The organism is uncultured Draconibacterium sp. (assembly GCF_913063105.1).
Lineage (GTDB): Bacteria > Bacteroidota > Bacteroidia > Bacteroidales > Prolixibacteraceae > Draconibacterium.
Genome location: NZ_CAJXYQ010000023.1, coordinates 1 through 56171 on the forward strand (window position 1 = coordinate 1; position 56171 = coordinate 56171).

A 56171-nucleotide genomic window follows, 5' to 3' on the forward strand; every position below is an offset into this window, starting at 1 on the left:
GATAAATCCAGTATCGACATGCTGAATTGATTTTGATTAAAGTTGATAATTATCCGATTGTCTCTCACACCTGCTCCCGGCCCGGCAGCCTCTTCCAACCCAAAAGGAAGTTGAACAGGTATTATCTCTCTTTTTTGTATTTCTTTTTGAATGATTTCATCGTCGGCGCAGTACACAAAATAGTCTGAAGCGGTTTGGTTTTGAAGAATACGGAATTTTGAATCGATGTAGTTTTGCATCTCATAAGCATAGCGATCAAGATGATCGGGCGTTATATTCATGAGTACTGCAACATCGGCTTTAAACTCGTACATCCCATCCAGCTGAAAGCTACTCAGCTCGATTACATACACATCAAAATCCTCTTCGGCCACCTGCCAGGCATAACTTTTGCCCACATTACCTGCCAGCCCCACATTTAATCCTGCATTTTTTAAAATATGATAAGTTAAAAGCGTGGTGGTTGTTTTTCCGTTACTACCGGTTATACAAATGGTTTTAGCATTAGAAAAACGTCCGCCAAACTCTATCTCCGATAAAACCGGAGTCCCCTGCGCTTTTAGCTTTTTTACCAGGGGCGCCGTTTCAGGTATTCCCGGACTTTTTACCACCAGGCTTGCTGCCAAAATTTTTTCTTCTGAATGGCAACCGGCTTCAAAAGCGATATTATATGCAGAAAGAATATTCCGGTATTTTTCTTTTATGGTGCCAAGATCAGATACGATCACCTCGCACCCCTGTTTTTGCGCAAGAATGGCTGCTCCCACTCCGCTTTCACCAGCTCCTAATATGGCTACCAATTCTTTCAACCTATCTTATTTTTAATGTTGCTATTGTTACTACTGCCAGAATAATTCCGACAATCCAAAAGCGTGTTACAATTTTTGGTTCAGGAAAACCCTTTTTCTGAAAATGATGGTGAATGGGACTCATTAAAAACACCCTGCGTCCTTCGCCATGCTTTCTTTTGGTGTATTTAAACCAGCTCACCTGAATGACCACTGAAAGGTTTTCGATGAGGAAAATCCCACACAACAGGGGAATTAAAATCTCTTTACGGATAATTACCGCAAACACAGCTAAAATACCTCCCAAAGCCAAACTTCCGGTGTCGCCCATAAATACTTGTGCCGGAAAAGAATTATACCATAAAAACCCTACTGTTGCCCCAATAAATGCAGCAATAAAAACAGTTAATTCACCACTATTCGGGATGTACATGATATTCAGGTAATCAGCGTATATAATATTACCGCTTACATAAGCAAGAATACCAAGTGTAGCACCACTAATGGCTGAGGTACCGGTAGCCAGCCCATCAATACCATCGGTTAAGTTTGCTGCATTTGAAACAGCCGTTATAATTAAGATGATTGCAATGGCATAAACCAGCCATTTTAACCAGCTTGCAGCATCGCCGGCAAAAGCCACCAACCTGGCATAATCAAATTCATTCTTTTTAATAAAAGGGATGGTTGTTTTTGTCGACTTTACATCTTCGGTTACAAATTGGGTCACGGTTTCTCCGGTAACCGGGTCCTGTACCTCAACAGTCATATTTTTACCATTTTCATCGCGCACATGTTCGCGAACTTTTACATCATCGCTAATAAAAAGCGTGGCAGCCACAAAAAGACCTAAACTAACTTGTCCCAACACTTTAAATCTCCCGGCCAATCCTTTTTTATTCTTTCTAAAAACTTTAATGTAATCGTCGATAAAGCCAATAAGTCCTAAAAAGGCGGTGGTTATCAGCATTAAAAGGATATACACATTATCGAGCCGGGCAAAAAGCAAGGTGGGAATTATTATAGCCATCAGGATAATTATTCCGCCCATTGTTGGAGTACCCTGTTTTTGCATTTGTCCTTCGAGGCCCAGGTCACGAATTTCATCTCCAATCTGCCTGCGCTGTAAAATGCGAATCAATTTTTTCCCAAAAACAGTAGTTATCAGCAGCGAGAGAATAATTGCTGCTGCCGAACGAAATGAAATACCCGGTAACATCCCAATTCCGGGAATATCGTGTTCTGCCAATATTTCGTATAGCCAATAAAACATATCTTGCTTTTAATTTTGTATTCCAAAACAGTTTTTCACTTCCTCTCTGTCGTCAAAATGATGTTTCACACCATTCACCTCCTGGTAATCTTCGTGCCCTTTTCCGGCAATCAGGATAATGTCGCCCGGCTGCGCAAGCATCACCGCAGTTTTTATCGCATCGCGACGGCTAACTATTGAAACCACCTTGTTTTTATATTGTGCCTCAACTCCTGCTTCCATGTCTTTAATAATTGCTTCAGGGTCTTCGGTACGCGGATTATCAGAGGTTAAAATCACCTTATCGCTAGCCAGCAAAGCTTCCCTGGCCATTTCCGGCCGCTTTGTTTTATCGCGGTCGCCACCGGCGCCAACTACTGTTATCACCTGCTCGTTTCGGGTTCTGATTTCGCTAATAGCCAGCAACACATTTTTTAAAGCATCCGGGGTGTGTGCGTAATCAACAATGGCATATTTTCCGTCGTTGCTCCTAATGGTTTCAAAGCGTCCCTGTACCGATTTCAGGTTACTTATTGCCGTTAACACCTCATTTTTATCCTGGCCCAGCTCAACGGCAGTTGCATAAACAGCAAGCAAATTCGAGGCGTTAAACAAGCCAACAAAACGGGTCCATATTTCCTGCTCATCCATTTTTAATAGCATCCCATCAAAATGACTTTCAATAACCTTGCAGCGGTAGTCGGCCATGGTCCTATTCGAGTAGCTAAGTTTTCGGGCTGCTGTATTCTGAAGCATTACCATTCCATTTTTATCATCGGCATTGGTAAGGGCAAAAGCGCTTGACGGCAGCTCATCAAAAAAGGCTTTTTTGGCTTTAATGTATTCGGCAAATGTTTTGTGGTAATCAAGATGATCGTGGGTGATATTGGTAAAAATACCACCGGCAAACTGTATAGCTGCAATGCGCTGTTGATGAATGGCATGCGAGCTCACCTCCATAAAACAGAATTCGCAACCTTCAGCTGCCATTTCAGCCATAAGCTGCTGTATTTTTAATGCATTTGGAGTGGTATGTGAAGCGGTTTCTTCGCGTTCGTTTATTTTATAGGATATGGTGGAAATTAAGCCGGCGCTGTAGCCCTGCATCAAGAATAACTTATGCAGTAGGCTGGCAATGCTGGTTTTACCGTTTGTTCCGGTTACGCCAACAACTTTCATTTTTAACGATGGGAACCCGTAAAATGCAGCAGCAATTTCGCCCAAAACACGGGTCGAATCAGCTACCTGAACATAGGATACTTCAGCCACTTTTTCCTGGGGCAAATCTTCGCAAACAATAACCGAAGCACCTTTCTCGATAGCAATGTCAATAAACTTATGCCCATCAACTGAAACTCCTTTTTGTGCCACAAAAAGAAAACCGGCCTCCACTTTTCTCGAGTCGAATTCAACTCCGGCAACAGCTTTTTCAGCAGAGCCAATGTATTCAACAACCTCTATATGCTCTAATAAATCCTTTAGTTTCATCCTAACTTAATGCGAGATAAACCGTTTGCCCGGGGCGATAAGAGCTTCCGGGTTTTAACGATTGTTTTTTTACTTTTCCTATTCCGTTTATTTTCACTTTTAGTCCTGCATTCTCCATTAAATAAATGGCATTACTGGCTCCCATACCAATTACATTAGGTACAGCATTGGCCGGCACCACATTTTCCTGCAAAACAATTATGCTATCGTTAGCGCTGGGCAAAACCATTTTTGAGTCTGGCAGTCCCTGAATGTTTTTCAAGCTGAGTTCTTCTGCCAAGCGCAGAATATCTTCTCGCTGCCCACTTTTTATCTGTGGTGTATCTTCGTTTTCGCGTTTATTTTTTTCCGGAACTGCATTGAGTATCTGGCTTGCGTAAACTTTTTCTGAAATTTCTTTAAAAACAGGACCGGCAACTGCTGCTCCGTAAATTGAGTTGCGGGGTTTTTTAAAGGTTACAATTAACGAATACATTGGATTGTCGGCAGGAAAATAGCCAACAAAAGATGCGTAATAGGCTCCGTATTCGTAGCCTTTACCATCCGAACGTGCCACCCTGGCAGTTCCTGTTTTTCCAGCTACAGAAAAATGTTCTCCCTCAACACCCCTTCCTGTGCCGTTTTCGCATACTCCGCGCAACATGGCCTGAGCTTTGCCAATGGTTTCCTTCGACACAATCATCGGGTTAAGCACCTCTGGCTTAAAGGCTTTCACCAATGCTCCGTTGTTTCTAATTTCTTTCACCAGGCGGGGCTTCACCATAACACCATCATTAGCCACCGCATTATAAAAGTTCAGAATCTGCAATGGTGTAAGTCTTAGGTCGTAACCATAGGACATACGCCCCAAAGTGGTCGTTCCCCACCAATCGGCGTTTCCTGGGTACTTAATGTAGGGTTGTCCTTCACCGGCCAATTCCAGTTCCAGCGGTTTATGAATGCCAAAACCATAAATACGGTCGACATAGGCCTTCGGATCTGACGAATAGTTGGAAAGAATAACCTTTGCTGTTCCGATATTGGAAGACTGCTCCAGAATTTGCTTTACATTTACTTTTCCACAGGCATGATCGTCGGTAATGTTTTCTTGCGCCCAATACCCGTTTCCGGTGTCAAAAACATCGCTGGTATCCACCACTCCGTCTTCAAGGGCCACAACTAACGACACCAGCTTAAAAGTAGAGCCGGGCTCGTAACATCCGCGATGGCCTAAGGCATAATTATCTTTTTCGTAAAATCCGTCTTTTGTTTTTCCAAGGTTGGCAATAGCTTTTATCTCGCCTGTTTTTACTTCCATCAACACCGCAGTAGCCCATTCCGGATTCGATTTCAGTGCCTGTCTGTACAAGGCACTTTCGGTAATGTCCTGCATTTTTACATTGATGGTTGTAATGATATCCATTCCGTTTTGCGGCTCAATTTCGGTTCGGGTAACCCATCTTCCCGACAAGTTTTGCTTATAGCTTATGCCATTTTCTCCCCTGAGGTACATTTCGTAGGAACGCTCGAGGCCATTATAACCCACTGGTACAGGCGTAAGGGCATTGGCCTTATTTAGACTACCAATAGTTCGCTGAGCCAACATTCCCAAAGGATTAATTCGTTTATTTTCCTGCTCGATAATCATCCCTCCGCCAAAACGGCCACGACGCAAAATGGGAAAGTTCTTAAATTGCTGGAGTTGGTTGTAATCAATTTTTTGAGGTGTTAACAGGTAGCCACGGTTGTTATTATTATAGGCAGAACGCAAACGTCTCAGGTATTCTCGCTTCGAAGCATCTTTGTAAAAATCAGACAAGTACCAGGCCAGTGAATCAGCCTCCTTGTCAAACACCTTACGAACTCCTTCGGCTACCAAATCGATGCGAATTTTATATCCGGGTACCGAGGTTGCCAACACATTACCATCGTCGGCACAAATTGTACCTCTTACCGGAGGAATTATCACCGTATTGTTGCTAAGATTTTTTTCGATTTGCTGCCAGCGATCGTTTTTAATCTGCTGAACAGAAACAAGCTTAGCCACAACTACCACTCCGAACAACGACAGCACGAAGTATACAATTGCAATACGCGACAATATGGTTTTCCTAATTCCCACTTCTAATCTTCCTTTTCAACTGTTATTTTTTGCGGAGGACGAACCGGCTCCTGTAAACCAATTCCGGCCTCTTCTACTCGTTTAGCCACTTCCGACGGACGACTGGCATCCATCAACTTTGCCGAAAGCGTTACCGACTCTGACCTCAACTCGTTTAACTCCTCCTGCAAGACCACAATCTCGCGCAAGGTACTTTCCGACCAGTTTCGGTTAGCTATTAACAACAAAGCCAGCACCGCCAAAAAACCCACAAATGGCATTTGGCGCATCGTTCTGTCATCGGTAAGAATCGTCCCACCGATAAACGACTTCATCCCTGTTCTTTTTCTGGTATTTTTGCTTTGCTCTGCCATCCTCAAATTTTTTCTGCAATTCTTAATTTTGCACTTCTCGACCGCGAATTCTGTTTCTGCTCCTCGGCCGATGGCACAATTACCTTTCGGTTTATTAACCTAAAAGGCGACTGCACGTTTCCATAAAAGTCTTTTTCAATTTTCCCCTCAAGGTTTCCCGAGCGCATAAAATTTTTGCACAAACGATCTTCAAGGCTGTGATAGGTAAGAATTACCAGGCGTCCACCCGGCTTTATTAAATCAAGCGATGCCAGCAAAAACTCGCGCAAAGCCTCCATTTCAGCATTCACTTCAATACGAAGTGCCTGAAATACCTGGGCCAGATATTTGTTTTCAATAGCTTTGGGCGCGCAAGCCGAGGCAATTTCTTTTAAGCGAGTGGTTGTTTTTATTGGCGCTACTGATCGGGCTTTAATTAGCGTAGCCGTAAGTTTTCGGGCATTTTTTATCTCGCCAAACATTTTAAAAACCTGCAGTAGTCGCTCTTCATCGTAACTATTCACCACTTTTGCCGCATCAATTTCAGCATCGCGGTTCATTCGCATATCCAGGGCTGCATCAAAACGAAACGAAAAGCCACGATCTGCCTCATCAAATTCGTGCGATGAAACGCCCAAATCGGCAAAAATCGAATCAACCTGATTTACTCCGTAGTAGTGAAGGAAATTTTTAACGTACCTAAAATTATGTCTGATAAAAAAAAGCCGGTCATCCTTTAAGGCATTCCCGGCAGCATCTTCATCCTGATCAAATGCAAACAACCTGCCGCCGCTACCCAGCGATTCAAGAATCAAAGATGAATGCCCACCACCGCCAAAAGTGGCATCAACTACACTGGCATTGGCATGCAAATTCATACCCTCAATGCTCTCTTTTGCTAAAACCGGTATGTGATAAATGTCCGACATCTCCCCTACAAATCAAATTCTCTCAACATGTCCAGATACGCATCATCCGAAATATCGTCGCCTTTTGCCACGTCTTCGTTACTCAGGCTAATAGAAGCTCCCATTCCTAAAAATGAAACCCTGCCCTCCAGGTTCGCATACTTTAAATATTCATCAGGAATATTAATACGGCCGTTTGTTGCCAAACTAACCGGAGCAAAGTTCCGGAAGTACTGACGCAATGCCGCAAAATGAGCAGGATTGGTACTAGCCCTCACTTTGGCCTGAAATTTCTCCACCTTTTCCTGCCACACCTCCATCGGATGAATATCGAGGCATTTCCCCAGCCGGTTCTTTTCAAGCACCACCTGGTCAGGAATGTTTTCTCCCATGGCTTTTTTAAAAGCCGATGGCAAAACAACACGCCCTTTGTCGTCGATAGTCGCCTGATATGTACCTGCAAAAAATGCCATAAAGTGCTAAAAGTCTTTTTATCAAACGTAAAAATACAATTTTATTCCATTTCATGCCATTTTATTCCATTTCATTCCACTCAAATTTTTCGCACAACTGTTAATAAATCCACGTCAAAATGTTTAAAACATGTTAATCACTGTTGAAAACTACTTTTCATCCACTGAATAACAACTAATTAAACAAATCAAAAATGAATAAACATTCGTTAATAACTCATAATACAGAATTGAAAGGGCTGCATTAATGGCACGCCCCTGTTTGTTACTAATTTTTGTTATTGCAAAAAGCAGCAGGCTGTACCAAAAAATCGCAAAGGCCATATTTTTCAGATTGACCATTTTTTAGTTAATTGCTGCCGTAAACCATGCAAAAATGACAACAGAGCAACACTCAAAAAGCTATAAACCCATCCGAATAAGAGAGGTTTTTGCCGCCAAAAGCCCGGGATTAGCCAAAATTATTCCTGGCTTTATCTACCGCTACCTCAATAACATTTTGCACCTCGACGAGGTAAACACTTTTTTAGAAAAACACGGTCATTTAAAAGGGATTGAGTTTGTAGACAAAGTTGTTGAAGATTTTAATGTCAGGGAATTTGTGCACAATCCTGAAAATATTCCACAATCGGGTCGGTTTATTTTTGCAAGCAACCACCCACTTGGCGGTTTCGACGGTATGCTGCTGATGAAAAATGTTGAAGCACGCTTAGGGGCATTCAAATTTCTGGCCAACGATATTTTACTAAACATCCCGCAACTAAGCCCGGTATTTGTACCGGTAAACAAACACGGTGGCCATGCCCGCGAGGCAGCCAAAAAACTATCGGCATGCTACAATTCCGATGACCAGATTCTAATTTTTCCATCGGGGCTGGCATCTCGAAAAATAAAGGGCGAAATAATTGACCTGGAATGGAAAAAACATTTCATCACTAAAGCCATTCAACACAAACGGGATGTTATACCCGTCTTTATTAGCGGAAAAAACTCCAACCGCTTTTACCGTACGGCAAAACTTCGAAAATTTTTCAAACTCAAATGGAACCTTGAAATGTTTTTCCTGTCCGATGAAACAATGCGGCACAGGAACAAAGACGTTCACCTGTATTTTGGAGAACCCATACCTTACACAACTTTCAATGCATCAAAAACTCACCAGGAATGGGCACAATGGGTAAAAAATAAAGTTTACCAACTGAAAGAAAGTTCTGATTCAGCAAATTAAACAACAATATCGATTAGCTTTATCATGATTTTTTTAATTTTGTATTCCATTTTTCAAAAACAGGGCATCCGAAACCTGAAAGAGAATTAAGCGTATTGCATTGTGGATGGAGGCAATAACCTTTCAAGTTTTGGCAGAGAAATACGGACAGATAAAAAGTTTCGAATGAAAGATATAATAGCACCTATTTCAAAAGAAGCAATTTATGCAGAGTTAACACCTGAGAAATTGCTTCGAAAAACCAACAAAGGTGGTAACGAAATATACATAATTACAGCACATGACTCTCCGGCAATTATGCACGAATTAGGGCGACTTCGCGAGATCACCTTTCGCGATGCCGGAGGCGGAACAGGTAAAGAAACTGACATAGACAGTTACGACACAGCTCCTCAACCCTATAAACAACTAATTGTTTGGGACCCGGATGCCAAAGAAATTCTTGGAGGTTACCGCTATGTGCTATGTGCCGAAGCTCCCCGCGATGAAGCTGGCAACATTAAGCTGGCCACTTCCCGGGTTTTTCATTTTTCAAAAAAGTTTGAAGAGGAATACCTGCCCTATACACTCGAACTTGGCCGATCGTTTGTTCAACCGGCATACCAATCGAGCAAAGCAGGAGCCAAAGCACTTTTTGCACTCGACAATCTATGGGACGGACTTGGTGCCCTTACTGTTGACCATCCAGAGATTAAATATTTTTTTGGAAAAATTACAATGTATGAGCATTTTCATAATGAAGCTCGCAACCTGATTCAATATTTCTTTAAAAAATATTTCCGCGACAAAGAAAACCTTGTTTACCCTAAAGATCCGGTGGAATTTGACATTGACATTCCGGCGATGAAAAAGCTGTTTACCGGCGAAAATTACAAGGAAGACTACAAAATACTGGTACAAAATGTTCGTTCGTTTGATGAAAACATTCCACCACTTGTAAATGCGTACATGAACCTGTCGCCATCGATGAAAACCTTTGGAACGATAAAAAATGAGGTTTTTGGCAATGTGCTTGAAACCGGTATTATTTTAACCATTGACGACATTTACGAAGTTAAAGTTGACCGCCACATTGAAACCTATATAAAAGGAAAAGAGGATGACGAGTGGCCCACGCCTCGTTAGTACAAAAAAAGAATAACTCAAAAAAAATGCCCCGGTTCCTGATGGAGCCGGGGCATTTTAATATCCTATAATTTACTAGGCTAATACGCCCTTTCATCTTTTCCTTCAACAAAATTAATAAACGAACCGTTTACTACCCGGTTACCTCCAGGAGTAGGGTAGTTTCCGGTAAAATACCAGTCGCCCAAATCGTTAGGACAGGCCTTGTGCAAATTTTCAATAGACTGATACACAATCTCAACCTCTGCATTACAATCTTCGGGTTTTAACAATTCTGCAATTTTATCCGATACCTGCTCAGCGGTAAAAGGCTTATAAATCTCGCGTACATAATTTACCATTTCCTCTTTAGGTAAATTCTCTTGCTCCTTACACTTTTTATATACCTGCTGAATAATCGACTCTTTACCGTGGTCTTTCAGCAGCTCGATTGCCGCATTAAAAGCAATAAATTTGTCGAGGCGCGCCATATCAATTCCATAACAATCGGGATACCGGATTTGCGGCGCCGACGAAACTACAATAATCTTTTTCGGATTTAACCTGTCGAGTATTTTCAAAATACTTTTCTTTAGTGTTGTTCCCCGCACAATTGAGTCGTCGATAATCACCAGCGTATCTTTCTTTTTCTGAATAACGCCATAGGTAACATCGTAAACGTGTGCTACCAAATCGTCGCGACTTGCATCGTCGGCAATAAATGTCCGAAGCTTCACGTCTTTAATGGCAATTTTTTCAACCCGTGGCTCAAACGATAAAATCCGTTTGATATCTGCATCACTCAACGAACCGTTTTTTTGTTGAATTTGGTCGATTTTCCAATCTACCAGGTGGTGACGCACTCCATCAACCAAACCATAAAAAGCTGTTTCGGCTGTATTAGGAATATAAGAGAATACGGTATTTTCGTAATCGTAATCAACAGCTTTTAGCACAATTGGCGTAAGTAAACGTCCCAGTTGTTTACGTTCCTGATAAATGGACTTGTCGCTCCCCCGCGAGAAATAGATACGTTCGAAAGAACAGGATGTACGCTTGTGTGGCACCCTAATCATTTCTTTCGAAATTTTTCCATTCTTTTTAATTATTAATCCTTCGCCCGGACCAATTTCCTGCACATCGTCTTCCTGCAAATTCATTACCGTCTGAATAACAGGCCTTTCCGATGCCACCACAACAATTTCATCGTCGGCATAATAATGTGCCGGTCTTATTCCCCACGGATCCCGAACCACAAAAGCATCGCCATGCCCTATTAAACCGGCCATTGCATAACCTCCATCCCAGTCTTTCGATGCGCGCTCCAAAATATTCTGAATATCCAAATTCTGTTCAATCAGCGGAGAGATCATGTTATTATCGTAGCCCTCGTTTTTGTACCTTCTAAAAAGCAACTGGTTTTCTTCATCAAGAAAATGCCCAACTTTTTCCAACGCGGTTACGGTATCGGTATATGCTTTAGGATGCTGCCCCAGCTTAAGTAGTACGTTAAACAGCTCATCGGTATTGGTGAGGTTAAAATTACCGGCAAGCACCAGGTTTCGCGATTTCCAGTTGTTTTGCCGCATTACCGGATGCGTAAAATCAATACTGTTTTTACCAAAGGTACCATATCGCAAATGGCCCAGGTAAAGCGTTCCGGCAAACGGAAAATGCTTTTCTGCCCATTCGGGGTCTTGTATGTCAATGTCGTGTCGCTTAGCCTTTTTCAACGGTTTATTTACCTTATCAAAAACATCTTTTATCGGATTGGGCTCAACCGACCTAAACCGGCTGATGTACGGATTACCCGGCTCAAGCTCTGCTTTTACACAACAAATCCCGGCGCCGTCCTGTCCGCGGTTGTGTTGCTTTTCCATTAACAGGTAAAGCTTATTCAGGCCGTACTTCCAGGTACCATACTTTTTTTGATAATAAGATAGCGGTTTTAATAATCGTATTAATGCAATGCCACACTCGTGTTTAATCTGGTCACTCATACTGATTTGGTTTCAACAATGGAAATTCGATTACATCGGGAACAATAAAAGCAGAGGGATAATCTTTTTGAACCTGCTTATAAAGCTTTAGTGCTTCATTTTTAGTTCTGAAATCACCTACTCGAACGCGAAAATTCGGCGCAATAAATTTAATATGTACCGGAAAATCAGGATAGTTTGTAAGGAATTCGGTTTTGGTATCGAGGGCTTGCTTTTTTGCATCCAGTGCGGAACTAAAAAAGATTTCAACCCTGTAACCACTCATCCCCTCTCTTTTTTGGTTCTTTTCAATGTGCCATTTCAGCATTTTATCCAGCCGTGCATCTCTGTTCACATTCAAGCCTTCTAAAATTGCAATATCAGTTGAATCAACCGATACTTCTTCATTCAGATCGACCTGGGCGTACGAAAAAGTAATGGCCAGCATGCCTGCCAACAGCAGCAAAAAAGTCCTCATTATTCCTTTTTTATTGAGTGCGCAAATATAATTTAAAAACATCTAAAAGACGAACGGTTTTTATACACATATCATTGCCTTTAATCTTTAAGTAATATGCGGCGCGGAAAACAATACGCTTTGCTGTTGATATTTTTTAGACTTTTACATTTTAAAAGTTAGAATAACTTTGCCAAAATAATTTTAAGTAAGGGAGAAATGGGAAATATTGTTGAAGAATTTGGGAGGTACCGCGCTAAAATGAATGAAAAAATTTTGGCTGCCGACAATAAGGTTTTAAAACGAATATACAGTTTAGACACCTTAACCTACCAGGACGGCGCCTTAGGTGCCAACGTTAAAGAAATGCTGGGCCTGGCCACATCGTTGGTTTTACGTTGCGACGATTGTGTAAAATACCACTTAGAAAAATGTCATGAACTAAAGGTAAGTACAGAAGAAATTTTTGAAGTATTTAGTGTTGCCAACGTGGTTGGAGGTACTATCTGTATTCCGCATACACGAAGAGCGGTTGAATACTGGGAAGAGCTAAACAATTAAAAAAAGATTAAACAATTTGAGATATAATTGTTATTATTAAAAGCAAAAATAAAATAATTATGAGTAAAATATTCGCGATAACATCCTCAGGCAAAACAGAAAGATCTTTTCTCGACCTTCGTTTTGGCAAATGTGAATACCTGGTACTTTTTGATGTTGCGAAAAACCAATACGCCATCGAAGAGAATCCGTTTATTTCGGAACCACACAGTGGGATAAAGCTTGTAAACTACCTAAAAGAGCACGGCGTTACAACCATTGTTACCGGCGAGGTTGGGCCAATGGTTAGCGAACGGCTGGAAAAAGAAAAACTTCAGCTGGTACTTTTACACGAAGAACGCATAAGAGTTGACGAGATTATGGATCGCATTGGCAGTTAATACAATTTGTGATTCAGAAAAGGAATTAAAGCCAACTCAACGGCTTGTTTATACAGGACTGTGCGGCTAACTTTACCATTGGTTAAAAGGCCTACAGCTCCTGACTTTTGTTTTGAATTCACCTGGTTAAAAACAATATCGTTAGCTTCCCCAAGCTCATAACCTTCTTTAATGTATTCGGCAACTTGTGGTGGCAACTGAAACGAAGTTGTTCGGGCCCGGCCATAATTTTCCGCGGCTTTGATAACAATCCAGGCAAAAGCCTCGATTCCCGAAACGCCATATTCAATCCCTCCCTCAATACCAATCCAAAACGCAGCATCAGCATAATTTTGTTTGGCATTGTTTACGCGGTTTTCCGCCCCGGCCAGTGTTTCTGCATCGCTTTTCGGCTGATCTGAAACACCCGAATCAACCTCAACCCCTTCAACTTCAACATTATCAAAGTAGGTTTCAAAACCAAGCCTGGCAGCTTTTAGCTTTACCGGATTTTTTGAGGCAACTACAATCTTCATTCTTTTCTTTTTATAATTTTCATGCAAGTGAAACTTCATAAACCTGCCGGTTCTATTTCTTCACATCAAAAAAATTTACAACTGTGAAAAAATTACTTTTGGCGGAATTTAGCGATTTATTAGGAATTATTACTTTCGTTGGTCTCAAACGAATAACATGAAAGTACGAAAAGCAAAAGAGCAGGACCATAAAACGATTGTTGATTTTCAGTTGACAATGGCACGCGAAACAGAAGGCATTGAGTTGCACCAACCAACTGTTGAAGAAGGTGTTTATGCCGTTTTTAGCAACCCCAGCAAGGGATGTTACTACGTAGCCGAAACAGATGAACAAGTTGTTGGTTCGCTTTTAACCACCTTTGAATGGAGCGATTGGCGAAACGGCACGGTTTTATGGATTCAATCGGTTTATGTGCGGCCCGAGTTCAGAAGAAAAGGCATTTACCGCCGTATGTACTCGTTTCTGAAACAAAAGGTTATGGACGACCAAAGCCTGAAGGGAATTCGGCTTTATGCCGACAAATCAAACCAGGCAGCTCATAAAACCTACGAAACGCTGGGAATGAACCAAGACCATTATATTACGTTTGAATGGTTAAAATAATCAGCTTTTTACAAGTAAACAGGGCAAACATACATGCATGAGCAATTTTATTTATAAACTTATTGCAGAGGGGGAGCACCAGCAGCAGGATTTTAAGTTTTGCATAAACGACTCGAAAAAAATTGCCAAATCATTGGTTGCTTTTGCAAATACCGATGGCGGACGATTACTTATTGGTGTTAAAGATAACGGCAAAATTGCCGGAATAAGCAGCGATGAAGAATTTTACATGATTGAAGCTGCCGCCAAAATATACAGTAAGCCAGCTATTGATTTTACTACCCGCCAATGGAAAATTGGTGGCAAAACAGTTCTTGAAATAGGAATTGAGGCCAGTGCCTTAAAACCACACTTTGCAAAAGACGAAAATGGAAAATGGCTGGCCTACATCAGAAAAAAAGATGAAAATATTTTGGCGCATAAAATTCAGATAGAAGTATGGAAAAAAGCAAAAAGCCCAAAAGGCGTATATTTTACCTACTCTGATGATGAACGCTTTTTGATTGACTATTTAAGAAAAAATGAATTCATCACCTTTTCGAAATTTATGCGGCACCAACAATTGCATCGGAAAAAAGCAGAAGAAATTCTCAGTAACTTTGTAATTATAGATATTATAAAAATGAATACGACCCAGGAGGGAACTTTTTTCACCTTAAACACAGCGTTTGATGCATTGGAAATGGAAAAGTTCGGAGAACGTTAACAAACCAATACAATTTTTTATTGTTTATTTCATATTCGCTGCTTAAAATGCGATACTTTTATACAATCAAAATAAAACACAATTAATATGTTACAGAAAATTTATATCGCACTACTGTTATCGGCATTTGGTTTTGTAGCCCTGGGGCAAGACGCCTATCTGAATGCAGAATCGGAGCAAACCGACAAGGTGTACCAGGGAGGGAAACCATACAATGTAAAAATGTACCCACAGGAATTTAAATCGGAAAAACCCAAAAATATTATTTTCCTGATTGGAGACGGAATGGGTGTAAGCCAGGTTTTTGCAGGATTAACAGCCAACCAGGGTAAATTATTTATTGAAAACTGCCGTTACATTGGTTTTTCCAAAACACAGTCGGCCGACAATTATATTACCGACTCTGCAGCTGGAGGAACTGCACTGTCGTGTGGGGTTAAAACCTACAACGGCGCAATTGGCGTTGATGCCGATACTATGAAAATTACCTCTATTTTAGAAGAAGCTGAAGAACACGGACTGGCAACCGGACTTGTTTCAACGTCGTCGATTACACACGCTACACCGGCCTCTTTTATTGCACATCAGCCCAACCGTGGCATGTACGAGCATATTGCTGCCGATTTTTTAGAAATTGATATTGATGTATTCATTGGCGGTGGAATTGCCCACTTTATTAACCGGAAAGATGGACGAAACTTAGTTGAAGAATTAAAAAACAAAGGTTATACTGTTGAAAACGACATAAAAAAGATGTCGAAAATTAAGAAGGGGAAATTAGCCGGGTTAACTGCTGAGGTGCACAACGGACGGATGGAAGAACGAGGCGACATGTTGCCAATGGCTACAAATACCGCTTTAAATATTCTGTCGAACAATAATAAAGGATTTTTTCTGATGGTGGAAGGCTCTCAAATAGATTGGGGCGGCCATGCCAACAGCACCGTTTATATTGTAGAAGACATGCTTGATTTTGATGAAACAGTAGGTGAAGCCATAAAATTTGCTGCCAAAGATGGGGAAACTCTTGTATTGGTAACTGCCGACCATGAAACAGGAGGCATGGCCTTAACCGGTGGCAACATAAGCACCGGCATGGTAAAAGCCGGCTATCCCACCAAAAGCCATACCGGTGTAATGGTTCCGGTTTTTGCTTATGGCCCCGGAGCTAAAAAATTCATTGGGATTATGGATAACACCGATATTCACCATAAAATGAAAAAGCTTTTGCTTAACAAGTAAGCTTTAGCTAATTCGGATGAAACCGGTATTGAGTCATCATGTTCAGTACCGGTTTTTTATGATTTCTCGTCATTGTTTACTATTTTCCCCTTCAATTTACAACTTGTGAAAAAACATGGCTAAACATCGCAGAGCGGAAAACACCAGGATCATCCATGCGAGTTCCATGTGATACCAGTAAAAACTATCAATTTAATTCACATGAAAGAAGCGCTGGAAGTTCTTGATAATGTCAGGCTAAATTTCTCTCCCACCGGTTTATTCGCACTTAACGTTACCATAGCATTTATAATGTTTGGTGTTGCACTCGACATTAAAATCGAGCATTTTAAGCAGCTTGTTATGCGTCCAAAATCAGTAATTATTGGCGTAATTTCTCAATTCTTGCTATTACCGGCTGTAACATTTCTACTTGTGCTCTTGCTTAATCCAACTCCTACGGTAGCGCTTGGTATGTTGCTAATTGCCTCGTGCCCCGGAGGCAACATCTCAAATTTTATGAGTGCATTGGCTAAGGGCAACCTGGCACTTTCTGTTAGTTTAACAGCTATTGCTACTTTGGCCGCCACTTTTATGACCCCAATTAACTTTGCCTTGTGGGGCGATTTGTTTATTAATTTTTACAATACCTCGGGTGGCGGCGAATACCTGGTACCCATAAAAATTGACTTCTTCCAAATGGTACAAACCGTGGTAATTTTATTGGGTATTCCTGTTGTTGCCGGCCTACTTGTTGCCCAATACCTGCCCTTACTAACACTAAAAATTAAAAAACCTATCCGAAAAATATCCATCGTAATTTTTATCGGTTTTGTTATTGCTTTGCTGAGCGCTAACTTCGAACACTTTAAAAATTTCATTCATCTGGTGTTCCTGATTGTTCTTATTCATAATGCCCTTGCCTTAATTACCGGATTTAGTATTAGCAGTTTGTTTCGGCTACCACGCATGGATAAGCGCACCATTACCATTGAAACCGGCATACAAAATTCAGGTCTGGCGCTGGTGTTAATGTTCAACCCAAAAATATTCCCCCCAGAGCTTGAATTGGGAGGCATGACAATTATTGCCGCCTGGTGGGGCGTTTGGCATATTTTAAGTGGTTTTGCTGTATCTTCGTTTATGTCGCGATTTAAATTAACCCGTTAAGTTTTGCCTTTAAAATGAAATATGAAAAGTGGTCGTTGGGCTATTGGCTTTTAAAGCAGTACATCCGTTTTACCGATTGGATTATTCATGATAAAGTTGTTTTAAACGGCATAGAAAATATTCCAAAAAACAAACCAATACTTTTTGCACCCAACCATCAGAATGCTTTAAGCGATCCTATGGCCATTCTCCTACACACGCGTTTTCAACCGGTTTGGCTGGCCCGAGCCGATATATTTAAACCCGGAATTATTACGCTAATTCTTCGTTTTTTAAAAATAATGCCGGTTTACCGTTTGCGCGATGGAAAAGAGCAACTAGCAAAAAACGATAAAACCTTTGCCGATTCGGTTAAGGTGCTAAAAAACAATGGTGCCCTGGCTCTTTTTCCCGAGGCAGCACATTCGGCTAAACGCCAGATGTTACCCCATAAAAAAGCCGTTCCGCGTATTGTTTTTATGGCCGAAGAGAAAGCGCAAAACCAACTCGACATTCATATTATTCCAACGGGTATTTATTACAGCAGCTATTGGAAATTTAACCGCAGTATTTTGGTAAACTTTGGAAAACCAATTTTGGTAAACAACTATCTTGAATCCTATAAAAACAATGCCAATTACGCAACCCTTGCCTTGCGCAATGATCTTGAAAAAGCCATTACCCCGCTTACCTTAGCAATTAAAAGTAAAACACATTACAATTGTATTGAGCAAATCAGACTGATTTTTGGAAATGCTCATGCCCACAGGCTGCAAAAAGAAAAAGGATTAAAGCAACGTTTTCTGGCCGACCAGCACCTGGTGAAAAAACTTGACCAGCTGGAACAGAAAAACCAAAAAAAAATTCAAGAACTGTGCAAGGCTGCTGCAAAACTTGATGAAACTGCTCGAAAATATGGTTTACGCACCTGGCTGATTGAGAATCATGAAAACAATTTTATCAAGCTTGGTATGAATAAACTACTACTGCTTTTGAGTTTTCCTGTTTTCGCTTTTGGCTTTATTTTTAATGCTGTCCCATTTATTACTATCGATAAAATTGTACGAAAAAAAGTAAACGACTATGCTTTCTGGAGTTCATTTTTCTTAGTACTTGGATTCACCATTTTTCCCCTATTCTACTTTCTCGAACTATGGGCCGTTTCATGGTTGTTAACTGCAGTATGGCACAAAGTTTTATTCTTATGTTTGTTGCCTTTTACCGGGAAATTTGCTTTTCGTTGGTATATTTTATTGCTCAAAACAACAGGCCGGGCACGACTGCTTTTTCTCCAGGTCTTTAATCCTTCAGTCTGGAGAAATGTAAAGCAGCAACAAGAACAACTTTTTAATGACCTAAATAAAAGTACACGATAATTTCTGGAGACTACTTAATACAAAGACCATGGCCGAAAAACTAAAAGACATCCTGTTTCCGCTGGAAAAAGTTCAGCTTTTTTCAAGAGTTCTAAAAGAAGTTTATCCACCGTTTCAATCGGAAGCTTTTGTTAATGCTGTTTGCGACCAACAATGGCCCGAGCGTGAACTCAAGGAAAAAATGCGACACACCACACTAAGTCTCCACCGTTTCCTTCCTGCCGACTTTAAGGAAGCCATAGCTATTCTGCTTGCTATTGTTCCAAAAGTAAGTGGCTTTGAAGCCATTGTTTTACCCGATTATGTGGAGGTTTACGGACAAGAACATTGGGACATTTCACTTCCTGCTTTGGGAGAATTCACAAAATGTGGCAGTTCCGAATTTGGCATAAGGCCGTTTTTAAATAAGAATACCGAAGCGACCATGAAATATATGCTTGCCTGGGCCGACAGTGACGATTTTAGGGTGCGGCGATTTGCCAGCGAAGGTTGTCGCCCTCGCCTCCCCTGGGCATCAGCAGTACCGGCACTAAAAAAAGACCCCTCGCTTATTCTTCCTATTCTTGAGAAATTAAAGAATGATCCGGAAGAATTTGTGCGAAAAAGTGTGGCCAACAACCTGAATGACATCTCGAAAGATCATCCGGAACTGGTACTTGATTTATGCATACGCTGGCAGGGAATAGCTAAAAACACCAACTGGATTATTAAACATGCCTGCCGTACCTTGCTTAAACAAGGGAATAAAAAAGCCATGCTTTTATTTGGGTTTGCCAATCCGGAATTAATGCAAGTGGAGCAGCTCAATTTTTCAAATTCTTCACCGGCCATTGGCGATGATATCTCTTTCAGCTTTAAGCTGAATTTAGCCACCAAACAAAAGCAAAAAGTTCGCATCGAATACATTGTGCACTATGTAAAAGCAAGCGGAAAAACATCGCCAAAAATATTTCAGATTAAAGAAGTTGAAATGCCTCCGGGCAAGCACAGTATCACAAAAAACCATTCGTTTAAAAACAGGTCTACCCGTAAACACTACCCGGGCCAACACCAATTTGAGATTGTAATTAACGGCGAAAGAAAAGCAAGCGGCTACATCGGGCTGGGTTAATACTTACCGTTATTATGAGAATTGCTGTTTTACATAAAACATGGCACTATTCTTGCATTCTTTTTAAACTTAAAAATTAGTGCCATGAAAACTATTTACCTTATCTGTGCAGGCGCACTGCTACTTCTGTTAAGTGCCTGCAGCGGAGTTCCGCTAACAATTAAAAGTCCCGAGAACAACGACACCTACAACGTAGAATACCTGTTTGAATATGATGGGTGTAAAGTATACCGTTTTTACGATCGTGGCGAATACGTGTACTTCACAAATTGCATGGGCGATGTTACCAGCTTTGCCAAAGACTCAACAAACACCCGAATTGAAAATCATGTTCGTATACTTCCTGAGAATTAAACGGGAAAACAGTACTTCAAAACATCTCCCTGCTTAAAAGCATTTGACTACTGTTAAAAATAAACCATATTGTAAAAAAGTTTGTGCGCACCAATTAATACAAAGCAAAAAAGTCCCGCCACTGGCGAGACTTTTACTGTAAGCAATATAATAACTATACTAGTTTTACATTAACTGCGTTAAGCCCTTTACGGCCTTCTTCCAAGTCAAATGTTACTTCGTCATTTTCTTGGATTTCATCTTTACATCCGCTAACGTGTACGAAATACTCTTTTGTTGATTCTGCATCTTTAATAAATCCAAACCCTTTGGTATCATTAAAGAATTTTACTGTTCCTTTATTCATGATATTTTTAAAAAATTATTGGCCGCAATCTACAACTATTTCTTAAAAAAACATCAGAATTTATACACTGGAGTTCTTTTTTTGATTAAAATATTATATATCTGCCATTTAACCCGCGAGTAAGCTTATAAAATAAGAATTATATTCACCTAACTTTGCTGCAGAGAAGGCAAGATTGGCGTGCTGTAAAAACAAAAAAAGGAGCCTGCAGCTCCTTTTTATATTTTTTCAGATAGAAAATTCATTTCTGAAGAGTCTCTATCTATTTCTTATCCTTTTTTTCTTTGACATCTAATTTCAAACCAAGCTCGTCTAATTGCTCAATGGCAACTACCGATGGCGAATCAATCATCACATCGCGGCCCGAATTGTTTTTCGGGAAAGCAATAACATCGCGAATCGTATCCAATCCGGCAAATAAGGACACCAAACGGTCGAAACCAAACGCAATACCGGCATGTGGTGGTGCACCATATTTAAAGGCATTCATCAGGAAGCCAAATTGTGCTTCAGCCTCTTCTTTTGTGAAGCCAAGCAGGCTAAACATTTTCGACTGCAGTTCAGCATCAAAAATACGAACCGAACCTCCACCTATTTCTACACCATTAATTACAAGGTCGTATGCATTGGCACGCACTTTTCCAGGATCAGTATCCATTAGCTCAATATCCTCTGGTTTTGGCGAAGTAAACGGGTGGTGCATTGCATGGAATCGCTTACTTTCTTCATCCCACTCCAACAACGGAAAATCAACAACCCACAAAGGTTTAAACACATTTTTGTTGCGCAAGCCAAGTTGTTTCCCCATTTCAAGACGCAGCTCTCCAAGTGCATCCAACATGTGTTTTTTATCACCACTCATCACAAGAATCAGATCACCGGCTTGGGCACCGGTCTTTTCTGCCCAGACTTTCAGGTCGTCCTGCGAGTAAAATTTATCAACCGATGATTTGAATGAACCGTCTTCGTTGCATTTCACATAAACCAAACCTTTGGCACCAATTTGCGGACGCTTTACCCAGTTGGTCAATCCGTCGAGTTGTTTACGTGAGTACTCGGCGCATCCTTTGGCACAAATCGCACCAATATATTCAGCCGAATCGAACACCACAAAATCCTTTCCTTTTACGGTTTCGGAAATATCGTTAATCAGCATTTCAAAACGGGTATCGGGTTTGTCCGATCCGTATTTCTCCATTGCTTCAGAATAAGGCATCCATGGGAATTCATCCACTTCTACATTCAATGTTTCTTTGAACATGTGACGGGTTAATCCTTCAAACATTTCAAGCACATCTTTCTGCTCCACAAACGACATTTCGCAGTCGATTTGTGTAAACTCCGGCTGACGGTCGGCACGCAAATCTTCATCGCGGAAACATTTTACAATCTGGTAATAGCGGTCGAAACCGGCAATCATCAGCAATTGTTTGAATGTTTGCGGAGACTGTGGTAATGCGTAAAACTGGCCTTCGTTCATTCGCGATGGCACAATAAAATCACGTGCTCCTTCGGGAGTGGACTTGATTAATACAGGAGTTTCCGTTTCAATAAAATCTTTTGCATTCAGGTAATTACGAACTGCATGTGCCATTTTCGAGCGTAACACCAGGTTATCACGTACAACATCGCGGCGCAGATCGAGGTAACGATATTTCATCCGCAAATCATCGCCACCATCGGTGTCATCCTGAATGGTAAACGGCGGAAGTTCTGCCGGGCTTAACACTTTAATTCCCGACAAAGCGATTTCCACTTCGCCGGTTGGTATATTTTTGTTTTTGCTCTGGCGCTCGCGAACCGTTCCCGTTGCCTGAATCACAAATTCGCGTCCCAACTCCTCAAGCGCTTCGGCAACAGCTTTATCGGTATTTTCGTCAACCACCAGCTGTGTAATGCCATAGCGGTCGCGTAAGTCAACAAAAGTCATGGCTCCCAGGTCGCGGACGCGTTGCACCCAACCGGCCAGAGTTACTTCATTTCCTGCATTCTCAATTCGAAGTTCACCACAAGTATGTGTTCTGTACATGATATCTTTCTTTTATTTACGCCGCGAAAATAGTGATATTTTGGCAATTATACCGGAAACATTTGGCAGCTTTTCAGCGAATTGTGAAGTTAGAACATGTTATTGGAGAATCTTTGTGACAGAAAAGAAAAATTAACCACAAAGTTACTCGAAGAAGACACAAAGTACCACAAAGATTTAGTTACTTCGCAGTAATATTTCTTGATTATGATTGAACCGTTTAACGACGAATATTTTATGAAAAAGGCCTTTACCGAAGCTGTTCGGGCTTTTGAAGAAGGCGAAATTCCGGTTGGAGCTGTGGTTGTATCAAAAGGAAAGATAATTGCACGTGCCCACAACCTTACCGAAACCCTGAATGATGTAACCGCACATGCCGAAATGCAGGCAATTACAGCAGCGGCAAACCTACTTGGTGGCAAATACCTTAACGATTGCATCTTGTATGTTACACTCGAACCCTGTGTAATGTGCGCCGGAGCATTGGGCTGGTCGCAAATTGGCAAAATTGTTTACGGTGCTTCCGACGAAAAACGCGGCTTTAAAAAATATGCCGCCAAGGCACTTCATCCGAAAACGGAAGTGCTTAGCGGTATATTCGAAACCGAGTGTGCAGAATTACTCCAGGAATTTTTCAGAAAAAAACGATAAGCGTTTCTTTACTAATTTACCTCCATGCTTAAACTGCCTTTTCCTGATGTATCAAAAGCTTTAATTTTAACAGTACCGCTAACCGAAACCGGCTCAACGTATTCTGCTGATGTTAAACCGGGTTCAGAACCATCGGTAGTATACCTTATACTTAATCCCGGATAAGTGGAGTTTGCAACAAGCTTTCCATTTTCGATTTTTCCGCCCGGTGCCGGCACCCGATAGTTGTAACCTCCGAGAAAACTTTTTAAACGAGGAAGCTCTTTTTTAGCCAGGGTGTTGGCAAAGATATTCCATTCCGTGTTCCAGCTTTCTTGGCGTTGGCTTGTATTTTCAATGGTTTCCCATTCGCGTTCAGCTGCCCAGGCAGTTTCTGCAAACCCCATAAGTTTTGGTAAAATACGGTACATCAGGTCATCCTCACCATCTTTAATTGTCTCGGCCCAAATTTGCGCCTGTACACCAATAATATTCTTTCTTGCTTCCGGTTTTAATCGCTCAAGTCCGGCATAAGCTTTATCGGTATCCACCTGTTCTCCCATCGCATTTTGCGTAGTGCTTTTAAACACGTCGAAAGGAGCTACCTGCCAGGCATCGCGGGTATTTCCGAAACCTCCCCAATACAAGCCCGGTTCGCGCGGATCTTTGTTGTAGGCCAAATCGAAATAAAAATTGGTAACATTACACATTATAACAGGGTAACCGGCATTGGCCAGTCGGTAAGCTAATTCGGTGTTCGATCCAAGCGTATTCCAGACGTAAGGATATACCTGCAGGTGTGCAAACTCCTGATTTGGATTATAGCGCCCGGTTTCATCTTTTAACAAAGCAACTTCTTCCCAGCCGCCAATTTTTAAATTCTTGCCTTGCAACATTTCAATAATTCGACGAGTTCCGTAAGCCTGTAGGTTTTTGGGATCTTTAAATTCAGGAAATTTCGTCATTAACTCTGCACACATGGGCGATTCGCTCCACGAGCCTTCGGGCACTTCATCGCCTCCCGTATGGATGAAATCGAGTTCTATTCCGGCCTCGGCATAAATTTCAATTACATCATCAACAACCGTTTCATAAAATCGATAGGTTGATTCGCGCGCTACGTTTACAATATTATCGGAGTACCATTGGGCAGACCGATATTTTGACTTTTCCTCAGGATCGATTAAACGAAACTCGTTGGCTTTTTCTTCATCGCCCAGTTCCATGTATTTTTCGTAGCGGGCTTCCATAGCTTTTATGGCTGCCCTTGAATGTCCGGGAAAACCAATCTCGGGAATGATATTAATATGACGCTTTTTGGCATACTGAATAAGCTCTATAAACTCCTGGCGCGAATAAAAACCACTGCCATTACTTTCTTTGGCGTAGGCCGTAGGGCCCGAGCCATAAGCAGGATGCAAGGCATTGGCTGCCTTTGTGGTGTGCCCCCGGTGGCTGCCAACCTCTGTTAATTCAGGTAATTCTTCAATTTCAATACGCCACCCTTCGTCTTCGGTAATGTAAAACAGCAACTGATTGAGTTTATAAAATGCCAGAATATCGATTACTTTTTTTACGGTTTCTATTGATTGAAAATTACGAGAGACATCGAGGTGCATACCTCGGTATGGAAAGCGGGGAGCATCTTTCATGGAGAGCTCCGGCAACGTAACTTCTTGTGATGTACCGTCAAATAATCCGGGAGGCAACAAGGCCACCAGGCTCTGAATTCCGTAAAAAACACCGGCAGCATCAGAACCATATATGCTTACGGATTGATTGGGAAGTACCTGCATTTCGTAGGCTTCGTTTTCAACTCCGTTTACAGTCAATTCTTTAAAACCCAAAAATATACTGTTAGCCATTGGGGCATTCGCTTTTCTGGTAACAAAACTATCTCCAACTATTTTTTGCAACAATTCAGCAAGGTAATTGGCCTCGTTTTCCAATCCTTCAGCATACAGAATCTCAACCGGGTTGCTAATCCTTACTTGCTGCCCTGTTCTCTTATAACTCACCGGGTTGGGCACTAGTGGTAATAACTTATCCTCTTCAAGCTCAAAAAGTTCAGCATTGTTATCAAATTGCCAGGCAGCTGTCGGAATTGGTTCTGCATCAGCACGATGCCTGTTTATTTGCTCGGGTTTATTAAAAGGCAAAACAGCATAGTTATCAACCTCAACAATGGCCTGTTCGTTTCCGCTTTTATCGTAAAAAACAAAATAAGGCCCTACTGCAGCATCGCTCGCTTTTATGTACCATGCCGAACTTTCATATACAATTTCAACTTTTTTGCCCGGCATAAGCTGAAAACCTTCAGTAGGAACTAATTTAAACCAATCGCCACTTATATGCTCAATCCGGGTATTATTATCTGAGGCAATGGGGTCGCGCGGTGCCTGATTATAAAACAAGGCCCAATTGTCTTCAGAAAAAGTATAGGTACTGTTGTTTTCAATAATAAACTTCGCTTTTACTTGCGGAGTTTCGGCATATTCGTTACTGATAACGCCCCACGAAAGATTAATCTGATCAGATGTTGGAGGGGGAGTTGAGCAACTTTGTACAAGCATAATAGCCAATATTATAGAAATTGAAAAGAGAAACTTTCGCATGACAATTTTTTTAATTAAGTTTAACTTTTTAATATTTTTAAAAACGATTTCAAATATATAGAATTAATTTACTAAATCAAATAAACAAAATGGCTGAATTTAAAAGACTTATCTCCCTCGATGCCTTTCGTGGATTTACCATTGCCGCGATGATAATGGTTAACAACCCGGCTACCTGGCGTCATGTTTATCCGCCACTACGCCATGCCGAGTGGAATGGACTAACTCCTACCGACTTAATTTTCCCATTTTTTATTTTTATTGTAGGCGTATCTATTGCCTTGGCCTATACTAAAAGGTTAGATGCAGGTGTTGCCAAAACTCCCATGTACAAAAAGATTATATTCCGGTCGGTTAAAATATTTGCAGTGGGCATTTTGCTGTGGCTTTTCCCCAATTTTAGTTTCGAGGATGTACGTATTGCCGGAGTGCTTCAACGTATTGCCATTGTTTTTTTGGTATGTGCCCTTTTGTTTCTGAATTCGAAATGGAGAATACAGGCCATTGTGGCCGCTAGTTTACTGGTAGTTTACTGGCTTGTTATGATGTTTATTCCTACACCTGGTTACGGACAGGTGATGTTAGAACCCGGGGCAAATATTGCGGCCTGGATTGACAGTAAATACCTGCCGGGCTATCTGTACCAAAAAACATGGGATCCGGAGGGAATATTGAGCACTCTGCCAGCCATTGCTACAGGAATTGCCGGTATGCTTGCCGGGCATTTGGTGCTGAGTAAAACACCTGCCGAACGCAAAATTATTTACCTGTTTTCGTTTTCGTTTTTTGCCTTTGTGCTGGGCTACTTCTGGAATTACATCTTTCCGGTTAACAAAAACATCTGGACCAGTTCTTTTGTATTGGTTACTTCGGGTTTAGCCGGGATGCTTTTGGCAGTAAGTATATTTTTTGTGGATGTACTGGGGCGTACGCGTTTTACAAAACCCGGAATAATTTTTGGGTCGAATGCCATAACGGTTTATGTACTGGCCGATGTTTGGCGTCTTCCGTTTTACACCTGGCAAATAGGCGGAGATAGTTTAAACAACCACTGGATGCAACTTTTCGACAATTTAGGATGGAGTATGGAAATGGGAAGTTTTCTTTATGCTGCAATCTTTATCGGCTTCAATTTTATTCCGGCCTGGATACTTTACAAGAAAAAGATTTTTATAAAACTCTAAAATTGAAAAGGGATAAAAGGTTCCAATCCTTTTATCCCCCTCAAAATATTTTAAAATAAGCGCTTTAAGCTGAACAGTTAACAAGCAATTATTTTCAAGCTTAAACGCCGTATTTTTATTCACTGATTTTAAATCCCACTTTTTTCAGATCGTTCCAAAACCCCGGATACGATTTTGTAATAACCATTGGGTCGTCAATCTGAAGGGCCCTGCCGGCCAATGCCATCGGTGCAAAGGCCAGTGCCATACGGTGATCGTGGTAGGTATTTATTATTGGTTTGTCTTCCTTTTGTTCCTGGTCAATCGTTCCATCCCAGGCCAGTTTTCCATGTTCCGGTTCGGTAATTGCAACGCCGAATTTGGCCAGTTCGTTTTGAAGCGCAGCAATTCGATCAGTTTCTTTAATCTTTAATGTTTTTAACCCTGAAAAAAGAAATGGAATATTTTTAGCCACACACAAGCAAGCCATCGTTTGAGCTACATCGGGATTTTCAATAAAATCAAGCACCAGTCTGTCAGGTTGCCTGTTTTTATTTTTACTTAACAAAACACCATCAGCCTGTTGAGTTGAACTAACGCCAAATTGCTCAAACCATTCAGCAATAGCGGCATCTCCCTGTAAGCTATCCAGCAGTAAATTTTCTACTAACACCTTTCCACTATCAATCATCGCCATAATCTGATACCAGTACGAAGCACCAGACCAATCGGCCTCGCAGGTAAAGTCGCGTGCCAGGTACTTTTGTTCGGGTACAAAAATCTCATTATCATCCCATCGGTACTGAATACCAAACTTAGCCATTAACTCAAGGGTAAGCTTAATGTACGAGCGCGAGGTAATATGGCCTTTCAATTTTAATGTGAGTCCGTTTTCAATTGTTGGTGCAATGAGCAAAAGGGCCGATATATACTGACTCGACACACTTCCATCCAGTTCAAGTGTTTTTCCTTTTAAATGCGAACCAAAAATTTTTAAAGGAGGACAACCTTCAGCTCCCAGGTAATCTATTTTTGCACCCAACTGGCTTAATGCTTCCACCAAAATAGCAATAGGGCGTTGCTTCATTCTTTCGGAGCCGGTTATTTCCCACTCGCCAACAATTTTTGCCAGAAAAGCAGTTAGAAAGCGCATAGCAGTACCCGCATGCCCAATATCAAATTTGTTGGAGTTGGAAAAAAGCGCCGCTTCCAGAACCCGGGTATCATCGCTATCTGATAAATTTTTTATCGGATAAGGACTGTAACTGAGTGCATTTATTATTAAGGCACGATTGCAGATGCTTTTTGATGCCGGTAGTTTAATCTTTCCGTTTATTTCGTTTATTGCTGCAGCTACCTGATAGATCATAGTGTAAATGTGTAAAATTTTATGCCTGCTGTTTTAAAGTTCTTTATAAAAACGGAGTGTATCAAAAATCAGTTCTTTGCTGCAATTTTGATTAATGGCTATCTCTCCAACTCTTGGCAAAAGCGTAAAATTAATTCTTCCCGACTCATTTTTTTTATCATGGGTCATTAAGCGATAAATTTCGTCAAAGTCAGCTTCTTCAATTTCAAACTTACCATAAATCTCCATCATCCAGTTTATCAGTTCATTGCAATCCTGCTGCGGAAAACCACACATTTTTACCGACATAAAGAGTTCTGCAATCATAGCAAAAGCTACTGCATAACCGTGTAAAATTGGCCGGCCTTGTTTCATCGCCATACTTTCGAAAGCATGACCAACCGTGTGCCCAAAATTCAGGGCTTTCCGAATGTTGTTTTCGGTAAGATCGTTGGCCACAAAATGCTCTTTCACATTTACCGAATGACGAATAATCTCCTCAAGGATGTCGTAATCAATCAGCTCGAGGTTAAATTTTTTCAGCTCAGCAAGATGTTCAGGGCTATGAATTAAGCCATGTTTAATCATCTCGGCATAACCCGAAATAAAATTTTCATGGTCAATGGTTTTCAAAAAGTCGGTATTAATAATAACGGCCACAGGTTCCTTAAACACCCCTATTTCATTTTTTAATCCGTTAAAATTAAAACCTGTTTTACCACCAACCGATGCGTCAACCTGCGACAATAAAGTTGTCGGTACATTTAAAAAATCAATTCCGCGTTTAAAGGTACTGGCTGCAAAACCGGCTAAATCAGTAAGCATACCGCCGCCAATATTAATAAGCAAGGATTTTCTGTCGCCTTCATTTTCAGAAAGAAACTGCCAAATCGTTTCAACCGATGCAATTTTTTTATTGTGCTCTCCGGCTGGTATCACAACCTTTTTAATGTTGTTACTCGTCAGAAAGTCTTCCATTCCTGTTATCCAAAGTTTATCAACATTTTCTTCGGTGGCCAAAAAAACCTTCCCTTTTGGGTAGTTATCAATATACGGCTGAAGCGCTTGCTTCAACTTTCGGCTATAAATAATTTTAGAGTAAATTTTTGAATTTCCCATATGTAGCTGCTAAATTGCGTTAAAGTTACAATAAAATTGGCTTGGCGTTTTTTTAACGCGTTTCCGCCCATCAGTTTTAGATATTTAATAACGAAAGATGACGATTAAGAATCCGGCAGAAGTTTCAAAAATTAAAAAAATATTTTTCCTCGTAAGCATTGTAATTGCCCTGGGCATTTTGGCATTGTTTTTACTCGATAAGGTAATGTTTGCGCTTATCGGGCTTGGCGTTTTTTCGTTATGGTACCTGTTTTTTCATGTTGCCGACTACCAGTATATTGAATTTTACGATGACGAGGCTAAAATTGTACTGCACTACTACAAGGCCATAAGTTTTGGTGGCAAAGCCTACCACTCCATCGAATTCCCTAAAAACAGGTTACGTAAAGTTGTGTTCGAAAATTCTTTTTTCGGGCAGCTCACCGATCTTACAATTATTATAAAAACCAAAAGAGGTGTTGCCGAATATCCTTCGGTAAGCTTAGCCGGCTTAAAACTCTCCGACCGCAAACGCATTCAAGAATCTTTAAACTCAATTCTAGGTATATAAATCAGATCTCCCTGCACTTATGAATAACGATTTAAAATACAAACTGGCCTTGTCGATGCTTCCGGGTATTGGCGGAATACTTGCGCGCAACCTTGTGGCCTACATCGGAAGCCCCGAGGGCGTATTTTCCCAGTCGGCAAAAGCCCTTACAAAAGTGCCGGGCATTGGCCAACTGTATGCCAAACAAATAAAAAACAGCAATATTCTGCCCAAGGCTGAAAAAGAACTGGAGTACATCGAACGAAATGGAATTGGTGTTCATTTTTACACGGACGCCACTTACCCACGTCGACTAAAAAACTGTGTTGACGCCCCGCTTATTATTTACACCCGGGGAAATATGAACCTCGATACAGAGCGGGTTATTAGTATTGTTGGAACAAGAAATGCCACAGCTTACGGAAAATCGCTGGTTGAAACGTTGTGCAGCGAGTTTGCCGCGCGAAATTATAAAATAGTAATTGTAAGCGGCCTGGCTTATGGAATTGATATACAAGCACACCGATCGGCACTAAAGCACAACCTTCCTACCGTTGGGGTAGTTGCCCACGGGCACGATATCCTTTACCCGGCAATACACAAAGATACGGCCAGAAAAATGCTTGAAACCGGTGGAATAATTACAGATTTCCCAAGCGGTTCAAAAATAGACCCATCGAATTTTTTAAAACGAAACCGCATTATTGCCGGCCTTGCCGATGCAACAATCGTTGTTGAATCGGCAAAAAAAGGCGGCGCACTGGTCACTGCTGATATTGCTTCCTCGTACAATCGCGATGTGTTTGCCTTTCCGGGGCGTTCTGGCGATCCATATTCCAAAGGCTGTAACCAGCTTATTCGGAGAAATGGTGCTACACTAATTGAAGACATCGATGACCTGGAATATTTCATGGGTTGGGAAAAAGGTGATAAGACCGACGCTGTTCAGTCAAGTTTATTTGTTGATTTGAACCCCGAAGAACAAAAAGTTGCCGACCTTTTAAAAGAAAAAGGTGAACTTTTTATCGATCAGATTTCTGCCGAGCTACAACTGCCTGTAAGCCGGGTTTCTGCCATGATGCTTAACCTGGAGTTTAAAAACGTTTTGACAGCTTTACCGGGCAAAATGTATAAATTAAGATAAGTTGACTTAATTTTCTAATTTTGCACCCAAACAATATTTCCTGAAGCAATTTAACGGGCACGCAGAATCATTAATTCTTTAGTCCATAAAATTTTTGAGTAAAGGAAATAAGCAATTCTTTTTAAAATGAAAAAAACTTTTGAGCAATTAAAAGTTGCAAAATCAATACTAAAAGCGCTTGATGATATTGGGTTTGATACACCAACACCAATTCAGCAAAAAGCTATCCCAATGATTAATTCGGGAGCAAATATTGTTGGCGTTGCGCAAACCGGCACCGGAAAAACGGCTGCCTATTTATTACCATTACTTACCAAGCTTAAAAAGCCAGAAGGAATAGATCCACGAGTGGTAGTTCTTGTACCAACGCGTGAGCTCTCCATTCAGGTTGGCGAAGACATTGAAGAGTTAACAAGTTACTCGGAACTGCGTCATGCAGCAGTATTTGGGGGTATTGGCTGGACAAAACATGCGGCTTTACTTGAGCCGGGTATTGATATTTTGGTAGCCACCCCCGGGCGCATGTGGGATTTATACCAGTGCGGGGCTTTGCGTTTGAAAAAGGTGAAATACCTGGTAATTGATGAAGCAGACCGCATGCTCGACATGGGCTTTATGCCCCAGCTACGTCAGTTACAGGAAATACTGCCAACACGCAGACAGAACTTACTTTTTTCGGCAACTTTTTCTGAGAAAATTGAAAAATTAGCAGAAGAATTTCTTGACCACTTCGAGAAACTGGAAGTTGCACCTTCAGCCACACCGGTTAATTTGGTTACCCAAACCTGTTACCGGGTACCCAACTACCGCACAAAACTTAACCTGATTAAACACCTGCTTCATGACGAGGAGAAGTTTACCCGCGTTATTATTTTTGTAAAAACAAAAGAACACGCCGAAGGAGTTTACAAGGTGGTGCAACGAAAAGCAGAAGGCGAAAAACGTATTTTACACTCGAATAAAGGACAAAATGCGCGTATTAACTCCATTCAGGCATTTAAAAGTGGCGAGGTACGGATATTAATAACCACCGATGTTTCGGCCCGAGGGATGGATGTAAGCCAGGTTAGCCATGTAATTAACTTTGATTTGCCCAACGATTACGACGATTACATTCACCGGATTGGCCGTACTGCACGTGCCGGAAATAAAGGCGATGCCATTACCATGATTGACCCCGCTGCCGAATGGCACTGGAAAAAAATAGAATCTTTAATGCGCGAGCAAATAAAGCTTCAGGAGCTGCCTCAAGAAGTGGAAGTTGTAGAGTCGGAATTTAAAGAAAGCCAGGATATGCTGCGCGAAATTGACCGCCAGCGAAAGGTTGACGATCCTACCTTTCAAGGAGCTTTTCATCAGAAAAAGAGAAAAGGCTCATCAAAACGTTCGTTCGAAGACAAATTTTCCCGAACAAAGGCACGCCAGAAAAGAAAGAAGCGACGGAAATAAAATACCATAAAGTTGATACAAAAAAAGGGAAGCATCTGCTTCCCTTTTTTTGTATATCAATTCTTTGAATTATCGTTCTACTCTTTGACGCGATGAATAGTTAATGTTTAGTGCAGCCGATTTACGCAGTTCCTGCTTTACATCGTTTACAATACCCATTTTTGTATTCTCATCAATTTTTAACGAAGTCACCATAAACGGTTGTTCTGCTTCATCTCTGGCTTCCCGTTCAGCAATAATGTAATCTTGTACATCACCAACTGTCGAAAATTGGTCGTTCAACTGAATACGCGGGGCCTTACCAAACGTTTTCTGAAACGCCGGTAGTGGCTCACCAATATAAATGTAACTCACTAAAGATTTCTTTTCAAGTTTGCTAAGCTCGGTAGCTTCAGGCAAACGCATTTTAACCTTTAGAGTTACTTCACGCATTGTTGTACTAACCATAAAAAAGAACAGAAGCATGAACACGATATCAGGCAACGATGCCGTTGAAATCGGAGGTAATTCCTTACCATCATTTTTTCTAAACTTGCTCATAATCTATTCCTTTAAATTTTACCTTTTGGTTCAGCTTCCGAAATTCTCGACGGGTAGATTTTTCTGATGGCATCTTGTTGATCATCTTCCAAATCTTCGTAAGATTTTCCAAACTTCGTTTTAGCCAACTCGTCTCTTAATTCATTAATGGCAGCAACCAGTTCGTTTTGAACAGCGAGATAGGTTCCGTATTGAGTATCTAAATCGTTTCGCAGCGAGATTACCCCTTTGGTTACCATTACTTCGCCGAAGTAAGGTAATTCTGCAGGTTCTTTCTCGGGCAGGTTTTCGTCGTTGTATGGGTTTGCCATAAACTCTTTTGCCCTTTCGCGCAGATTCTCAATTTGTTCGTAGTCTCCTTCAACCAACAGGTCGTTGTTCTTATTTACAAGAACTACGAAAACGTTACGCTCATTAATTTGCGTATCATCATCCTCCAGTTGTTCCGGAGCCCATTGCGGAAGTTTTCTTCGAAGACCGCTGTCAACGTCCATCGTGGTTGTTACCAGGAAGAAGATCAGCAACATAAATGCAATATCTGCCAAAGATGCTGCCGGTATCTCAGGTATTTTCTTAGCCATAACTTTTTCCTGTTTTTTTTACCACGATTAAACTTATCTAAACAAACGCATTACTGAAGAAGATGCAACGGCCAAAACTGCCAATCCTAAAAGGATATAAACTGCATATAATCCAGTATCTACCAATTTTGCTACACTCTCATTTAAGGTTCCGTCGGCAATAAATTTATCTACACCAACAAATTGTGGAATTTCAGGTGAAGCCAACATATAGGCCAGTAAGGCCACAACGCCCATAAATCCGAGAGAAATAATCCCTGCTTTTGCAGCTTTTTTATCGGTGAACATGTGAAACAATCCTGATAGAACTGCAACACCTGCACCAATAGCTACAAGTATGTAACCCCATACCAAGTTGGAATTAATCCAACTTCCCATCACAGGATCAGTATCTACTTCACTAATGTTTACAAATAACGAAACAAGAAGAATGGTAGAAACGATGATAAGAGCCCATAGTATAATAGTAACTATTTTTGCTGATTTACCCATTTTTCTTTACTCCTTATTTTTTCATGTTATGTTTTACCAACAAGTCTAACAACGAAATAGAAGCATCTTCCATGTTGTTAATAATGCTGTCGATTTTTGCTACACAGTAGTTGTAGAAAATCTGTAGGATAATTGCTACTACAAGACCTGTTACAGTTGTAATAAGTGCTACTTTAATACCACCAGCCACAAGAGAAGGGCTAATGTCACCTGCTACTTCAATAGCATCAAAAGCGCCAATCATACCGATTACTGTACCCATGAAACCAAGCATAGGAGCCAACGCGATGAAAAGTGCAATCCAGCTTAATCCTTTTTCCAAAAGACCGGCTTGAACACCACCATAAGAAATAACTGTTTTTTCTACTACATCAATTCCGTGATCGAAACGGTCAAGTCCCTGGTAAAAAATACTTGCAACAGGACCACGAGTGTTACGACATACGTCTTTTGCAGCTTCAACACCACCATTTTCTAAAGCTTCTTCAACTTTAGCCAACAATTTTTTAGTGTTGCTTGTTGCAAGGTTAAGGTAAAGAACTCTTTCAATAGCAAAAGCAAGACCCAAAATAAGGGCTACTAATACGAATGACATGAAAGCAGGATCACCTTCGATAAATTTTTGTTTTAATTGGCTGTGAAGCGATTTTCCTTCTTCTGCAGCGGCAGCAGCTTCTTCTTCAGCAATTGCTGCAGGAGTTTCTTCTACGGCTGGTTCTACTTGTTCAGTAGCAGTTTCTGTTGCAGCTGCTTCTTCTTCCTGAGCAAGCGCTACGTTTGACGCCATAAAAAACAGCATCCCAAATACGGCTATTAACGCGAATAGTCTTTTCATAATTGATTTGAATTTTTAATTAATAATCTCTTTGAATTTGTTTTTGTATTGCTTTTAAATATAAATTCCTTTTTCCTACAAAAAACATGCCCTAAAATGCATATCCTTTAATTCACAAGAACGGCTCATTTTTGCGGAGAGAGAGGGATTCGAACCCTCGGTACCCTCTCGGGTACACACGCTTTCCAGGCGTGCCAGTTCAGCCACTCCTGCACCTCTCCAATATTATTTTACGTGGCTCCCCAAAAATGAGGGGTGCAAATTAATAAAAAATTGCGAAAAAAAAACTTTGCTATTCACTAATTTCCCCACGCAAACTTTTATTCAGATACATTTTAATTTCCGCAGGTTTTAAGCCTTGCCCAAGCAAAAACATAAGCTTTGTAATAGCGGCTTCGGTGGTCATATCTTTGGCCGAAACAACACCTGCATTCAACAACTCTACACTTGTTTGATATTGACCCATAACTACCTTGCCTCCCTGGCATTGGGTAACATTTAACACCACCACTCCACGCTTAATTGCTTTTTTTATACAGTTTATCAACCATCTCGAGGTAGGCACATTACCCGATCCAAAGGTTTCTAAAACAATACCCTTTAAACCCGGAGTGTTTAATACCGAATTAAATACATTTTGATTGATTCCCGGAAATATTTTCAGAATTACAACATTGTCATCAAAGTCGGTATTTACTTTTAGTATCCCTTTATTTTCCGGATAATAAATAAATTCGGTACTGTATTTTATATCAATTCCAGCCACTGCCAGCTCCGGATAGTTAACCGAACGGAAGGCGCTGAACAATTCCGCATCGCGTTTTAATGTACGATTTCCCCGGTATAACTTAAAATCGAAATAAACACATACCTCTGGCACAATACTAATGTTGTTTTGTTTTGCTGCGGCAATTTCCACGGCTGTTATCAGGTTTTCCTTGCCGTCGGTTCTAATCATTCCTATTGGCAGTTGAGACCCGGTAAGAATGATTGGTTTGTCGAGATTTTCAAACATATAACTTAAGGCCGATGCTGTATAAGCCATGGTATCAGTTCCGTGTAAAACAACAAAACCATCGTATGCATTGTAATGGCGTTCGATAGTTTTTGCAATCTTTATCCAGGTTATCGGATTCATGTTTGATGAATCGAGGGCCGGATTAAACGTGATGGTTTTAATAATAAAATCGAACTTCTTGAGCTCCGGTACCACTTCCTGAATTTTTTCGAACTTCACCGGAATCAGCGATCCGTTTTTAGGATCCTGAACCATACCAATAGTACCTCCGGTGTAGATAATTAAAATAGAAGTTTTTTTGCTTGTTTTTTTGATCATTACCTTTTTATAAAATCGGCATGCAAGTTATTAAATTCCAAATAAATTACGGGCATTGGTTGTGGTAATTTCAGCAATACGGGTAAGCGGCAAACGATATACCTCGGCAACTTTCTGGGCTACATGAACGAGATAAGAACTCTCGTTTCGTTTTCCTCTCTTGGGAACAGGAGCCAGGTAAGGAGAATCGGTTTCCAACACCAGGCTATGAGGGTCGATAGTTGTGAGTACTTCGTCCAGCTTGCTGTTTTTAAAAGTAACTACTCCGCCTATGCCTAAAAAGAACCCGAGCTCTGTTATTTTTTCAGCCTCCTCTTTTGTGCCTGTAAAGCAATGAAAAATCCCTTTTAATGTTCCGTCTTGCTCCTCGCTAACAATTTTATAGGTTTCTTCAAATGAGTTTCGCACATGCACAACAACTGGCAAATTCAATTTTTTGGCCATACGAATTTGATAACGAAAGGCCTCTTTTTGCTCTTTTTCATACTTGCTTTCCCAGTATAAATCGATACCTATCTCGCCGATACCATAAAATTTTCGTCGTTGCAACCAATAATCAATGGCTTCAAGTTCTTCCTGGTAATCTTCTTCAACCGAGGTTGGGTGCAAGCCTATCAAAGGAAAACACATGTGCGGATACGCATCAGAGAGGTCGAGCATATGCTTTATTGATCCTGAATCGATATTCGGCAATACAATTCTTTTTATTCCGCTTTCGTAAGCTCTTTGAAGTGCCTCGTCTCTATCGTGAATAAAATCTTCCGAATATATATGTGAATGCGTATCTATAAACATTTATCTAAACTTATTCTGTTTGTTTTGAAGAGCTGTTTCTCAACTGTCTTTACTGTTAATCTTTGGCTTCAGAAACAGTTTTACTGATAAAACAAGAAATATGCTAATAAAATTTTCGACAAATGTAAAAAAGTGTTTTTGGCTTACAGCTAAATTAACTTTACCTAAAAATTAAATTTAACATTACCTGCTGAACATATTTTCACCCCGATAAAATTTAGCACAAAAAAATCCATCCGAAAACCGGATGGATTTTACATATTTTACTACAAGTGATTGATTAAACCACACCCTGTGCCAGCATTGCTTCTGCTACCTTAACAAAGCCACCCACATTGGCACCTTTAACGTAATTTACTTTGGGGCCATTTTTACCATACGACACACAGGTTTCGTGAATGGCCTGCATAATTACTTTTAAACGTGCATCTACTTCTTCGCGGGGCCAGTTAATTCGCATACTGTTTTGCGACATTTCAAGTCCTGAAACGGCAACTCCCCCGGCATTAACGGCTTTTCCGGGAGCATAATCCATTGCCTCGCTTAAAAAGTCCACAGCGTCTGCCGTGCAGCCCATATTTGAAGCTTCGGCTAATAATTTGCATCCATTTTTAGCAAGCACCTTTGCATCTTCAAGATTTACTTCATTCTCGGTGGCGCAAGGCATTGCCAAATCAACCGGCACCTGCCACGGACGTTCACCGGCAATAAATTCAGCACCAAACTCTTCGGCATAAGGTGCAACAATATCATTATTTGTTGCGCGCAGCTCAAGCAGGTATTCTACTTTATCTCCGGTAATTCCTTCTTTGTCGTAAATATAACCATCGGGGCCAGAGATTGTTACAACCTTTCCTCCCAACTCGTTTATTTTTGTAATAGCTCCCCACGCAACATTTCCAAAACCTGATACAGAGATCGTCTGCCCTTCAATATCTTTACCTATTCGGTGTAACATGTGCTGAGCAAAATAAACCGCACCAAACCCGGTTGCTTCCGGCCGAATCAAACTTCCTCCCCAGGCCAAACCTTTACCGGTTAACACCCCGGTAAATTCGTTTTTTAGTCGTTTATACTGGCCAAACAAATAGCCTATTTCGCGTCCTCCAACACCAATATCGCCGGCTGGCACATCGGTATTAGGGCCTATATGACGATAAAGCTCACTCATAAAGCTTTGGCAAAAACGCATAATTTCACCGTCAGACTTTCCTTTTGGGCTAAAATCGGATCCGCCTTTACCTCCACCCATTGGCAATGTGGTTAAACTGTTTTTAAAGGTTTGTTCGAAGCCTAAAAACTTTAATATACTTAAGGTTACACTGGCATGAAATCGCAATCCTCCTTTATACGGCCCCAGTGCCGAATTAAACTCCACCCGGTAACCGCGGTTAATTTGAACCTCTCCACGATCATCGACCCAAGGTACACGAAACATAATCACACGCTCGGGCTCTACCATACGTTCTAATATTTTTGCTCGTTGGTAACGTGGATTTTTACCATAAAAATCCCAAACTGATGTGATTACCTCTTCAACCGCCTGGTGAAATTCATTTTCCCCCGGAGTTCTTCTCTCTAAGTTTGCGATGAACTCATTTATATCTGTTTTCATACTGTTAGTTTTAATCGGAAATCCGATGTTAACATTTAAACCGCCGCCGATCTGCTTCGATTTTAAATAACACGATAAAGGTAGGGAACTTAACAAGGAAATTACAAACAAAAAGAAAAGATTCAGCCCTCTTGCTAAGTATTGTCTTTCAGTGCATTACACCCAAACCAAAAGATGTTACAAAACACCCTCTGACAGAAATCAGGAAATTGAACCTCATAGCGTAAAACACCTTATAAACAGTCGATTGTAAGCACAACAGGGCAATTCAATTTCAATCCAGAATTTGTCGAATATTTCACTATATAACTTTTAATATTTTTAAGGGATTTTGCTTACAAACTGAAAAACGAAACGAATTTCAGGAATTCTGTTCGTTATGCTCCGAAGCCATACATCTCCCAATCGTTGCTTTTTCTAAATAACAGACAAAAAACAGGACAAAAAAAAAGCTCTTCCCAAACGAGAAGAGCTTTCATTTATTTTTTGAGCTGATTATTACATCATACCGCCCATGCCACCCATTCCAGGAGCACCGCCCATTGGAGGCATCGCAGGAGCATCTTCTTTTTCTTCAACAATTACTGTTTCTGTAGTTAAGAACATTCCGGCAATTGAAGCTGCATTTTCAAGTGCAACACGTGTTACTTTTGCAGGATCGATAACACCAGTTTCGTACAATTTCTGGTATTCATCAATGCGGGCATTGTAACCATAATCGCCTTCACCATCTTTTACATTCTGAACAACAACAGCACCTTCTTTACCAGCATTGGCAACAATCTGGCGCAATGGCTCTTCAATTGCACGTTTAACGATTTCAACACCGGTTGTTTCGTCGTCGTTGTCCCCTTTTAAGTCTTCCAGCGCAGCAATTGCACGTACCAAAGCAACACCTCCGCCAGGAACAATTCCTTCTTCAACGGCAGCACGGGTTGCGTGCAATGCATCGTCAACGCGGTCTTTTTTCTCTTTCATTTCAACTTCTGAAGCAGCACCAACGTAGATAACTGCAACACCACCGGCCAATTTAGCCAAACGTTCTTGCAGTTTTTCTTTGTCGTAGTCAGAAGTAGTTGTTTCCATTTGAGTCTTAATCTGGTTAACACGAGCCGCGATTGCACCTTGTTCGCCAGCACCATTTACTACTGTTGTATTTTCTTTATCAACAGTAATTTTTTCGCACTGACCTAACATTTCAATTGTTGCTTGCTCCAGCTTCATTCCTTTTTCTTCAGTAATTACTGTACCGCCTGTAAGGATCGCAATGTCTTCCAGCATTTCTTTTCTGCGGTCGCCAAAACCAGGAGCTTTAACAGCACATACTTTTAACGAACCACGCAGACGGTTAACAACCAAGGTTGCCAGGGCTTCACCATCAACATCTTCAGCAATAATCATTAACGGACGACCTGTTTGTGCAGTAGCTTCCAATACAGGAAGTAGGTCTTTCATTGTACTGATTTTCTTATCGTGGATCAGAATGAATGGATTTTCAAGATCTGCCACCATTTTTTCAGCGTCGGTTACAAAGTAAGGAGAAAGGTAACCACGGTCGAATTGCATACCTTCAACAACGTCAACGTAAGTATCTGTTCCTTTTGCTTCTTCAATGGTAATAACACCTTCTTTGTGTACTTTTTTCATTGCTTCAGCAATTAATGCTCCAATTGTTGCATCGTTATTTGCTGATACTTTTGCTACTGATTCGATTTTTGCATAGTCGTCGCCAATAGTTTGTGCCTGAGCCTTAATGCTGGCAACAACAGCTTCAACAGCTTTGTCGATACCACGTTTCAAATCCATTGGATTAGCACCGGCTGTTACGTTTTTTAAACCAACGTTAACAATGCTTTGTGCTAAAACTGTTGCAGTAGTAGTACCGTCACCAGCATCGTCGCCTGTTTTGGAAGCTACTTCTTTTACCATTTGAGCACCAAGGTTTTCGTAAGCGTCGCTCAATTCTATTTCTTTCGCAACAGTTACACCGTCTTTAGTAATCTGAGGTGCACCAAATTTTTTCTCGATTACAACGTTACGCCCTTTAGGACCTAAAGTTACTTTCACGGCATTAGCCAGTTGATCAACACCACTTTTAAGCAAATCGCGTGCTTCAATATCGAATTTAATTTCTTTAGCCATCTTTTCTGATTTTTACTTTTTTCTAAATTAGTTAATGTATAAAACGTCAGATTGAGACATCAATAGATAATCTGTACCATCAATATTCAATTCAGTTCCCGAGTATTTTCCGTAAAAAACAACATCGCCAACTTTAAGTTCCATTGGCTCATCTTTTTTATCTGTACCTACCAATACCACTGTGCCAACTTGTGGTTTTTCTTTTGCTGAATCAGGAATAATGATTCCACTTACTGTCTTTTCTTCTGCCTCCTGTGGTTGAACCAGGATTTTTCCAGCAAGAATTTTACCTTTTAAATCTGCCATTTTGTTTTAGTTTTTTATGATTAAATATTTTTTACTTTTTAACGCACACTTTATTACATATTTTATGCCAAGCAACAAAACTTGTTTATGCATTTTAAAACCTGGACAAAATTGCATTTTTGCACACAAAACACCCCACAAAACACTTTACTAACACCTGAAATACTGACAATTACATCATTGTCAGAAACTCTGCCATGCTGACAGAATATTTTCCCTTTTTTACACCTGCACCAATTAATAAGACTAAATAGTATTTTATAACTGCTTTTTCGAAACCATTCCTCGTCAATCATCGTAAATTCAAAAGTCGGAAAACAAGAGCCAGTACCCCGGGACCAATAGAAACATTTAAACTAAAAGCCATGAAACTCAAGAAATTACTATTAATTGGGGTAGTATTACTACCTATGTTAGCCTGCGATGAACCAGACACTAGCTATTTAACAGAAACAAATCTGGTTATTGACATTCCCATAACAGCGCACCTGTCGACATTTAATGAAAACGCAAACCCTGCCATTGAAAATTATGACTTTAATGGTATTGGCATTTTTTGTTTAAGGTATAGCAATGAACTAAAGGGTTGCCCCGGAGACATCATGCAAATAATTCCCGGCACCGGCTCTACCCTTTCGTTTGAGTGGTTAAAAAGTAGCGAGACCATTAAAAAGTTGCAGTTAAACATTTCTTACAAAACACAAGGCGAATCATTGTATGCCAAAATTAAAACGGTTGACCTTTTACAGGCAGGCAGTTCCTTGCACAACACCAACAAATCTGTAAATTTAGACGATATTCTTGCTCCGCTAATCAACCGCTTAAATGAAAATCCCAGGTATTATATTTCAATTCAGGTAAACGGAACAGCAAATTTCAATATCAACAAAAATGCAGAAGTTAGTATCCCCATGCTCATTGAAACTGAATATCATGCCCCACGGTTTACTCTTTAGAAAAGGGCTGGCCTTTTGATATTCTTAACTATTGTTTCACTCGGTAAAAGGTAGAAGCAAAAGCAAAAAGCCATTTTTTTACGCTTTAGTTTTATGTAGTTAATGAATTGACTTTGAGCCTCATTTTATGTAACTTTATTGGAAATACTTCAAACCATAAACAAATGGATGCAAAAAAAACAATGGCCAATCATAGTTTTGATATGTTAGCTACATCAGGGGAATTTATGCAAATGATTCTGAATAATATTACCAGCTGTGTTTTGTTGCTTGATAAAGACATGAAATTACAGGCCTTTAACGATGTTCTGAAAACTATTTTCTCGAACAAAGCAGATGAAGATATTTTATATCTGCTTTGCGGAGAAGCTATTGGCTGTGCCTATCAGATTGAAGAAGCAAAAGATTGCGGCAAAACATCAAAATGTTGCACCTGCGAGTTGCGTCTTTCTGCATTTGATTCCTATCTAAACAACACGATAGTATACAAACAACATATTCAACGGCCGTTTTTCAATAAAAAAGGAGAGCGGGAAATGAAAGATCTTCAGTTTTCAACACGACATTTCTATTTTCGAAACGAAAAATACATTATTCTGATTATTGATGATATAACTAAAAGAATAACTTCCGTAGAAAAAGAACAAACACTAAACAAAAGTGACTAACAGCTTCAGTATATTGAAATAAAAAAGCCGTTCGTACTGAACGGCTTTTCCTATGTAATAAGAAAACTTTTCTAATTAATTATCACCACCTTCATCCTCGCTTGCAGGCGTTTCTTCAGTTGCTGCCGGAGGCGTGGTTGGGAATGTAGGAACCTGTGTGGGATCTACGGCTGTTTCAATTTGCTCCTGAACACGGCTTTGGTCAATACCAGCTTCTTCACGCGGAATAAACCCGGATCCAATCACCGAAAGAAATAAAAGAGCTGCTGCTAAAACCCACGTACCTTTTTCTAGAAAATCGGTTGTTTTACGAACACCCATTACCTGGCCTGACGACTGAAAATTACTGGCAAGGCCTCCACCTTTTGAGTTCTGTACCAAAACAATCAGCACTAAAAGGATACACACGATAAATATTAAAACAGTGATTAAAATATACATCTTCGTCTAATTATTATTCTTTATTAATTCAATTTCTTTAATACGGCCTGCAAAGTAAACACTTTTTTCCGGATATTTCAAACTTAATTTTTGATAGGCTTCCAAAGCCTTATCGTAGTTTTGCTGTTGAAAATATATGGAAGCTAAGGTTTCGCTAACCAGCTCATCATCTTCCTGCACCGACCGCTCTACAAAATACTTATTATCAACGCCTTTGTCTATATCTGTTTTTGCTTTATTATTTTTTATCCGGGGTTCTCCTGATGACAGAAATTTATCAATTAACGAATTATCCGACATCAGCTCGGGCTCTCCTTCCAACTCATAACCAGCCAAAACACTTTTATTCTGCTCAACTTTAAAGACTTGCCCAATTTCATCATTTAAATAGCGGAAAAGTACCTTTCTGCTGGGTACCATAACAGCTACCTTTTTTAAAACCGATTGAAACTCATCGGCCTCAACAATTTTAAGGTTTTTAAGATAGAGCAACCACCCGGCAGTAAACCAAGGATAATCAGATATAAGCTGTTTCAAGCCATCAAGCGTTTCGTGGTTTAATGCTTTCGCATCAGCTACAATTGAATAAAATTGCTCTTTTTCCATCTTACCAGTTTGCAATGGTTGCATTAAAGATATCCTCAGTTAGTTTATCTATAATTTCGACACTCAGTTCTTCTTCAACCGAACTGATAGCAAGGTTACTGTCAAAGTCTTCGTATGCCGAGAAGGTTTGTTCAAAATCATCCTCGGGGACCTTATGGTTCGTATACTTCACCTTTATTGATATGGTAAGGCGCGTTTGTGCCGAAATATCCTCTTTCTGGATCGACATGGGTTTAAATTCGTAACCTGTTATCTGCCCTTCAAATTCAATATCTCCATTTTCCGACAGTTCGTTTAGCGAAGTTTGCCTGGTAAGTTTTTCGCGCAACTCCTCGGTAAAACTCTGGCTGAGTGTTGGATTAATTAAACGTGCCCGGTTTGGAAAATAATACACCGTAAAGGTTTTTACTTCAGGCGAAAGATTGGCTCCGGTAAACGAATAACTTACCTTGCACGAAGGGGCAATAGCGCCAACCAGGCCGGCTAGTACAACAATAAACAATAGTTTCTTCAGCATATCTTATCCCTTAATATCGTATTCTTTTATTTTTCGGTACAATGTTCGCTCCGAAATACCTAACTCTTGCGCAGCGTATTTTCGTTTACCGCGATGTTTTTCAAGCGCCTTTTTAATGAGCTCAATTTCTTTATCGGCCAAAGAAAGCGATTCTTCCACAAATTCTTCGGTATCTTGTATGTTATCTTTATCAACCGAGGTTATATGAATAGGGTTCGGTGCCGAATCCTTTGCCACATAATTGCCATCGGCAGTATCATAAAGGTTACGAATAATTTGAGCCTGGTCTCCGGAAATGGGTGCATCGCGGTTTTCCATTAAATCCAAAACCAGCTTTTTTAAGTCATTCATATCATTCTTCATGTCAAAAAGAACTTTGTACAAAATCTCGCGTTCATTGGCAAACGACTTGTTTTCATCCTGCCGCGAAAACAAAGCAGGTAAGTTTGTCCCGCCTTCAAATGGCAGGTACGGACTTAATGCTTCGGCTGTAATTTCGCGTTCTTGCTCAATAATTGATATTTGCTCTGTAATATTCTTTAGCTGACGAATATTTCCGGGCCAGCGAAAATTAACCAGAGCTGTTCGGGCATCATCTGCCAAACGCACTGGTGGCATCCGGTATTTCTCGGCAAAATCGCGGGCAAACTTCCTAAATAACAAAACAATATCATCAGGCCGTTCGCGCAATGCCGGAATGGCAATAGGCACCGTATTTAGTCGATAGTAAAGATCTTCTCTGAATTTTCCTTCGTCAATTGCCTTCGGTATATTTACATTGGTAGCCGCAATAACCCGCACATTGGTTTTAATTACCTGCGATGACCCAACTTTAATAAATTCGCCTGTTTCCAAAACCCGTAGCAGCCTCACCTGCGTTGATAATGGCAACTCGCCTATTTCATCCAGAAAAATAGTACCTCCGTCAGCTTCCTGAAAATATCCTTTTCTGTCAGCCAATGCTCCCGTAAAAGCGCCTTTTTCGTGACCAAACAATTCCGAATCGATTGTTCCTTCCGGAATAGCTCCGCAGTTTACAGCAATATATTTTCCGTGTTTTCGGCTCGAGAACTGATGAATGATCTGTGGAAATATCTCTTTTCCAACCCCACTCTCGCCGGTTACCAGCACCGACAAATCGGTTGGAGCAACCTGAACTGCAACTTCAATTGCACGGTTCAAACCGGCAGTATTTCCTATTATTCCGAATCTTTGTTTTATTGTTTGTATATCCATAATGTATTCAGTCAACAGGGTGCAAATTTACAATTTTTCGCCTGCAATGACAGAAAGTCAGTTACAATTAAGTTTTTTTAGTTTTTATTCGGCATAAAGAATTCCTGGTTCTACGAATTAATATATTGTTTGCTAAAATGAAAAATTTTCGGGGATTGTTATCTTTGAAGCCTCATACTTTTGAGACTTCTGAAAATTTATTTCGGAAACAAAAACAAAACCGCTTCGCTATGAATTTTATAGGAATAATACCGGCCCGTTATCAATCCACCAGATTTCCGGGAAAACCACTGGCAATAATTAAAGATAAACCCATGATTCAGTGGGTTTATGAAAATGCATCAAAAGCATTGCCGTATGTTTGCGTGGCTACTGACGACGATCGTATTTATACCACAGTAAAAGCATTTGGCGGAGAAGTAGTAAAAACATTGCCATCGCACCAAAGTGGTACTGACAGGTGTGCTGAAGCCGCCTTAAAAATAGCACAATCAAGAACTTTTGATGTTGTTATTAATATACAAGGGGACGAACCTTTTATAAACCCGGAGCAGATTAATTTATTAAAATCGTGTTTTAAAGAAGAGGTTGATATTGCTACCCTGGTAAAAAAGATTGATACCGAAGAGGAACTTTTTAATCCGAACCGGCCAAAAGTAGTGCTTAACAACAAGCATTTTGCACTATATTTTAGTCGTTCTCCTATTCCCTATGTTCGCGGTGAGAAGAATAAAAACTGGATAAAAAATCATTGTTGTTTCTGGAGCCACATTGGCATGTATGCCTTTAAAACCGATGTTTTACAAGAAATTACAAAACTTGCACAAGGAAAACTCGAGTTAGCCGAATCATTAGAGCAACTCCGCTGGCTGGAAAATGGGTATAAAATTAAAACCGCAGAAACCACTTACCAAACAATTGGAATAGATACACCTGAAGATTTAGACCAGGCATTGCAACTGTTTTAATTTTTTCCTGTCGTTATAAACAGGCATACTATTTGTGTTACATGCCACAGGAAACAATTAAACAATATAGCCATGAGATTCATTATACTTCTTGTTTTATCCGTATTTATAGGATTTACCTCTTATGCCCAAATTGGCAACGAAACAATTTCATCACAGGAAAAAATTGAAAATCAGGTAAATATCTACCCAAACCCATGCAAAAACAACAAGGTAACTATCGACTATCCTTCTAAAGAGATTAGCCAAATCCGACTGACAAACATTACCGGGAAACAAGTATTTCTAAAAAAATACGATTTCCCATTACCCAAAGTACAGCTTCAACTCAACGAAATTCCGAATGGAATTTATATAATCCAGATAACTACAAGCGACAACAAACACACTGCAAAAAAACTGATGATTTCACGCAATTAAATTTTGAACAATTTTAACTGTTCGGTGTATTTTACAACGGTAATTAATTACTTTCACCTGAAAATTAAAATTTAAGTTGTGAGATATACCATTTTAACTCTTTTTATTCTATTGAGCTATGGGCTACATGCTCAAATTAGTATTGATGAAGCCCGCAAAAAGGAAGTCGGAGCTATTGTTACCATATCAGGAACAGTTACCAATGGGTCGGAGCTTGGGACAATAAGATACATCCAGGATAAAACCGCAGGAATTGGCATTTACGACAATGCCTTAACCAATTTGCAACGAGGCGACTCGGTTACCGTTACCGGCGAATTAGACGATTTCAATAATTTGCTTGAAATTACTGCAATTAGCAACTATACCAAACATGCCTCGGGAGTGGCATTACCAAACCCTCAAACAATTAACATCCGCGATATTGGAGAAGATTACGAGGCCGAACTATTAAAGCTGAACAATGTGAGGTTTGTAAATGCAGGAGGACAATTTGCCGGAAATGAAAATTACGATTTTACAGATGGTACAGACACTGGTGTTCTTCGCATAAATTCGAGCAGTCCACTTGTTGGGCAGGCGATTCCCACCGGAGAATTCGACCTTATTGCGATATGTTCACAATACTCCTGGACCAACAACGATACCAGAACAGGTTATCAGCTTTTACCACGCGATGCCAACGACTTTATTTCCGGAAACAGTATTCATTTTACCACTGCTGTTCATCCAATCAACACCACAACCAACGCCATAACCCTTGAATGGAACACTGATGTTGAAGGTACTTCAGAAATCAGGTATGGCTCAACCATGAATACATCTGCGCTGGATATGCAAGCAAGTGGATCGTCAACTCAAAACAACGACGAATACACACACCAGGTGCAAATAACTGGCTTGCAGGATGCTGAAATAATTTATGTCCAGGCCTTTTCGGCCACCGAAACAGATACTGCTTTCTCGGCCATTTCTGCATTTGTAACAAAATCCAACTCAAGCGGAAAAATTAATGCTTATTTTAACTCGGCCATCGACGATACCCAAGCGACCAAAAATACGGCAATGAATATAGGAAATGCAATGCCCGACACTTTAATCGCCTATATTAATCGTGCCAAAGCAACAATAGACTTCTGTATTTACAACATTAATAATGCTCAAATAACCGATGCACTGAATGCGGCAAACAACAGGGGTGTTACCATACGTTTTATAACTTGCGAGTCAACAGCTCACGTGAGCACCAGTTATTTAAACAACAACATTCCGGTACTTGAACGTCCCGAGCTCGCCGAAGGTGGACTTATGCATAACAAGTTTGTAATTTTTGATGCCAACACCAGCAACCCAAACGATGCATGGGTTTGGTCGGGTTCAACCAACCTTACCGAAGGACAATTATTTACTGATGCCAACAACATGATTTTTATTCAGGACCAGGCGCTGGCAAGAGTTTATGAACTTGAGTTTGAAGAAATGTGGGGCAGCAGTAACGAACAACCAAACGCTGGAAATGCAAAATTCGGAGATGCTAAGATCAACAATACACCACACACCATTCAAGTTGGAGACATCGTTGTGGAATGTTTTTTCAGCCCATCAGACAATACCAACCAGCAACTAATTAATGCAATGAATTCTGCTGATAATGATTTGAGTATTGAAACCATGCTGATAACCCGATCTGATTTGGCAAATGCCATTACAGATGCCTACGACCGAGGAGTTAACGTTAGTGTTTTATCAAATTATTCAGGCGACAATACAGAAACCGTGAATAACATACTGGGAAATACGCTTCCGGATAACAAATATATTTTTGATGATGTTGCTGCCGGTGTTCTTCACCACAAAATAGCCTTAATTGATGCTCAGCAGCCCGATTCTGATCCGCAGGTAATTACCGGCAGTCATAACTGGAGCAACTCGGCCAACGACAGAAACGATGAAAACACGCTTATTATTCATGATGCTGATCTTGCAAACCAGTATTATCAGCAATTTGCGTATCGTTTCGAGCAAAATAACGGAACGCTTGTTTTATCGGCCTTGCAGATTTCATCTGTCGACCTGAAAGTATTTCCTAATCCAACCGAAGGTCAACTAACTTTAAGTGCCACACAAAATATCGTAAAAATAACGATGGTATCTTCAACGGGCTCAATAATAAAGGAGTGGCACCCCAATACAACAGCGACTGAAATTAATTTACCAAATCAAATAACAGGACTTTTTATTTTAGAAGTTGAGCTGAAAAACGGGACATCCAATTCTTATAAAATTCTGAAAAAATAGAAAAAAAGCTTTCCGTCCGGAAAGCCTTTTTTTGCTTTGTAAATTAGAATTACCTCCGAGCTTTAAGCTTCACTGCATGTCATTGAACAATTTTCTTTCATGCACCTTTCAATATCAAACACATACGTAACCAACAAAACATGATTGTGCCTAAATTAACTATGGATTAAAACCTTTTTTGAAAAAGAAAGTATGTATATTAAAACCTAAATTAAAGTACAATGAGCGACAGGAGATCCTTTTTAAAATCGTTAGCCGGTGCAACTGCCGGAATTGCAATAACATCAAAAGCACTCGGAAACGAACAGAAATCGCGCGACCGACTTGGCGAAGTTCTGCCCAAACGAAAATTAGGAAGAACAGGAGAACATGTTACCATGTTGGGAACCGGCGGCTACCACATCGGATGGACAACCGAGCGCGATGCACAAGAAGTTATTGAAGCATCGCTTGAAGGAGGCGTGCGCTTTTTCGATACCGCTGAAAGCTATTCAAAAGGTGTTAGTGAGGAGCGTTATGGAAAATACCTCACTCCCAAATATCGCGATTTGGTTTTTCTGATGACCAAGTCGACCGGACGCGATGCTAAAACCGTTCAGGAACACCTCGAAGGCTCGCTTCGGCGCTTAAAAGTAGATCAATTGGATTTGTACCAGGTTCACTCTATTCAAACTCCTGATGATGTGGACAACCGCATTAAAAATGGCGTTTTAGAAGTATTACTAAAGGCGCAGCAGCAAGGCAAAATAAAATACCTTGGATTCACCGGCCACCAGAACCCTTATGCTCATACCCGCATGCTCGATCAAACAAAAGAAAGCGACATTTTTGATACCGTATTAATGCCCGTAAATGTGCTCGACCAAACCTATTTCAGTTTCACCAAAAACGTTATTCCTCCAGCCTTGGAAAGAGATATGGGAATACTTGCTATAAAATCATTAGCCGACGGAAGATTCTTTGCAAAAAAAGAAAAAGTAAACTGGACATCAGATGATCCTTTAATTCCAAATTATTTAAGCATTAAAGAGGCCATGCATTTTGTATGGTCGCTACCGGTAAGTGTTCTTATTTCGGGAAATGAGAATGCAACCTTTATGCGTGAGAAAATTGCTTTGGCACGATCGTTTACTGCACTAACTGAAGAACAAAAACTGGCTCTTATTGATAAAGTGCGCGACATTGCCTTAACCGGGAAACTGGAATATTTTAAAAAGAAAGAAGTTTAAATAGCATACAAAGAAAAATCCCGGTGCCTCTGCAACCGGGATTCAAACTAAACCTAACTAAACCAAACTTATGAAAAAACAGCAAATTGCTGTGAAGTATTTCTATTTCTAATCTGTTTCCTGAAAAAACGAGCTTTTTCGCTTTTCAGTTTAATTGTTTTCATGACACTTGGAAAATTACAAATACCGTGCCAGAAACTAATTTCGGGAGGACAAACTGGAGTTGATCGGGCAATTTTAGATGCCTGCCTTGCCAATTCATTTCCATGCGGGGGTTGGTGCCCCAAAAACCGCCTGGCCGAAGATGGAACAATTCCCCGAAAATATCCTTTAACCGAAATGCCTGAAACCGACTATTGCTACCGAACGCGCCAAAATGTGTTCGACTCTGATGGCACTCTGATTCTAACTCCGGGGCAACCGAAAGGAGGCACGCTATTAACCGGAGACTATGCCCGGGAGCTAAAACGTCCTCTAAAAACCATACACCCTGAGATGAATCCAAAACATTTAAGCTCCTGGTTAATTTGCAATAACATTCAAATCCTTCATATCGCAGGCCCTCGGGAAAGCGAATGGCCCGAAGCCTATCCAAAAGCCTATCAATTGGCTGTAGAACTGATCGTTCAAATTAAATTATATGCAATAGAAAGCAGGCCCTGATTTTATTTCAAAAAATAAATATCTTTGCGCAAAATTTTAGGGAACCATTTAAAGGAATGGTTGTTAACAGGTAGTAAATGGAGAATATTCGGAATTTTTGCATAATTGCACACATTGATCACGGGAAAAGCACCTTGGCTGATCGCCTTTTGGAGTTTACCAAAACAGTTAGCGAACGCGAAATGCATGCGCAGGTGCTTGACAGCATGGACCTGGAACAGGAACGTGGCATTACGATTAAAAGCCATGCCATACAGATGGACTATGTGCATGAAGGAACTGCATTTAAATTAAACCTGATTGACACACCCGGACACGTTGATTTCTCGTACGAAGTTTCAAGATCGATTGCAGCCTGCGAAGGTGCCCTGCTGATTATTGATGCCACACAAGGTATTCAGGCTCAAACCATTTCCAACTTATATCTGGCCATTGAAAACGACCTTGAAATTATTCCGGTACTGAACAAAATGGATTTACCCAATGCAATGCCCGAAGTGGTAGAGGACCAGATAATTGACCTGATTGGATGCGACCGGGAAGATATAATCCGAGCCAGCGGCAAAACCGGCGAGGGAGTGCAAGAAATACTCGACCATATTATTGCCAAGGTACCACATCCGCAAGGCGACCCCAATGCACCCTTACAGGCTTTAATCTTTGATTCGGTGTTTAACTCGTTTCGCGGAATTATAGCTTATTTTAAAATACAAAATGGCCAGATACGCAAAAAGGACCTGGTAAAGTTTGTTGCTACCGGCAAAAAATATGACGCTGATGAAGTGGGCGTATTAAAACTGAGCATGCAGCCGCGCGACGTGTTGGGTCCCGGCGATGTTGGCTATATTATTTCAGGAATTAAAACCGCCAAAGAAGTTAAAGTTGGCGACACTATAACCCATGTTGAAAAACCTTGCGACAAGGCAATTGAAGGTTTCGAGGAAGTTAAGCCAATGGTTTTTGCAGGTGTTTACCCAATTGATGCCGATGATTACGAAGATTTACGTGCAGCAATGGACAAACTGCAGCTAAACGATGCTTCGTTAACCTTTGAGCCGGAATCATCTGCGGCTCTTGGATTCGGATTCAGATGTGGATTCTTAGGGCTGTTGCACATGGAGATCATTCAGGAAAGACTCGAACGGGAATTCGACATGAATGTGATTACAACAGTACCTAACGTTTCGTACAAAGCACAACTTACCGATGGCAGTGAAATAACGGTTTATAATCCTTCGGGAATGCCGGCATCTACAACTGTTGAAGAAATTCAGGAACCGTACATTCGGGCCAATATTATTACAGCATCGGAATTTATTGGGCCGGTAATGACCTTGTGCCTCGATAAACGTGGTGAGCTGATAAGCCAGAACTACCTTACCGCCGAACGCGCCGAACTTGTATTTAATCTGCCGCTTGGTGAAATTGTTTTTGACTTTTACGATAAGCTAAAAAGTATCTCAAAAGGTTACGCATCTTTTGACTACCATATGAGTGGCTACAAACCGGCCAAACTGGTGCGCCTTGATATTTTATTAAATGGTGAAATGGTTGATGCCCTGTCAACCTTAATACACTTTGATAATGCCTATCCGTTTGGACGTCGTATGTGCGAGAAACTAAAAGAACTTATTCCGAGACAACAATTCGACATAGCCATTCAGGCAGCCATTGGCGCGAAAATTATTGCTCGCGAAACGGTTAAGGCCGTACGAAAAGATGTAACTGCAAAATGTTATGGAGGCGATATTACCCGAAAACGTAAACTGCTGGAAAAACAGAAAAAAGGAAAGAAAAGAATGAAACAGGTTGGAAATGTTGAGGTTCCGCAAAAAGCTTTCCTTGCAGTATTAAAACTCGACTAACAAAAACACATCATAAAAAATGCCCGAATGAAGATTCATTCGGGCATTTTTTTGTTTTCGATTTAGTATAAGGTATGGTATTAAACAATCAATTTATACCCTTTTCCATGCACATTAATTATTTCAACAGAAGGCTCATCTTTTAAGTGTTTACGCAGTTTGGTAATGTATACATCCATGCTTCGTGCATTAAAATAGTTATCATCAATCCAAATTGATTTTAAGGCATAGTTTCGTTCCAATACTTTATTTGCATTCTGGCAAAGCAACTTTAAAAGGTCCGATTCTTTTGTGGTTAGTTTTACGGCATCATCGCCTTCGCTAAGTGTTTGCTTTCGAGTATCAAAAGTATATTTCCCCAGGGTAAATACCTGCTGAGCACTGGTTTGTCCTTCCTGCGAGGTACGACGCAAAATTGCCTCAATGCGCATAATCAGTTCTTCCATGCTAAAGGGCTTGGTTATGTAATCATCGGCCCCCAGCTTAAAGCCCTCCAAAACATCATCTTTCATGTTTTTTGCCGTTAGAAAGATAATGGGGATATCGGCATTTATTATACGAATATCTTTGGCAAGGGTAAAACCGTCTTTTTTTGGCATCATTACATCCAACACACAGATATCAAAATGCTCTTTCATAAAACCTTTATATGCAGCTTCGCCATCGGGATAGAGTTCGGCATCAAATCCTTTAGCTACTAAATATTCTTTTAACAACAATCCTAAATTCTCGTCGTCTTCGGCTAATAATAATTTTGTTTTTTGTTCCATGGTTAATTACTTATTTGTGGGAAATAAATTTTAAACTTTGTTCCTTTATTTAATGCACTTTCAACTTTAATTGTACCGTTATGCAGGTCTACAATTTTTTTCACATAACTTAAACCCAGTCCAAATCCCTTAACGTCGTGTACATTACCTGTTGGCACCCGGTAAAACCGATCAAAAATCTGCGCCTGATGTTCTTTAGCAATTCCAATGCCATTATCCTGCACAGAAATAAGCAGCTGGCCTTTTCGGTTTTCAGTTTTCACCCAAATTTCCGGTTTTTCCGAGCTGTACTTCATTGCATTGTCAAGCAAGTTAAAAATTACATTTGTAATATGCACCTCATCTCCTTTAATAAGTGCGTTTTCTGCTAAAATTTCGGTATGAAGTGCTCCATTTTTGTTGTTAACACGCAGCTCAAAATTACCGGTAACGGTGCGTACCATATTGTTTGCGTCAAATTCGCGCAATTTTAATTTTAAGCGACCTTCGTTAAACACAGCCATTTGCAACACTTTTTCAACCTGAAAGCTCAATCGTTTACTTTCCTGGTTGATAACCCGCGAAACATGTTCGATAGTTGATGGTGTATTAGCAATACTGCCATCTTGTAACATCTGACTGGCCAGGGAGATAGTTGAAATCGGGGTTTTTAACTCGTGTGTCATGTTATTAATAAAGTCGTTTTTAATATTCGACAACTTTTTTTGACGCATAATTACCATCAAAGCGTAGGCAAAAATTGCCACCAACAATCCGGTTAAAATTATGGTGGGGATAATTGTTAGCCCGGTTTGCTTAAATAAATATCCTTTTTGATGTGGAAAATAAACATTCAGGTAATTGGGTTTGGCGCCACCGTAATCATTCTGAAACAATAGCTGACTAAATTCTTTTGTATTTTTCCCGATATGATAGTCTTTTTCGCCAACCAGAATATCTTCGCGCCCTAATGTTGCATTTGTAACTGCGTATTTATAGTCCAGCCTTATTTCAGCCTGGTTCATTGCCAAAGTTAAAAGGTCTGCCAAACGTGTGGTATCAACACGTTTTTCAATCGGTCTGTCTTCCAGGTACAAAATTTCAAAATTCTTCCAGTTAACATCACGCAACCATTGTTCCCTGCGGCGTTCATTTTCCTGTCGGCTTATCAATAATTGCTCAATGGTTAAAAAGCCGGTACCACCATTTACCGTATCTTGTTTTTGCATTTGATAGCGTTCTTCAAGCTGGCCGTACACTTTCTTTTGAGAGAACGAAAACTGAAAATTCAATAAGCTACCTTTATTTCCTCTCGGAAAAACACCATTGAATTCGTTAGCACCGCTTCCGGGAATTAGTCCTTCCCGAACATATTGTCGGGCAATATATTCCTCATCGGCCTCCAACTGCCGTGCAACCTGTACCAAAGCATTAATAACCTGCTTATTAAACTGCTCCTCCCTGATATCGGCTGCCGATTTTATCATCGACGCCTGCACCAATATCAACCCCGACAGCACAACAGCCATCAACACTATTAATGTTATTAACATTTTTCGACTCATGCGGCAAAGATAATTTTAAAGAAATGCTGATTATATGGCACTTAACATTATTTAACAGGATATAGTGATTTGTAAAATTAATTAACCAACCACAAGCCAGTACAGCCTTAATTTCGCATTATTTAAAACTTTTCAGTTAAAACTTTCTCTATTACTTCCGGGAAATGACGGTATTCGAGCTCGTGTACTTTTTGAGCAACCATTTCGGGGGTGTCTTCAGGTGTAAGCTCGCATTTGGCTTGGAATATAATTTTACCTTCATCGTACTTCTGGTTTACGTAATGAATGGTAATACCGGAAAAAGCTTCTTTGTTTTCCACAACTGCCCGGTGTACATTCATTCCGTACATTCCCTTGCCTCCATAGCGGGGTAAAAGCGCCGGATGAATATTGATGATTGTGAAGTTTTCAACGAGGTTTTCGGGTATTAACCATAAAAACCCGGCCAATACAATCAGGTCCACTTTACGATTTCTTAATGTTTGAACAACATCGTTTGTTTGATAGAACTGCTCTCGACCAAATATAAAGGTTTCCACACCGTTATTTTTTGCCCTTACCAAGGCATAGGCATCCGATTTGTTTGCCCATAGCGAATCGATGATAATTTTTTCATTACCAGAAAAATACTGAAATATGTTCTCGGCGTTGGTTCCCGAGCCTGAGGCGAATACTGCAATCCTCTTTTCTACCATTTTAACGTTTCTTTAGACTTTAAAACTTTTAAACAAATCGTTCAATTTTAGGCAATTAATCGTAATCTACGTGGTTACGTTAACATCTTTTTTAATTTTTTTCTTGGAGATTTAAACCGTAAATGTATTACTTTGCAGCGAATTATTTAAAACAAAATTTAGTATTAATTAAAATTAAGAATTATGTCTGACGT

55 protein-coding genes and 1 tRNA gene are annotated in these 56171 nt (G+C 40.4%); 24 read left to right on the forward strand and 32 right to left on the reverse strand.

Going from position 1 to position 56171, the window contains the following annotated elements:
- The 7 genes from QZ574_RS17320 to QZ574_RS17350 all read right to left on the reverse strand — a co-directional run.
- A partial coding sequence (locus tag QZ574_RS17320; RefSeq protein ID WP_297091863.1) for a Mur ligase family protein occupies nt 1-809 on the reverse strand: 809 nt, incomplete at its 3' end.
- A gap of 1 nt (nt 810) precedes the next feature.
- A complete protein-coding gene (gene mraY / locus QZ574_RS17325) occupies nt 811-2061 on the reverse strand; it encodes a phospho-N-acetylmuramoyl-pentapeptide-transferase (RefSeq protein ID WP_297091865.1) in 1251 nt (416 codons plus the stop codon).
- 9 nt (nt 2062-2070) lie between these two features.
- A complete protein-coding gene (locus QZ574_RS17330; protein ID WP_297091867.1) occupies nt 2071-3528 on the reverse strand; it encodes a UDP-N-acetylmuramoyl-L-alanyl-D-glutamate--2,6-diaminopimelate ligase in 1458 nt (485 codons plus the stop codon).
- Between the two features lies 1 nt (nt 3529).
- Nucleotides 3530-5629, reverse strand: coding sequence for a penicillin-binding protein (locus tag QZ574_RS17335; protein WP_297091869.1), 2100 nt, complete (start codon nt 5627-5629; stop codon nt 3530-3532).
- Nucleotides 5630-5631: 2 nt separating this feature from the next.
- Nucleotides 5632-5943, reverse strand: coding sequence for an FtsL-like putative cell division protein (locus tag QZ574_RS17340; protein ID WP_297091871.1), 312 nt, complete (start codon nt 5941-5943; stop codon nt 5632-5634).
- 41 nt (nt 5944-5984) lie between these two features.
- Nucleotides 5985-6890: a 16S rRNA (cytosine(1402)-N(4))-methyltransferase RsmH gene (rsmH, locus tag QZ574_RS17345; RefSeq protein ID WP_297091873.1), complete on the reverse strand. Its 906-nt coding sequence runs from the start codon at nt 6888-6890 to the stop codon at nt 5985-5987.
- Nucleotides 6891-6895: 5 nt separating this feature from the next.
- Nucleotides 6896-7342, reverse strand: coding sequence for a hypothetical protein (locus QZ574_RS17350; RefSeq protein WP_297091876.1), 447 nt, complete (start codon nt 7340-7342; stop codon nt 6896-6898).
- A 376-nt stretch (nt 7343-7718) separates the two neighbouring features.
- Here QZ574_RS17350 and QZ574_RS17355 point away from each other — a divergent pair, with 376 nt between their 5' ends.
- Both QZ574_RS17355 and QZ574_RS17360 read left to right on the forward strand, forming a co-directional pair.
- Entirely contained in the window at nt 7719-8570 is an 852-nt protein-coding gene (locus tag QZ574_RS17355; protein WP_297091877.1) for a 1-acyl-sn-glycerol-3-phosphate acyltransferase, read from the forward strand.
- A gap of 165 nt (nt 8571-8735) precedes the next feature.
- Nucleotides 8736-9695, forward strand: coding sequence for a GNAT family N-acetyltransferase (locus QZ574_RS17360; protein WP_297091879.1), 960 nt, complete (start codon nt 8736-8738; stop codon nt 9693-9695).
- A gap of 80 nt (nt 9696-9775) precedes the next feature.
- Here QZ574_RS17360 and QZ574_RS17365 read toward each other — a convergent pair whose 3' ends face one another.
- The gene (locus tag QZ574_RS17365; protein ID WP_297091881.1) at nt 9776-11674 is read right to left on the reverse strand and encodes an amidophosphoribosyltransferase; all 1899 of its coding nucleotides are present in this window, start codon (nt 11672-11674) and stop codon (nt 9776-9778) included.
- On the reverse strand, nt 11667-12131 hold the full coding sequence (locus QZ574_RS17370; protein ID WP_297091883.1) for an SPOR domain-containing protein: 465 nt from the start codon (nt 12129-12131) through the stop codon (nt 11667-11669). Before QZ574_RS17370 ends, QZ574_RS17365 begins: the two co-directional genes overlap by 8 nt.
- A gap of 198 nt (nt 12132-12329) precedes the next feature.
- Here QZ574_RS17370 and QZ574_RS17375 point away from each other — a divergent pair, with 198 nt between their 5' ends.
- Together QZ574_RS17375 and QZ574_RS17380 are read left to right on the forward strand one after the other, a co-directional pair.
- Entirely contained in the window at nt 12330-12671 is a 342-nt protein-coding gene (locus QZ574_RS17375; protein ID WP_297091886.1) for a carboxymuconolactone decarboxylase family protein, read from the forward strand.
- Between the two features lie 59 nt (nt 12672-12730).
- Nucleotides 12731-13051, forward strand: a complete 321-nt coding sequence (locus tag QZ574_RS17380) for a NifB/NifX family molybdenum-iron cluster-binding protein (RefSeq protein ID WP_297091888.1) — start codon at nt 12731-12733, stop codon at nt 13049-13051.
- Here the strand turns inward: QZ574_RS17380 and yjjX are convergent.
- The gene (yjjX, locus tag QZ574_RS17385; protein WP_297091890.1) at nt 13048-13566 is read right to left on the reverse strand and encodes an inosine/xanthosine triphosphatase; all 519 of its coding nucleotides are present in this window, start codon (nt 13564-13566) and stop codon (nt 13048-13050) included. The genes QZ574_RS17380 and yjjX overlap by 4 nt on opposite strands.
- 157 nt (nt 13567-13723) lie before the next feature.
- Between yjjX and QZ574_RS17390 the strand changes: the two genes are divergently transcribed.
- The 7 genes from QZ574_RS17390 (at nt 13724) to QZ574_RS17420 (ending at nt 20087) form a co-directional block, all read left to right on the forward strand.
- Nucleotides 13724-14170, forward strand: coding sequence for a GNAT family N-acetyltransferase (locus QZ574_RS17390; protein ID WP_297091892.1), 447 nt, complete (start codon nt 13724-13726; stop codon nt 14168-14170).
- A 37-nt stretch (nt 14171-14207) separates the two neighbouring features.
- Complete coding sequence (locus QZ574_RS17395; RefSeq protein ID WP_297091894.1) at nt 14208-14876, forward strand: RNA-binding domain-containing protein; 669 nt, start codon at nt 14208-14210, stop codon at nt 14874-14876.
- An 87-nt stretch (nt 14877-14963) separates the two neighbouring features.
- Nucleotides 14964-16118 carry an alkaline phosphatase gene (locus tag QZ574_RS17400; protein WP_297091896.1) on the forward strand — a complete coding sequence of 385 codons (1155 nt, stop codon included), beginning with the start codon at nt 14964-14966 and terminating at the stop codon, nt 16116-16118.
- 201 nt (nt 16119-16319) lie between these two features.
- The gene (locus tag QZ574_RS17405; protein WP_297091898.1) at nt 16320-17267 is read left to right on the forward strand and encodes a bile acid:sodium symporter family protein; all 948 of its coding nucleotides are present in this window, start codon (nt 16320-16322) and stop codon (nt 17265-17267) included.
- Nucleotides 17268-17281: 14 nt separating this feature from the next.
- Complete coding sequence (locus tag QZ574_RS17410) at nt 17282-18622, forward strand: 1-acyl-sn-glycerol-3-phosphate acyltransferase (RefSeq protein WP_297091900.1); 1341 nt, start codon at nt 17282-17284, stop codon at nt 18620-18622.
- Between the two features lie 28 nt (nt 18623-18650).
- Nucleotides 18651-19733, forward strand: coding sequence for a DNA alkylation repair protein (locus QZ574_RS17415; protein ID WP_297091902.1), 1083 nt, complete (start codon nt 18651-18653; stop codon nt 19731-19733).
- Between the two features lie 84 nt (nt 19734-19817).
- Complete coding sequence (locus QZ574_RS17420) at nt 19818-20087, forward strand: DUF4884 domain-containing protein (RefSeq protein ID WP_297091904.1); 270 nt, start codon at nt 19818-19820, stop codon at nt 20085-20087.
- Between the two features lie 154 nt (nt 20088-20241).
- Here QZ574_RS17420 and QZ574_RS17425 read toward each other — a convergent pair whose 3' ends face one another.
- Nucleotides 20242-20433, reverse strand: a complete 192-nt coding sequence (locus QZ574_RS17425; protein WP_297091906.1) for a cold shock domain-containing protein — start codon at nt 20431-20433, stop codon at nt 20242-20244.
- Nucleotides 20434-20695: 262 nt separating this feature from the next.
- On the reverse strand, nt 20696-22462 hold the full coding sequence (gene aspS / locus QZ574_RS17430) for an aspartate--tRNA ligase (protein WP_297091908.1): 1767 nt from the start codon (nt 22460-22462) through the stop codon (nt 20696-20698).
- A 207-nt stretch (nt 22463-22669) separates the two neighbouring features.
- Here aspS and QZ574_RS17435 point away from each other — a divergent pair, with 207 nt between their 5' ends.
- Nucleotides 22670-23113, forward strand: a complete 444-nt coding sequence (locus QZ574_RS17435; RefSeq protein WP_297091910.1) for a nucleoside deaminase — start codon at nt 22670-22672, stop codon at nt 23111-23113.
- 11 nt (nt 23114-23124) lie between these two features.
- Here QZ574_RS17435 and QZ574_RS17440 read toward each other — a convergent pair whose 3' ends face one another.
- The gene (locus QZ574_RS17440; RefSeq protein ID WP_297091912.1) at nt 23125-25707 is read right to left on the reverse strand and encodes a family 20 glycosylhydrolase; all 2583 of its coding nucleotides are present in this window, start codon (nt 25705-25707) and stop codon (nt 23125-23127) included.
- An 89-nt stretch (nt 25708-25796) separates the two neighbouring features.
- Between QZ574_RS17440 and QZ574_RS17445 the strand changes: the two genes are divergently transcribed.
- Nucleotides 25797-26891 carry a heparan-alpha-glucosaminide N-acetyltransferase domain-containing protein gene (locus QZ574_RS17445; protein ID WP_297091913.1) on the forward strand — a complete coding sequence of 365 codons (1095 nt, stop codon included), beginning with the start codon at nt 25797-25799 and terminating at the stop codon, nt 26889-26891.
- Between the two features lie 115 nt (nt 26892-27006).
- Here the strand turns inward: QZ574_RS17445 and QZ574_RS17450 are convergent, their stop codons facing one another.
- The gene (locus QZ574_RS17450) at nt 27007-28239 is read right to left on the reverse strand and encodes a 3-phosphoshikimate 1-carboxyvinyltransferase (RefSeq protein WP_297091915.1); all 1233 of its coding nucleotides are present in this window, start codon (nt 28237-28239) and stop codon (nt 27007-27009) included.
- 33 nt (nt 28240-28272) lie between these two features.
- Nucleotides 28273-29337 carry a 3-dehydroquinate synthase gene (gene aroB / locus QZ574_RS17455; RefSeq protein WP_297091916.1) on the reverse strand — a complete coding sequence of 355 codons (1065 nt, stop codon included), beginning with the start codon at nt 29335-29337 and terminating at the stop codon, nt 28273-28275.
- A gap of 97 nt (nt 29338-29434) precedes the next feature.
- On the opposite strand from aroB, the gene QZ574_RS17460 reads away from it, so the two are divergent.
- The 3 genes from QZ574_RS17460 (at nt 29435) to QZ574_RS17470 (ending at nt 32459) form a co-directional block, all read left to right on the forward strand.
- A complete protein-coding gene (locus QZ574_RS17460; RefSeq protein WP_297091917.1) occupies nt 29435-29887 on the forward strand; it encodes a hypothetical protein in 453 nt (150 codons plus the stop codon).
- Between the two features lie 19 nt (nt 29888-29906).
- On the forward strand, nt 29907-31010 hold the full coding sequence (gene dprA, locus QZ574_RS17465; RefSeq protein WP_297091918.1) for a DNA-processing protein DprA: 1104 nt from the start codon (nt 29907-29909) through the stop codon (nt 31008-31010).
- A gap of 126 nt (nt 31011-31136) precedes the next feature.
- The gene (locus QZ574_RS17470) at nt 31137-32459 is read left to right on the forward strand and encodes a DEAD/DEAH box helicase (RefSeq protein WP_297091919.1); all 1323 of its coding nucleotides are present in this window, start codon (nt 31137-31139) and stop codon (nt 32457-32459) included.
- 69 nt (nt 32460-32528) lie between these two features.
- Here QZ574_RS17470 and QZ574_RS17475 read toward each other — a convergent pair whose 3' ends face one another.
- From QZ574_RS17475 to QZ574_RS17520, 10 genes are all read right to left on the reverse strand, one after another.
- A complete protein-coding gene (locus tag QZ574_RS17475) occupies nt 32529-32999 on the reverse strand; it encodes a biopolymer transporter ExbD (protein ID WP_297091920.1) in 471 nt (156 codons plus the stop codon).
- A gap of 11 nt (nt 33000-33010) precedes the next feature.
- Nucleotides 33011-33580 carry a biopolymer transporter ExbD gene (locus QZ574_RS17480; RefSeq protein ID WP_297091922.1) on the reverse strand — a complete coding sequence of 190 codons (570 nt, stop codon included), beginning with the start codon at nt 33578-33580 and terminating at the stop codon, nt 33011-33013.
- A gap of 33 nt (nt 33581-33613) precedes the next feature.
- Nucleotides 33614-34072, reverse strand: a complete 459-nt coding sequence (locus tag QZ574_RS17485; RefSeq protein WP_297091924.1) for a hypothetical protein — start codon at nt 34070-34072, stop codon at nt 33614-33616.
- A 13-nt stretch (nt 34073-34085) separates the two neighbouring features.
- Nucleotides 34086-34907 (reverse strand): MotA/TolQ/ExbB proton channel family protein, encoded by an 822-nt coding sequence (locus QZ574_RS17490; protein WP_297091926.1) that lies wholly within the window; start codon nt 34905-34907, stop codon nt 34086-34088.
- Nucleotides 34908-35041: 134 nt separating this feature from the next.
- A tRNA-Ser gene (locus QZ574_RS17495) sits at nt 35042-35128 on the reverse strand.
- A gap of 71 nt (nt 35129-35199) precedes the next feature.
- Nucleotides 35200-36243 (reverse strand): asparaginase, encoded by a 1044-nt coding sequence (locus tag QZ574_RS17500; RefSeq protein WP_297091928.1) that lies wholly within the window; start codon nt 36241-36243, stop codon nt 35200-35202.
- Nucleotides 36244-36273: 30 nt separating this feature from the next.
- The gene (locus QZ574_RS17505; protein ID WP_297091930.1) at nt 36274-37038 is read right to left on the reverse strand and encodes a TatD family hydrolase; all 765 of its coding nucleotides are present in this window, start codon (nt 37036-37038) and stop codon (nt 36274-36276) included.
- 280 nt (nt 37039-37318) lie between these two features.
- Nucleotides 37319-38653 (reverse strand): NADP-specific glutamate dehydrogenase, encoded by a 1335-nt coding sequence (gene gdhA, locus QZ574_RS17510; protein ID WP_297091932.1) that lies wholly within the window; start codon nt 38651-38653, stop codon nt 37319-37321.
- Between the two features lie 498 nt (nt 38654-39151).
- On the reverse strand, nt 39152-40795 hold the full coding sequence (groL, locus tag QZ574_RS17515) for a chaperonin GroEL (protein WP_297091934.1): 1644 nt from the start codon (nt 40793-40795) through the stop codon (nt 39152-39154).
- Nucleotides 40796-40822: 27 nt separating this feature from the next.
- A complete protein-coding gene (locus QZ574_RS17520) occupies nt 40823-41101 on the reverse strand; it encodes a co-chaperone GroES (RefSeq protein WP_297091936.1) in 279 nt (92 codons plus the stop codon).
- Nucleotides 41102-41466: 365 nt separating this feature from the next.
- Here QZ574_RS17520 and QZ574_RS17525 point away from each other — a divergent pair, with 365 nt between their 5' ends.
- The gene (locus QZ574_RS17525; protein ID WP_297091938.1) at nt 41467-42057 is read left to right on the forward strand and encodes a hypothetical protein; all 591 of its coding nucleotides are present in this window, start codon (nt 41467-41469) and stop codon (nt 42055-42057) included.
- Nucleotides 42058-42221: 164 nt separating this feature from the next.
- Nucleotides 42222-42725 (forward strand): hypothetical protein, encoded by a 504-nt coding sequence (locus tag QZ574_RS17530; protein ID WP_297091940.1) that lies wholly within the window; start codon nt 42222-42224, stop codon nt 42723-42725.
- A 75-nt stretch (nt 42726-42800) separates the two neighbouring features.
- Here the strand turns inward: QZ574_RS17530 and secG are convergent, their stop codons facing one another.
- From secG to QZ574_RS17550, 4 genes are read right to left on the reverse strand one after another with little or no spacing between them, the layout of a single operon-like run.
- Nucleotides 42801-43166 (reverse strand): preprotein translocase subunit SecG, encoded by a 366-nt coding sequence (gene secG / locus QZ574_RS17535; RefSeq protein WP_297091942.1) that lies wholly within the window; start codon nt 43164-43166, stop codon nt 42801-42803.
- Between the two features lie 6 nt (nt 43167-43172).
- Complete coding sequence (locus tag QZ574_RS17540; RefSeq protein WP_297091944.1) at nt 43173-43772, reverse strand: tetratricopeptide repeat protein; 600 nt, start codon at nt 43770-43772, stop codon at nt 43173-43175.
- Between the two features lies 1 nt (nt 43773).
- Nucleotides 43774-44289 (reverse strand): LptE family protein, encoded by a 516-nt coding sequence (locus QZ574_RS17545; protein WP_297091946.1) that lies wholly within the window; start codon nt 44287-44289, stop codon nt 43774-43776.
- A gap of 3 nt (nt 44290-44292) precedes the next feature.
- Nucleotides 44293-45525, reverse strand: a complete 1233-nt coding sequence (locus QZ574_RS17550; protein ID WP_297091947.1) for a sigma-54 dependent transcriptional regulator — start codon at nt 45523-45525, stop codon at nt 44293-44295.
- Nucleotides 45526-45755: 230 nt separating this feature from the next.
- Here QZ574_RS17550 and kdsB point away from each other — a divergent pair, with 230 nt between their 5' ends.
- The 6 genes from kdsB (at nt 45756) to lepA (ending at nt 52968) form a co-directional block, all read left to right on the forward strand.
- Nucleotides 45756-46493: a 3-deoxy-manno-octulosonate cytidylyltransferase gene (gene kdsB, locus QZ574_RS17555; protein WP_297091949.1), complete on the forward strand. Its 738-nt coding sequence runs from the start codon at nt 45756-45758 to the stop codon at nt 46491-46493.
- A gap of 72 nt (nt 46494-46565) precedes the next feature.
- The gene (locus tag QZ574_RS17560; protein WP_297091951.1) at nt 46566-46913 is read left to right on the forward strand and encodes a T9SS type A sorting domain-containing protein; all 348 of its coding nucleotides are present in this window, start codon (nt 46566-46568) and stop codon (nt 46911-46913) included.
- Between the two features lie 78 nt (nt 46914-46991).
- Nucleotides 46992-49211, forward strand: coding sequence for a phospholipase D-like domain-containing protein (locus tag QZ574_RS17565; protein ID WP_297091955.1), 2220 nt, complete (start codon nt 46992-46994; stop codon nt 49209-49211).
- Nucleotides 49212-49432: 221 nt separating this feature from the next.
- Nucleotides 49433-50440 carry an aldo/keto reductase gene (locus tag QZ574_RS17570; protein ID WP_297091957.1) on the forward strand — a complete coding sequence of 336 codons (1008 nt, stop codon included), beginning with the start codon at nt 49433-49435 and terminating at the stop codon, nt 50438-50440.
- Between the two features lie 162 nt (nt 50441-50602).
- Nucleotides 50603-51103, forward strand: a complete 501-nt coding sequence (locus tag QZ574_RS17575) for a putative molybdenum carrier protein (RefSeq protein WP_297091959.1) — start codon at nt 50603-50605, stop codon at nt 51101-51103.
- A gap of 77 nt (nt 51104-51180) precedes the next feature.
- A complete protein-coding gene (gene lepA, locus QZ574_RS17580) occupies nt 51181-52968 on the forward strand; it encodes a translation elongation factor 4 (RefSeq protein WP_297091961.1) in 1788 nt (595 codons plus the stop codon).
- 80 nt (nt 52969-53048) lie between these two features.
- Here lepA and QZ574_RS17585 read toward each other — a convergent pair whose 3' ends face one another.
- From QZ574_RS17585 to QZ574_RS17595, 3 genes are all read right to left on the reverse strand, one after another.
- Nucleotides 53049-53738, reverse strand: a complete 690-nt coding sequence (locus QZ574_RS17585; protein WP_297091963.1) for a response regulator transcription factor — start codon at nt 53736-53738, stop codon at nt 53049-53051.
- 2 nt (nt 53739-53740) lie between these two features.
- Nucleotides 53741-55282 carry a HAMP domain-containing sensor histidine kinase gene (locus tag QZ574_RS17590; protein WP_297091965.1) on the reverse strand — a complete coding sequence of 514 codons (1542 nt, stop codon included), beginning with the start codon at nt 55280-55282 and terminating at the stop codon, nt 53741-53743.
- Between the two features lie 122 nt (nt 55283-55404).
- Nucleotides 55405-55977 (reverse strand): phosphoribosylglycinamide formyltransferase, encoded by a 573-nt coding sequence (locus tag QZ574_RS17595; RefSeq protein WP_297091967.1) that lies wholly within the window; start codon nt 55975-55977, stop codon nt 55405-55407.
- Nucleotides 55978-56171 lie beyond the last annotated feature (194 nt).

Coding starts and splice junctions, on each gene's coding strand:
- kdsB (WP_297091949.1), top strand. CDS start 45,756: ATGAATTTTATAGGAATAATACCGGCCCGTTATCAATCCACCAGATTT.
- QZ574_RS17440 (WP_297091912.1), bottom strand. CDS start 25,707: ATGCGAAAGTTTCTCTTTTCAATTTCTATAATATTGGCTATTATGCTT.
- QZ574_RS17550 (WP_297091947.1), bottom strand. CDS start 45,525: ATGGATATACAAACAATAAAACAAAGATTCGGAATAATAGGAAATACT.
- QZ574_RS17575 (WP_297091959.1), top strand. CDS start 50,603: ATGACACTTGGAAAATTACAAATACCGTGCCAGAAACTAATTTCGGGA.
- QZ574_RS17525 (WP_297091938.1), top strand. CDS start 41,467: ATGAAACTCAAGAAATTACTATTAATTGGGGTAGTATTACTACCTATG.
- QZ574_RS17475 (WP_297091920.1), bottom strand. CDS start 32,999: ATGAGCAAGTTTAGAAAAAATGATGGTAAGGAATTACCTCCGATTTCA.
- QZ574_RS17460 (WP_297091917.1), top strand. CDS start 29,435: ATGACGATTAAGAATCCGGCAGAAGTTTCAAAAATTAAAAAAATATTT.
- QZ574_RS17545 (WP_297091946.1), bottom strand. CDS start 44,289: ATGCTGAAGAAACTATTGTTTATTGTTGTACTAGCCGGCCTGGTTGGC.
- QZ574_RS17560 (WP_297091951.1), top strand. CDS start 46,566: ATGAGATTCATTATACTTCTTGTTTTATCCGTATTTATAGGATTTACC.
- QZ574_RS17520 (WP_297091936.1), bottom strand. CDS start 41,101: ATGGCAGATTTAAAAGGTAAAATTCTTGCTGGAAAAATCCTGGTTCAA.
- gdhA (WP_297091932.1), bottom strand. CDS start 38,653: ATGAAAACAGATATAAATGAGTTCATCGCAAACTTAGAGAGAAGAACT.
- QZ574_RS17505 (WP_297091930.1), bottom strand. CDS start 37,038: ATGTTTATAGATACGCATTCACATATATATTCGGAAGATTTTATTCAC.
- lepA (WP_297091961.1), top strand. CDS start 51,181: ATGGAGAATATTCGGAATTTTTGCATAATTGCACACATTGATCACGGG.
- QZ574_RS17350 (WP_297091876.1), bottom strand. CDS start 7,342: ATGGCATTTTTTGCAGGTACATATCAGGCGACTATCGACGACAAAGGG.
- QZ574_RS17370 (WP_297091883.1), bottom strand. CDS start 12,131: ATGAGGACTTTTTTGCTGCTGTTGGCAGGCATGCTGGCCATTACTTTT.
- QZ574_RS17340 (WP_297091871.1), bottom strand. CDS start 5,943: ATGAAGTCGTTTATCGGTGGGACGATTCTTACCGATGACAGAACGATG.
- QZ574_RS17450 (WP_297091915.1), bottom strand. CDS start 28,239: ATGATCTATCAGGTAGCTGCAGCAATAAACGAAATAAACGGAAAGATT.
- groL (WP_297091934.1), bottom strand. CDS start 40,795: ATGGCTAAAGAAATTAAATTCGATATTGAAGCACGCGATTTGCTTAAA.
- QZ574_RS17585 (WP_297091963.1), bottom strand. CDS start 53,738: ATGGAACAAAAAACAAAATTATTATTAGCCGAAGACGACGAGAATTTA.
- QZ574_RS17540 (WP_297091944.1), bottom strand. CDS start 43,772: ATGGAAAAAGAGCAATTTTATTCAATTGTAGCTGATGCGAAAGCATTA.
- QZ574_RS17570 (WP_297091957.1), top strand. CDS start 49,433: ATGAGCGACAGGAGATCCTTTTTAAAATCGTTAGCCGGTGCAACTGCC.
- QZ574_RS17390 (WP_297091892.1), top strand. CDS start 13,724: ATGAAAGTACGAAAAGCAAAAGAGCAGGACCATAAAACGATTGTTGAT.
- QZ574_RS17470 (WP_297091919.1), top strand. CDS start 31,137: ATGAAAAAAACTTTTGAGCAATTAAAAGTTGCAAAATCAATACTAAAA.
- QZ574_RS17435 (WP_297091910.1), top strand. CDS start 22,670: ATGATTGAACCGTTTAACGACGAATATTTTATGAAAAAGGCCTTTACC.
- QZ574_RS17375 (WP_297091886.1), top strand. CDS start 12,330: ATGGGAAATATTGTTGAAGAATTTGGGAGGTACCGCGCTAAAATGAAT.
- QZ574_RS17595 (WP_297091967.1), bottom strand. CDS start 55,977: ATGGTAGAAAAGAGGATTGCAGTATTCGCCTCAGGCTCGGGAACCAAC.
- QZ574_RS17400 (WP_297091896.1), top strand. CDS start 14,964: ATGTTACAGAAAATTTATATCGCACTACTGTTATCGGCATTTGGTTTT.
- QZ574_RS17415 (WP_297091902.1), top strand. CDS start 18,651: ATGGCCGAAAAACTAAAAGACATCCTGTTTCCGCTGGAAAAAGTTCAG.
- aspS (WP_297091908.1), bottom strand. CDS start 22,462: ATGTACAGAACACATACTTGTGGTGAACTTCGAATTGAGAATGCAGGA.
- QZ574_RS17445 (WP_297091913.1), top strand. CDS start 25,797: ATGGCTGAATTTAAAAGACTTATCTCCCTCGATGCCTTTCGTGGATTT.
- rsmH (WP_297091873.1), bottom strand. CDS start 6,890: ATGTCGGACATTTATCACATACCGGTTTTAGCAAAAGAGAGCATTGAG.
- QZ574_RS17490 (WP_297091926.1), bottom strand. CDS start 34,907: ATGAAAAGACTATTCGCGTTAATAGCCGTATTTGGGATGCTGTTTTTT.
- QZ574_RS17410 (WP_297091900.1), top strand. CDS start 17,282: ATGAAATATGAAAAGTGGTCGTTGGGCTATTGGCTTTTAAAGCAGTAC.
- QZ574_RS17395 (WP_297091894.1), top strand. CDS start 14,208: ATGAGCAATTTTATTTATAAACTTATTGCAGAGGGGGAGCACCAGCAG.
- QZ574_RS17590 (WP_297091965.1), bottom strand. CDS start 55,282: ATGAGTCGAAAAATGTTAATAACATTAATAGTGTTGATGGCTGTTGTG.
- QZ574_RS17355 (WP_297091877.1), top strand. CDS start 7,719: ATGACAACAGAGCAACACTCAAAAAGCTATAAACCCATCCGAATAAGA.
- aroB (WP_297091916.1), bottom strand. CDS start 29,337: ATGGGAAATTCAAAAATTTACTCTAAAATTATTTATAGCCGAAAGTTG.
- QZ574_RS17380 (WP_297091888.1), top strand. CDS start 12,731: ATGAGTAAAATATTCGCGATAACATCCTCAGGCAAAACAGAAAGATCT.
- QZ574_RS17405 (WP_297091898.1), top strand. CDS start 16,320: ATGAAAGAAGCGCTGGAAGTTCTTGATAATGTCAGGCTAAATTTCTCT.
- QZ574_RS17500 (WP_297091928.1), bottom strand. CDS start 36,243: ATGATCAAAAAAACAAGCAAAAAAACTTCTATTTTAATTATCTACACC.
- QZ574_RS17330 (WP_297091867.1), bottom strand. CDS start 3,528: ATGAAACTAAAGGATTTATTAGAGCATATAGAGGTTGTTGAATACATT.
- QZ574_RS17425 (WP_297091906.1), bottom strand. CDS start 20,433: ATGAATAAAGGAACAGTAAAATTCTTTAATGATACCAAAGGGTTTGGA.
- dprA (WP_297091918.1), top strand. CDS start 29,907: ATGAATAACGATTTAAAATACAAACTGGCCTTGTCGATGCTTCCGGGT.
- QZ574_RS17480 (WP_297091922.1), bottom strand. CDS start 33,580: ATGGCTAAGAAAATACCTGAGATACCGGCAGCATCTTTGGCAGATATT.
- QZ574_RS17365 (WP_297091881.1), bottom strand. CDS start 11,674: ATGAGTGACCAGATTAAACACGAGTGTGGCATTGCATTAATACGATTA.
- QZ574_RS17420 (WP_297091904.1), top strand. CDS start 19,818: ATGAAAACTATTTACCTTATCTGTGCAGGCGCACTGCTACTTCTGTTA.
- yjjX (WP_297091890.1), bottom strand. CDS start 13,566: ATGAAGATTGTAGTTGCCTCAAAAAATCCGGTAAAGCTAAAAGCTGCC.
- secG (WP_297091942.1), bottom strand. CDS start 43,166: ATGTATATTTTAATCACTGTTTTAATATTTATCGTGTGTATCCTTTTA.
- QZ574_RS17360 (WP_297091879.1), top strand. CDS start 8,736: ATGAAAGATATAATAGCACCTATTTCAAAAGAAGCAATTTATGCAGAG.
- QZ574_RS17485 (WP_297091924.1), bottom strand. CDS start 34,072: ATGGGTAAATCAGCAAAAATAGTTACTATTATACTATGGGCTCTTATC.
- mraY (WP_297091865.1), bottom strand. CDS start 2,061: ATGTTTTATTGGCTATACGAAATATTGGCAGAACACGATATTCCCGGA.
- QZ574_RS17530 (WP_297091940.1), top strand. CDS start 42,222: ATGGATGCAAAAAAAACAATGGCCAATCATAGTTTTGATATGTTAGCT.